Annotated in this window: 56 protein-coding genes and 2 pseudogenes (1 of these 58 running past the window's edge); 21 read left to right on the plus strand and 37 right to left on the minus strand. The window is 69.4% G+C overall.

What is annotated here, in order from left to right:
- Positions 1–352, plus strand: a pseudogene (locus JF886_RS11840) (PCP reductase family protein); the annotation flags it as partial.
- A 218-nt stretch (positions 353–570) separates the two neighbouring features.
- Positions 571–921: pseudogene (locus tag JF886_RS11845) on the plus strand (thiamine pyrophosphate-binding protein); the annotation flags it as partial.
- 805 nt (positions 922–1,726) lie between these two features.
- Here JF886_RS11845 and JF886_RS11850 read toward each other — a convergent pair.
- Complete coding sequence (locus JF886_RS11850) at positions 1,727–3,187, minus strand: pyridoxal phosphate-dependent decarboxylase family protein (protein WP_337312705.1); 1,461 nt, start codon at positions 3,185–3,187, stop codon at positions 1,727–1,729.
- 125 nt (positions 3,188–3,312) lie between these two features.
- On the opposite strand from JF886_RS11850, the gene orn reads away from it, so the two are divergent.
- Positions 3,313–3,876, plus strand: a complete 564-nt coding sequence (gene orn, locus JF886_RS11855) for an oligoribonuclease (protein WP_337312707.1) — start codon at positions 3,313–3,315, stop codon at positions 3,874–3,876.
- Positions 3,877–3,930: 54 nt separating this feature from the next.
- On the opposite strand, the gene JF886_RS11860 is transcribed toward orn, so the two are convergent.
- Positions 3,931–4,374 carry a nuclear transport factor 2 family protein gene (locus JF886_RS11860; protein ID WP_337312709.1) on the minus strand — a complete coding sequence of 148 codons (444 nt, stop codon included), beginning with the start codon at positions 4,372–4,374 and terminating at the stop codon, positions 3,931–3,933.
- Positions 4,375–4,441: 67 nt separating this feature from the next.
- Between JF886_RS11860 and JF886_RS11865 the strand changes: the two genes are divergently transcribed.
- The 5 genes from JF886_RS11865 (at position 4,442) to JF886_RS11885 (ending at position 8,240) form a co-directional block, all read left to right on the plus strand.
- The gene (locus JF886_RS11865) at positions 4,442–5,401 is read left to right on the plus strand and encodes a potassium channel beta subunit family protein (RefSeq protein ID WP_337312829.1); all 960 of its coding nucleotides are present in this window, start codon (positions 4,442–4,444) and stop codon (positions 5,399–5,401) included.
- A gap of 65 nt (positions 5,402–5,466) precedes the next feature.
- Positions 5,467–5,664: a hypothetical protein gene (locus JF886_RS11870; RefSeq protein ID WP_337312710.1), complete on the plus strand. Its 198-nt coding sequence runs from the start codon at positions 5,467–5,469 to the stop codon at positions 5,662–5,664.
- Entirely contained in the window at positions 5,658–6,455 is a 798-nt protein-coding gene (gene pyrF / locus JF886_RS11875; protein WP_337312712.1) for an orotidine-5'-phosphate decarboxylase, read from the plus strand. Before JF886_RS11870 ends, pyrF begins: the two co-directional genes overlap by 7 nt.
- Before the next feature lies 1 nt (position 6,456).
- Positions 6,457–7,398: a histone deacetylase family protein gene (locus tag JF886_RS11880; RefSeq protein WP_337312714.1), complete on the plus strand. Its 942-nt coding sequence runs from the start codon at positions 6,457–6,459 to the stop codon at positions 7,396–7,398.
- Positions 7,395–8,240, plus strand: a complete 846-nt coding sequence (locus tag JF886_RS11885; protein WP_337312716.1) for an SH3 domain-containing protein — start codon at positions 7,395–7,397, stop codon at positions 8,238–8,240. Before JF886_RS11880 ends, JF886_RS11885 begins: the two co-directional genes overlap by 4 nt.
- Before the next feature lie 7 nt (positions 8,241–8,247).
- Here the strand turns inward: JF886_RS11885 and JF886_RS11890 are convergent, their stop codons facing one another.
- Positions 8,248–9,189 (minus strand): site-2 protease family protein, encoded by a 942-nt coding sequence (locus JF886_RS11890; RefSeq protein WP_337312717.1) that lies wholly within the window; start codon positions 9,187–9,189, stop codon positions 8,248–8,250.
- Positions 9,190–9,240: 51 nt separating this feature from the next.
- Positions 9,241–10,002: a class I SAM-dependent methyltransferase gene (locus JF886_RS11895; RefSeq protein WP_337312719.1), complete on the minus strand. Its 762-nt coding sequence runs from the start codon at positions 10,000–10,002 to the stop codon at positions 9,241–9,243.
- A gap of 79 nt (positions 10,003–10,081) precedes the next feature.
- Here JF886_RS11895 and JF886_RS11900 point away from each other — a divergent pair, with 79 nt between their 5' ends.
- Both JF886_RS11900 and JF886_RS11905 read left to right on the plus strand, forming a co-directional pair.
- Positions 10,082–11,329, plus strand: coding sequence for an ATP-grasp domain-containing protein (locus JF886_RS11900; protein WP_337312721.1), 1,248 nt, complete (start codon positions 10,082–10,084; stop codon positions 11,327–11,329).
- Positions 11,330–11,331: 2 nt separating this feature from the next.
- Positions 11,332–12,516 (plus strand): glutamate--cysteine ligase, encoded by a 1,185-nt coding sequence (locus JF886_RS11905; RefSeq protein WP_337312723.1) that lies wholly within the window; start codon positions 11,332–11,334, stop codon positions 12,514–12,516.
- On the opposite strand, the gene JF886_RS11910 is transcribed toward JF886_RS11905, so the two are convergent.
- Positions 12,504–13,724: an ATP-grasp domain-containing protein gene (locus JF886_RS11910; RefSeq protein ID WP_337312725.1), complete on the minus strand. Its 1,221-nt coding sequence runs from the start codon at positions 13,722–13,724 to the stop codon at positions 12,504–12,506. The two genes, JF886_RS11905 and JF886_RS11910, sit on opposite strands and share 13 nt — an antisense overlap.
- 5 nt (positions 13,725–13,729) lie before the next feature.
- Positions 13,730–14,953, minus strand: coding sequence for an ATP-grasp domain-containing protein (locus JF886_RS11915; RefSeq protein ID WP_337312727.1), 1,224 nt, complete (start codon positions 14,951–14,953; stop codon positions 13,730–13,732).
- Positions 14,954–15,027: 74 nt separating this feature from the next.
- Here JF886_RS11915 and JF886_RS11920 point away from each other — a divergent pair, with 74 nt between their 5' ends.
- From JF886_RS11920 to proC, 5 genes are read left to right on the plus strand one after another with little or no spacing between them, the layout of a single operon-like run.
- Positions 15,028–16,245: an ATP-grasp domain-containing protein gene (locus JF886_RS11920; protein ID WP_337312729.1), complete on the plus strand. Its 1,218-nt coding sequence runs from the start codon at positions 15,028–15,030 to the stop codon at positions 16,243–16,245.
- A complete protein-coding gene (locus JF886_RS11925) occupies positions 16,242–17,174 on the plus strand; it encodes a hypothetical protein (RefSeq protein ID WP_337312731.1) in 933 nt (310 codons plus the stop codon). Before JF886_RS11920 ends, JF886_RS11925 begins: the two co-directional genes overlap by 4 nt.
- A complete protein-coding gene (locus tag JF886_RS11930) occupies positions 17,171–18,334 on the plus strand; it encodes an alpha/beta hydrolase (protein ID WP_337312733.1) in 1,164 nt (387 codons plus the stop codon). The genes JF886_RS11925 and JF886_RS11930 overlap by 4 nt, the downstream gene beginning before the upstream one ends.
- Positions 18,335–18,353: 19 nt before the next feature.
- A complete protein-coding gene (locus JF886_RS11935) occupies positions 18,354–19,079 on the plus strand; it encodes an esterase family protein (RefSeq protein ID WP_337312735.1) in 726 nt (241 codons plus the stop codon).
- Positions 19,080–19,091: 12 nt separating this feature from the next.
- Positions 19,092–19,961 (plus strand): pyrroline-5-carboxylate reductase, encoded by an 870-nt coding sequence (gene proC, locus JF886_RS11940; RefSeq protein ID WP_337312737.1) that lies wholly within the window; start codon positions 19,092–19,094, stop codon positions 19,959–19,961.
- Here the strand turns inward: proC and JF886_RS11945 are convergent.
- The 6 genes from JF886_RS11945 to JF886_RS11970 form a co-directional block, all read right to left on the minus strand.
- Complete coding sequence (locus JF886_RS11945; protein WP_337312739.1) at positions 19,958–21,622, minus strand: hypothetical protein; 1,665 nt, start codon at positions 21,620–21,622, stop codon at positions 19,958–19,960. The genes proC and JF886_RS11945 overlap by 4 nt on opposite strands.
- A gap of 278 nt (positions 21,623–21,900) precedes the next feature.
- Entirely contained in the window at positions 21,901–22,467 is a 567-nt protein-coding gene (locus JF886_RS11950) for a COG4315 family predicted lipoprotein (protein ID WP_337312741.1), read from the minus strand.
- A 110-nt stretch (positions 22,468–22,577) separates the two neighbouring features.
- A complete protein-coding gene (locus JF886_RS11955; RefSeq protein WP_337312743.1) occupies positions 22,578–23,435 on the minus strand; it encodes an ABC transporter permease subunit in 858 nt (285 codons plus the stop codon).
- Positions 23,432–24,370: an ABC transporter ATP-binding protein gene (locus JF886_RS11960; RefSeq protein WP_337312745.1), complete on the minus strand. Its 939-nt coding sequence runs from the start codon at positions 24,368–24,370 to the stop codon at positions 23,432–23,434. The genes JF886_RS11955 and JF886_RS11960 overlap by 4 nt, the downstream gene beginning before the upstream one ends.
- The gene (locus JF886_RS11965) at positions 24,351–25,451 is read right to left on the minus strand and encodes a hypothetical protein (RefSeq protein WP_337312746.1); all 1,101 of its coding nucleotides are present in this window, start codon (positions 25,449–25,451) and stop codon (positions 24,351–24,353) included. The genes JF886_RS11960 and JF886_RS11965 overlap by 20 nt, the downstream gene beginning before the upstream one ends.
- Positions 25,435–25,953 carry an RNA polymerase sigma factor gene (locus JF886_RS11970; RefSeq protein ID WP_337312748.1) on the minus strand — a complete coding sequence of 173 codons (519 nt, stop codon included), beginning with the start codon at positions 25,951–25,953 and terminating at the stop codon, positions 25,435–25,437. Before JF886_RS11970 ends, JF886_RS11965 begins: the two co-directional genes overlap by 17 nt.
- Before the next feature lie 503 nt (positions 25,954–26,456).
- On the opposite strand from JF886_RS11970, the gene JF886_RS11975 reads away from it, so the two are divergent.
- Both JF886_RS11975 and JF886_RS11980 read left to right on the plus strand, forming a co-directional pair.
- Positions 26,457–27,008 (plus strand): beta-class carbonic anhydrase, encoded by a 552-nt coding sequence (locus JF886_RS11975; protein WP_337312750.1) that lies wholly within the window; start codon positions 26,457–26,459, stop codon positions 27,006–27,008.
- A gap of 85 nt (positions 27,009–27,093) precedes the next feature.
- On the plus strand, positions 27,094–28,152 hold the full coding sequence (locus JF886_RS11980) for a tyrosine-type recombinase/integrase (RefSeq protein ID WP_337312752.1): 1,059 nt from the start codon (positions 27,094–27,096) through the stop codon (positions 28,150–28,152).
- On the opposite strand, the gene JF886_RS11985 is transcribed toward JF886_RS11980, so the two are convergent.
- Both JF886_RS11985 and JF886_RS11990 read right to left on the minus strand, forming a co-directional pair.
- A complete protein-coding gene (locus JF886_RS11985) occupies positions 28,116–29,021 on the minus strand; it encodes an alpha/beta fold hydrolase (RefSeq protein ID WP_337312754.1) in 906 nt (301 codons plus the stop codon). The two genes, JF886_RS11980 and JF886_RS11985, sit on opposite strands and share 37 nt — an antisense overlap.
- Before the next feature lie 9 nt (positions 29,022–29,030).
- Positions 29,031–29,510, minus strand: a complete 480-nt coding sequence (locus JF886_RS11990; RefSeq protein ID WP_337312756.1) for an NUDIX domain-containing protein — start codon at positions 29,508–29,510, stop codon at positions 29,031–29,033.
- Positions 29,511–29,576: 66 nt separating this feature from the next.
- Here JF886_RS11990 and JF886_RS11995 point away from each other — a divergent pair, with 66 nt between their 5' ends.
- On the plus strand, positions 29,577–29,921 hold the full coding sequence (locus tag JF886_RS11995; RefSeq protein ID WP_337312757.1) for a LysM peptidoglycan-binding domain-containing protein: 345 nt from the start codon (positions 29,577–29,579) through the stop codon (positions 29,919–29,921).
- Here JF886_RS11995 and JF886_RS12000 read toward each other — a convergent pair.
- A complete protein-coding gene (locus tag JF886_RS12000) occupies positions 29,884–30,819 on the minus strand; it encodes a cytochrome c oxidase assembly protein (RefSeq protein ID WP_337312760.1) in 936 nt (311 codons plus the stop codon). The two genes, JF886_RS11995 and JF886_RS12000, sit on opposite strands and share 38 nt — an antisense overlap.
- Positions 30,820–30,977: 158 nt before the next feature.
- Here JF886_RS12000 and JF886_RS12005 point away from each other — a divergent pair, with 158 nt between their 5' ends.
- On the plus strand, positions 30,978–31,442 hold the full coding sequence (locus JF886_RS12005) for a hypothetical protein (protein ID WP_337312762.1): 465 nt from the start codon (positions 30,978–30,980) through the stop codon (positions 31,440–31,442).
- A 3-nt stretch (positions 31,443–31,445) separates the two neighbouring features.
- Here the strand turns inward: JF886_RS12005 and lexA are convergent, their stop codons facing one another.
- Positions 31,446–32,087 carry a transcriptional repressor LexA gene (gene lexA / locus JF886_RS12010; RefSeq protein WP_337312764.1) on the minus strand — a complete coding sequence of 214 codons (642 nt, stop codon included), beginning with the start codon at positions 32,085–32,087 and terminating at the stop codon, positions 31,446–31,448.
- Between the two features lie 199 nt (positions 32,088–32,286).
- Between lexA and JF886_RS12015 the strand changes: the two genes are divergently transcribed.
- Positions 32,287–32,991, plus strand: coding sequence for a hypothetical protein (locus JF886_RS12015; RefSeq protein ID WP_337312766.1), 705 nt, complete (start codon positions 32,287–32,289; stop codon positions 32,989–32,991).
- Here JF886_RS12015 and miaA read toward each other — a convergent pair.
- The 6 genes from miaA to rny all read right to left on the minus strand — a co-directional run bounded on the left by miaA (position 32,966) and on the right by rny (position 41,995).
- A complete protein-coding gene (miaA, locus tag JF886_RS12020) occupies positions 32,966–33,919 on the minus strand; it encodes a tRNA (adenosine(37)-N6)-dimethylallyltransferase MiaA (protein WP_337312768.1) in 954 nt (317 codons plus the stop codon). The genes JF886_RS12015 and miaA overlap by 26 nt on opposite strands.
- Entirely contained in the window at positions 33,916–35,673 is a 1,758-nt protein-coding gene (gene mutL, locus JF886_RS12025) for a DNA mismatch repair endonuclease MutL (RefSeq protein WP_337312770.1), read from the minus strand. Before mutL ends, miaA begins: the two co-directional genes overlap by 4 nt.
- Positions 35,670–38,270 (minus strand): DNA mismatch repair protein MutS, encoded by a 2,601-nt coding sequence (gene mutS / locus JF886_RS12030; RefSeq protein ID WP_337312772.1) that lies wholly within the window; start codon positions 38,268–38,270, stop codon positions 35,670–35,672. Before mutS ends, mutL begins: the two co-directional genes overlap by 4 nt.
- A 38-nt stretch (positions 38,271–38,308) precedes the next feature.
- Positions 38,309–39,604: a MiaB/RimO family radical SAM methylthiotransferase gene (locus JF886_RS12035; protein ID WP_337312775.1), complete on the minus strand. Its 1,296-nt coding sequence runs from the start codon at positions 39,602–39,604 to the stop codon at positions 38,309–38,311.
- A gap of 471 nt (positions 39,605–40,075) precedes the next feature.
- Entirely contained in the window at positions 40,076–40,336 is a 261-nt protein-coding gene (locus tag JF886_RS12040) for a stage V sporulation protein S (protein ID WP_337312830.1), read from the minus strand.
- Positions 40,337–40,480: 144 nt separating this feature from the next.
- Positions 40,481–41,995, minus strand: a complete 1,515-nt coding sequence (gene rny, locus JF886_RS12045) for a ribonuclease Y (RefSeq protein WP_337312777.1) — start codon at positions 41,993–41,995, stop codon at positions 40,481–40,483.
- A 227-nt stretch (positions 41,996–42,222) separates the two neighbouring features.
- Here rny and JF886_RS12050 point away from each other — a divergent pair, with 227 nt between their 5' ends.
- Positions 42,223–43,596: an MFS transporter gene (locus JF886_RS12050; RefSeq protein WP_337312779.1), complete on the plus strand. Its 1,374-nt coding sequence runs from the start codon at positions 42,223–42,225 to the stop codon at positions 43,594–43,596.
- A gap of 10 nt (positions 43,597–43,606) precedes the next feature.
- Here the strand turns inward: JF886_RS12050 and mctP are convergent, their stop codons facing one another.
- The 15 genes from mctP to JF886_RS12125 form a co-directional block, all read right to left on the minus strand.
- The gene (gene mctP / locus JF886_RS12055; protein WP_337312781.1) at positions 43,607–45,181 is read right to left on the minus strand and encodes a monocarboxylate uptake permease MctP; all 1,575 of its coding nucleotides are present in this window, start codon (positions 45,179–45,181) and stop codon (positions 43,607–43,609) included.
- Positions 45,178–45,396 (minus strand): DUF3311 domain-containing protein, encoded by a 219-nt coding sequence (locus JF886_RS12060; RefSeq protein WP_337312783.1) that lies wholly within the window; start codon positions 45,394–45,396, stop codon positions 45,178–45,180. The genes mctP and JF886_RS12060 overlap by 4 nt, the downstream gene beginning before the upstream one ends.
- 50 nt (positions 45,397–45,446) lie before the next feature.
- The gene (locus tag JF886_RS12065) at positions 45,447–46,415 is read right to left on the minus strand and encodes an aldo/keto reductase (RefSeq protein WP_337312785.1); all 969 of its coding nucleotides are present in this window, start codon (positions 46,413–46,415) and stop codon (positions 45,447–45,449) included.
- Positions 46,416–46,420: 5 nt separating this feature from the next.
- On the minus strand, positions 46,421–46,957 hold the full coding sequence (locus JF886_RS12070; RefSeq protein WP_337312786.1) for a regulatory protein RecX: 537 nt from the start codon (positions 46,955–46,957) through the stop codon (positions 46,421–46,423).
- 4 nt (positions 46,958–46,961) lie between these two features.
- Positions 46,962–48,008: a recombinase RecA gene (recA, locus tag JF886_RS12075; RefSeq protein WP_337312787.1), complete on the minus strand. Its 1,047-nt coding sequence runs from the start codon at positions 48,006–48,008 to the stop codon at positions 46,962–46,964.
- A 262-nt stretch (positions 48,009–48,270) separates the two neighbouring features.
- The gene (locus JF886_RS12080; protein WP_337312789.1) at positions 48,271–48,771 is read right to left on the minus strand and encodes a CinA family protein; all 501 of its coding nucleotides are present in this window, start codon (positions 48,769–48,771) and stop codon (positions 48,271–48,273) included.
- The gene (pgsA, locus tag JF886_RS12085; RefSeq protein ID WP_337312791.1) at positions 48,771–49,310 is read right to left on the minus strand and encodes a CDP-diacylglycerol--glycerol-3-phosphate 3-phosphatidyltransferase; all 540 of its coding nucleotides are present in this window, start codon (positions 49,308–49,310) and stop codon (positions 48,771–48,773) included. Before pgsA ends, JF886_RS12080 begins: the two co-directional genes overlap by 1 nt.
- On the minus strand, positions 49,307–49,798 hold the full coding sequence (locus tag JF886_RS12090) for a YajQ family cyclic di-GMP-binding protein (protein WP_337312793.1): 492 nt from the start codon (positions 49,796–49,798) through the stop codon (positions 49,307–49,309). Before JF886_RS12090 ends, pgsA begins: the two co-directional genes overlap by 4 nt.
- Before the next feature lie 82 nt (positions 49,799–49,880).
- The gene (locus JF886_RS12095; protein ID WP_337312795.1) at positions 49,881–51,137 is read right to left on the minus strand and encodes a VTT domain-containing protein; all 1,257 of its coding nucleotides are present in this window, start codon (positions 51,135–51,137) and stop codon (positions 49,881–49,883) included.
- Positions 51,138–51,272, minus strand: a complete 135-nt coding sequence (locus JF886_RS12100; protein ID WP_337312797.1) for a hypothetical protein — start codon at positions 51,270–51,272, stop codon at positions 51,138–51,140.
- A complete protein-coding gene (locus tag JF886_RS12105; RefSeq protein WP_337312799.1) occupies positions 51,269–53,449 on the minus strand; it encodes an FtsK/SpoIIIE family DNA translocase in 2,181 nt (726 codons plus the stop codon). Before JF886_RS12105 ends, JF886_RS12100 begins: the two co-directional genes overlap by 4 nt.
- Before the next feature lie 223 nt (positions 53,450–53,672).
- A complete protein-coding gene (locus JF886_RS12110) occupies positions 53,673–55,316 on the minus strand; it encodes a ribonuclease J (RefSeq protein WP_337312801.1) in 1,644 nt (547 codons plus the stop codon).
- Positions 55,313–55,963, minus strand: a complete 651-nt coding sequence (locus tag JF886_RS12115; protein WP_337312803.1) for a uracil-DNA glycosylase — start codon at positions 55,961–55,963, stop codon at positions 55,313–55,315. Before JF886_RS12115 ends, JF886_RS12110 begins: the two co-directional genes overlap by 4 nt.
- A complete protein-coding gene (locus tag JF886_RS12120) occupies positions 55,941–56,624 on the minus strand; it encodes a sigma-70 family RNA polymerase sigma factor (protein WP_337312805.1) in 684 nt (227 codons plus the stop codon). The genes JF886_RS12115 and JF886_RS12120 overlap by 23 nt, the downstream gene beginning before the upstream one ends.
- A gap of 87 nt (positions 56,625–56,711) precedes the next feature.
- On the minus strand, positions 56,712–57,020 hold the end of the coding sequence (locus JF886_RS12125; RefSeq protein ID WP_337312806.1) for a MerR family transcriptional regulator. It continues 378 nt past the right edge of the window; 309 of the gene's 687 nt are visible here — the last part of the coding sequence; its start codon lies beyond the right edge, outside the window — the gene reads right to left on this strand; it ends in the stop codon at positions 56,712–56,714.

Genomic DNA, 57,020 nt, shown 5'->3' on the forward strand with positions numbered 1-57,020 from the left:
GGTCCCCGAGTTCTGTCGCGACCTCACGCGCTGGCGTGTCGAGTGGACCGCGCGCAAGCTCGACCTCGGCACCACCATCACTCCCGCGGCGATGGAGGTCAAGTTCGAGCTCTGGGGCCGCGTCTCCCACGCCATCGAGGAACGCGACCGCGAGGCTCTACCCTGGACGGACTCGGCGCGAGGACGTTTCGATCGCATCCCCGACTTCGTCCGGGGCCAGGTGCTCGAGGCGGTCGAGGGCAACGCTCGCGCCCTTGGCCTCTCCGAGGTCAACAACGCCGTCGTCGACCTGGTGATCGAGCACTGGGTCGACACCGGCGATTTCCACGAGGGCCGCTACGGCTTCAAGTAGGCGCCCGCAGCGAATCGGCTCAGTCCGGCCAGTACTGCTCCTCGCGAATCTCCTTGTCGCCAAAACCGTGACGGGGCATGATCCCGTGGCCGTTGGTGATCATCCCCGGATGTGCTGGTCCGATTGGAGAGATGTGAGCGTGTGCCGCATTTCTTCGTCGTCCACTTGTGGGGCGATGGTTTTGCGTGCGTTCCGTCTCGACCGTCTGTGACAGACCACTGGAGGAGACGCGATGCCCCCCGGCATCCGACAACCTTTGTGAGCGCCTAATCGCGTGGGGCGTCACCACCATCTACGGCTACCCCGGTGATGGCATCGACGGCTCCCTCGGGGCTCTGCAGCGCCGCCAGGAGAAGCTGCGGTTCATCCAGGTGCGCCACGAGGAGACAGCCGCGTTCGTGGCGTGCGCCCATGCGAAGTACACCGGCGAGGTCGGAGTGTGCACGGCCACTAGCGGTCCCGGCGCCATCCACCTGCTCAACGGCCTCTTCGACGCCAAGCTCGATCACGTGCCGGTAGTGGCCATCGTTGGTCAGACGTTTAGCTTAGCGGCACGAGTGGCGGTGGGTAATCTACGGGGGTGGCGGGAGAAGTCGTTGGTGCCCCAGCGCCGCCTGCAATCACCGTCGAACCGTTTGAGCGCTACTTTAGAGAGTGCTCCAACTGGGGTCGTTGGGGAGAGAGCGACCAACGGGGAACGCTGAACCACATCAGCGCCGCCAAGATGACCGAGGCTGCCGGTCTGGCCGCACATCGGCGGCGCCGTAGAGCGGCTGTTCGAACGAGCATGGCGCTTCGCAGGAGAGCAGGTGCGCCGTTATCGACGGCGAGCCGCTACTCAACATCGTCAGCGACGGCTACTGACGAGCGCTTAGCACGACGACGGCTCCACGGCGCCAACGCGTGACTTCCAGAGGCCCGTTGCAGTCGCGCGCTCGAGCAGCTCTGGGCACCTCGCCAAGGATGGCGTGGGGCGGCATGAAGACGCTTCCCGTCGAATTGCCCAACGCCTCTGAGCCGTCCGTCTATCGTTCAGCAAGGGCCTCTCGCGGGTATCATGGGAGTCCGTGCAATTCCATCCACATGCAGGCAATTCCATGTACGTGCAACTTACGCGGATCAGTGCTCATTCCAACCGTTTCTCGACGAAAGGGAACTTTCTGAACTCGGCTGCGCCGTGTCAAATAAGTACTAGTCTGGGGGACCAGGGGTCGCAGGTTCGAGTCCTGTCTCCCCGACTCGCAGCCGTTCTGAATTCAGGAACGGCGATTGTGCGGCCTTCGGCCGGTTCGGTAGCTGACCTTGAGGCGCCTCGGCCGGTCCTCGCTATCCCGGTGCCTTCGCGTAGGGACTTTGCGGAAGCGATGGAGGAGCTCACAACTCCGGTTCTGGCAGACCCCGTGGCTCCTGGCGATCTCGGTCGGGCTGCGGCTCGGCGCAGGCGGCTCTTATGATGCCGAGCAATTCGTCAATGCGATCACGGTGTGTGTGGACGCTGAGGATGCAGACGCGGATGGTCATGCGACCCTCGACGAGGGTGCTGGACAGGAAGACTCGGCGGCTTGCATTGATGCGCCCCAACAACGTCGCAGTGGCCCTCTCCGGGTCTGACCAGTGCCGCGAAGCACAGCGAAAGCAGACGATCGACAGCTCGGGACGCCATGGCACTTCGAGTTGCGGGATGGCCCGCAATTGCTCGTACAAGTACTGAGCTAGGTCGAGCTTCTCGTCCAATGCCCGGCGAAAGGCAGCGATTCCGTGAAGCGTGATCGGCATCCAGACGCGCAGCCCGCGAGCGTCGCGCGAGAGTTCGGGCGAATAGTCAGCGAAGTTGGGGATCCCGCCCTCCGGCGCGAGGTCCTGGAGGTAGGGGCCGCCGTGGACTTCGTGAGCTTGGCGGAGTCTGACACCGTCGCGGACCAGTAGAGCGCCAGTTCCGTAGGGCAAGAACATGCCCTTATGAGGATCGAGGACGATCGAGTCGGCCCGGTCAATGCCACCGAATCGGTGCCGACCGCGCTCTGTGAGCTGAAAGAAGCCCCCGTAGGCCGCGTCGACATGCAGCCATATCTTCGAGCGATGCGCTACGTCGGCCTGCGCATCGATGTCATCGATGGCACCGGTGTTGGTCGTGCCAACCGTTGCGACGACGACGCACGGTCGCAGCCCCGACTGCTTGTCCTCGTTGATCAGGGCAGTCAGGCGTTCGGGGTCCATGCGGGGATCCCGGTCAGTTGGCACCACGCGTACGTTGCTGCGTCGGAAGCCGGCGAGAGCTGCTGCCTTCGCTGCAGCGCCGTGCGTCTCGCTTGTCACGTAGACGATGCCGTCGAGGAAATCCTCACCGAGCAGCGCTTGACGTGCAGTCACGACAGCCGAGAACGTGGCCAGCGAGCCGCCCGTAGTCAGCACTCCACGCGCCCCGTCGGGATACCCGAAGAGGTCGCACAACCAACGCACTGCGGTTGCCTCGATCTGGGCGAGAACCGGCGCCGCTTCCCAGGTACCCACAAAGCGGTTCGTCGTCCGAGCGAGGAAGTCGGCCAGCGCCGCGCTGAACAGGCCGCCGCCAGGGACATAGGCGAGCCACCCGTCTCCTGTCGTGTCGTGACCCTTGGCGGTTGCTGCTGCCACCAGATCGATCACATCTTTCAAGGGCAAACCAGCCTCCGGGATTGGCTGGCGAACCCGGGCGAGCAGCGCTTCCACGCCGTCGAAATCGGACGCTGGCGTCTCCTTCCCCCCGTCGACGAACGCGGCAAGGTACTCGACGACCTCTCTGGTCAGCGCCTCAACCTCGCGCCCCGTCGGTTCAAGAGGGAATGTACTTGCCATGAGGTATAGGCGAGGGAGTGTAGCCGGGGCGCCCGGCAATGCCCACGCCGGCGGAGGCAAGCCCCGGGTTCGTCAACGGGACGTCGCCCCAGTCCCTTGGATGCGCAGGACATTAGGATCGTCCTGTGCTCGCGTGGATGGACCTGGAGATGACCGGCCTCGACCCGGCGCGGCACGTGATCGTCGAGATTGCCACTCTGCTCACCGACGACAACCTCAGGCTGATCGCCGATGGGCCGGACATCGTCGTACACGCCACGGCCGACCAACTGGCGCAGATGGATGACGTCGTGCGGACCATGCACACAGGCTCCGGGCTGCTGGCTGCGGTCCAGACGTCGACGATCTCCCTGGCCGACGCAGGCGCGCGAACGCTTGAATTCCTCCGCACGCACATCGACGAACCCCGAACCGTTCCCCTGTGCGGCAACTCCATCGGGACGGACCGGCGCTTTCTGGCGGCACAGATCCCCGAGGTCGACGAGTTCCTGCACTACCGATCGATCGATGTGTCGAGCCTCAAAGAGCTCTGCCGACGGTGGTATCCGGACGCTCTGGCCCGCGCGCCTGCCAAGGCGGAGGCACACCGAGCGCTCGACGACATCCGCGAGTCGATCGCCGAGCTCGTCCATTATCGATCGACGATCTTCGTCGACAACAGCGGCGTGCGACCCTCGATCGTCGATTGATTCTCTGCTTCCGAGAGGCCGGAGGCCAGTTCGTGCAGGTCTGAGCGCGGCTCCTCAGTGCAGCTGCAGGGGCTCGCCGGTTCGCCACGCTGTGGTGGACCTGACGCGCGTGAACCTCCAGCCCCGATCGGTTCGCTGCAGCTCGCAGTCGTACCAGCCGCCCCCCTGGCGCTTCACCCTGGTCCCTTCGGAGATGTGGGTGGCGATGTAGTGCGAGTGGGTGACGGCGTGGTCGCCGTCGATCACGATCGATGGGTCGCCGACGAGGTGGTGCGAGGACGCGCAGCCGGCGAGGATCTTCGCCGAGAGCTCGGGCATCTGCGCGCGCGGCACCGAGGCCTCGCCGTGCTGCATCACGCCGTCGTCGGTGTAGCTATCCTGCAGCGCGGTCCAGTCGCGACGATCGATACAGCGCGCGTAGCGCACGAGCCATTCGGCGATCTCCGCCCGGTCGATCAGCCACTGCAGACGTTTGTCGCTCGAGATGTGCTCGTCCATCGGACGATCATATGGACGCGGCGACGGCGGAGGTGCGGACGCGTTCACGTATCCTCGACCCATGGATATGCAGTACCGCCGGCTGGGCCGATCCGGCCTTAAGGTCAGCGTGCTGTCCTTCGGCTCGTGGGTCAGCTTCGGCCCGCAGCTGGCCGGGCAGAGCGCGCGCGACAGCCTCGCCGCGGCATACGACGGCGGCGTCAACTTCTTTGACAACGCCGAGGTCTACGCCGGCGGCAAGTCCGAGACCATCATGGGCGAGGCAATCAAGCAGCTTGGTTGGGCCCGGCACACCTATGTGATCTCCACCAAGTTCTTCTGGGGCATCGAGGACTCGGTGAACACCCGGAACACGCTGAATCGCAAATACCTGCTGCACGCCATCGACGGCTCGCTGCGCAGGCTCGGGCTGGAGTTCGTCGACCTGATCTTCTGCCACCGGCCCGACCCGGAAACGCCGGTGGAGGAGACGGTCTGGGCGATGCACGACATCATCGAGTCGGGGCGCGCCCTGTACTGGGGAACCTCCGAGTGGAGCGCTGCGGACATCCGTCGCGCATGGGCTGTCGCCGAGCGGGATCACCTGCATCGGCCGCTCATGGAGCAGCCCGAGTACAACCTCTTCAACCGGACCAAGGTGGAAGAGGAGTTCCTCCCCCTGTATTCCGAGATCGGCCTCGGGCTCACCACCTGGAGCCCCCTGGCATCGGGGCTGCTCAGCGGGAAGTACCTTGACGGAATCCCTGAAGGCAGCCGTGCAACGCTGCCTGGCTACGGGTGGCTGCGCGAGCAGCTCACCGACGCCGATGCCAATCGACGAGTGCGCTCGCTCAAAGCGGTCGCGGACGACCTCGGAGTGTCGCTCGCTCAGCTGTCGATCGCCTGGTGCGCCGCCAACCCCCACGTCTCCACGGTCATCACCGGCGCCAGCCGCGTGGAGCAGATGCGCGAGAACCTCGGCGCGCTGGACGCACTCGCCAAGCTCACCCCTGAGGTGCTCGCACGGGTCGACGCTATCTTCGGGTGATCGAGGGCGGCCGGCTCGCTGCCATACTCACCGCAACGTCACCGTCTGCGACATCGAGGTCCCCCGTGCCGGTCATCGACCCCTGCGACAACTGCGGCACCCCCACGCCGGTCTACCGGCTCTCAGCGGTCATCCTCGACGGGCACATGGCGCGGATCTGTCCCCGCTGCGTGGCCACTGAGCAGGCCCGCATCGATGTTCCCTACTCGCCGCGAACCGACCAGGGCGCCATCCAGCCGAGCACGAGCCGCGACGCTTGGTAGCGACGACCCAGACCTTCGCCGCCCGGCTGTCGTCAGTTGTGGCCGGCAGCGGGTCGATGCTCTGCCTGGGTCTCGATCCTGACGGCATGACCGATGCGGCGGCGGCCGAGCGGCAGTGCCGCCGTCTCCTGGACGCTGCCCTCGACAGCGTCTGCGCGGTCAAACCGAACCTCGCGTTCTTCGAGCAGTTCGGCAGCGCCGGCTACGCGGTCCTGGAGCGATTGCGCGCCGCGGTGCCGGATGACCGCCTCCTCATCCTCGACGGCAAGCGTGGCGACATGGCCAACACCACGTCCGCCTACGCGCGCGCGCTGTTCGACGTGCTCGGCGCCGACGCGATCACGGTCAACGCGCTGCTCGGCGCCGACAGCATGGCGCCGTTTCTGGGCCGGCCGGGTCGGGGCGTCTTCGTGCTGGCGCGCACCAGCAATCCCGGAGCGGCCGACTTCCTCGAGGCACCGGCAGGGTCCGATGGACATCCCCTGTACCAGCAGATCGTCGCCGCCGCGACCGCCTGGGATCCCGGCGGCGCCATCGGCTTCGTGGTGGGGGCGACAGCGCCGGAGGCGGTCGGTGAGGTGCGCCGCCTGGCGCCGTGCGCGCCACTGCTCCTGCCCGGAGTCGGCGCCCAGGGCGGCTCGCTCGAGGATGCCGTCGCCGCCGCGCTCGACGCCGAGGGGGGAGGAGCGATCATCTCCGTGAGCCGCGGCATCGCGGCCGCCCCCCAGGGGGCGACAACAGCCGCGCGCGAGTACCGCGATCGCATCGCGGCCGTGCGCTCCGCGCGCTGAGATGGCGCGGGTCGCGGTGCTCGAGGACGCCGATGCACGCCACGTCGCGCACTTCGCTCCCCGACACCCCGAGCGACCCGACCGCGTCGAGGCGATCCGCGCCCACCTCGCGGCGACACCGGGATTGCGCGAGCTGCCCCGGCTGGCCGCAGAACCTGTCGATGACGGCGACCTCCTCCTCGTCCACGATGCGCACCACATCGCCCGGGTGGCCGCCCTCTGCGCCGCTGGTGGGGGCCACTTCGACGCCGACACCTTCGCGACGGCGGAATCGGACCTCGCAGCCCGCGTGTCCGCAGGCGGGGCGGTGCGCGCCGTCGAGGCGGTGGTCACGGCGGAGTTCGATGCGACGTTCGCGGTGGTGCGGCCGCCCGGGCACCACGCCACGCTGAGCAGCGCGATGGGGTTCTGCCTCTACAACAACGTGGCGGTCGCCGTGCAGCACGCACGGCATGTGCTCGGCGTCGGGCACGTCGCCATCGTGGACATCGACGTCCACCACGGCAACGGCAGCGAGGCGACATTCTGGAGCGACCCGGACGTGCTCTACGCCTCACTCCACCAGCATCCGTTCTACCCGGGCACGGGTGCCGCGGGAGATCGCGGGGGCGCGCAGGCGAATGGGCTCACGGTCAACGTTCCGCTGCCGGGCGGCACGTCCGCAGAGGCGTGGCTGGGCGCATTCGACGGCGCGGTGCTCCCGGCGCTGCGGGCGTTCGAGCCCGAGCTTGTGGTGGTGAGCTGCGGGTTCGATGCGCACCGCGACGATCCACTGGCCGAGCTCCTGCTCGACACGCAGACGTACGCGGCCGTGGCCGACCGGCTGGCCTCGCTCAGCGCCCCCGCAGGCGGGCGTACCGCCTGGATCCTCGAGGGAGGCTACGACCTCGACGCGCTGGCCGCGTCGACGCAGGCTGTGCTCGAGGTGCTCGTCGCAGCGTGACCGCGGTGCGCTACGGTGACGTGGCCATGCGCACACGCTGGATCGGCGCCGCGCTCGCCTCCGTCCTGCTCGCGGCCTGCGCGACCACTGGATCGCCGACGGGAATCGCCACCAACCCACCTGTCCCGGGAGGCGCGACCAGCTCCGGCAAGGCGAGCTCGTCCGCCGGCCCCGCCTCCGGCGCGCGCACTGTGCTCAGCCCGCTCGGGCTCAACATCCGTCAGAGCGCGTCCGTGTCGTCCACGCGGCTGGGGACCGCTGCCCAGGGCGCCGTCCTCCAGGTCACGGGGCACACCGATCAGAACGGCGGTTGGTACCAGGTGCAGGGTCAGACCGTCAGCGGATGGGTCACCGCTGATCCCACGCTCACTGCCGCCGGGCAGTTCACCCAGTATTCCTCGCAGGACCGCCAGTTCAGCGCTCTGTACCCGCAGAGCTGGACGTTCGCGGAGAGCCCAGCCAACGTGGTGTTCCATTCGACGGCGGCCGACCAGACCATCCTGGCGCGCAACGCGGCCCACGTCGCCGACTTCGGTGCCAGCGGCGGGGGCGGGTTCAACGCCACCGGCCAGGAGACCGTCATCGTCTGCGGGGTCACCGCCAACCTCAACGAGTACACGCACTCCGGCGCACCCCCGGCGTCACCCGCGCCGGGCACGCCCGGCCCTCTCGCGCTGCTCGCCCAGATCCGGTTGCGCCTCGACGCCACGCACGCCCTGGCGCTCGACTTCAACTACAACACCGCGGCCGATCTCGACGTGTTCAGTGCCTTCTACAACTCGATGACGTTCCCGTTCCCGCAGTGCCAGCTGCCGGCGCCGGCGAGTCCGTCGCCGACCTGACGCCGCTTCAGACGATCTGGTGACCGATGCCGTGCGACAGCAGCGTGCTGTGCGCCGCTGACATGCCCACTGCGCTGATCACCAGCATGGCGACGTACGCAAGGCCGATGGCCAGCCGGACGTTCGGCGCCAGCGGGGGTGGCTCCTGGCCGGCCCGCGCCCGGCGGAAGCGGCCCACCGTGCTGAAGATCCCGAAAAGCAGGATGATGATCAGGAAGGGGTTGAGCGCCGCGCCACTCGCCGTGTAGCCGGCGATCAAGAGAAGGATCACGCCGATGCCGGCGACGTTGGCCCACTTCGAGACCGCGCTGGCCACGCGGCCGCCGTCGAGCGGCGACATCGGGATCAGGTTGAAGAGGTTGACCAGGCACCCCCAGTAGGCGAGCGCCAGGAACAGGTAGCGCGTGTGCCCCTCGGGCAGCGACAGGGCGAAGACGTAACAGAGAAGCGCCGCGGCGGTCCCGACGACCGGGCCGCCGATGGCGACGATCGCCTCCTGGCGGGCGTCACGAAATCCCTTGGTGGTGACCACTGCCCCGAAGCCAAAGAGGAAGAACGGCGCCGAGACGGGCAGTCGCTGGGCGCGCGCGAAGACCATGTGGCCGCTCTCGTGGATCGCGATGAGGAGCAGCGCGCCGAGGCCGAACTGCCAGCCGAAGAGACCGATGTAGACGAGCAGTGATAGCCCGAAGCTGATGAAGGTTCCGCTCAGCTTGCCGAACTTGAGGAGGACGAAGCCGTACTTGAAGAGCCCGAAGAGCGCCGCCAGGGCGCCGCCGGCCAGCCCGCCGCGCCGCTGCTGCTGGCTGCGCGACGGCTCCTGGTGGATCGACGACGGGGGGATCGGCGCCTGCGCGCTTCCCTCGGCTCGCCAGGTGTAGCCGTCACCGGTGGGGACGAGGGCTGGTGGAGGAGGTGGCGCTATCGGCGGTGGGAACGGGTCAGCCATGGAGGCATCATCGCACCGCCCTGAGCAACCACCACCTTCTGCGCAGGGTGGTCAGCGAATCGCGACCAGCACGCGGTCGGCGAGATGCTGCCAGATGGTGCCGACCTCAGCGAAACCGGCCTCGCGCAGTCCCTGGATGTGTGTGGCGAGGTCGGCCTGGTGTTCGTGGTCGGGATGGTCGTGGTGGCGGCGCGCCCGCTCCGCGACCTCGGCAGCGAGGCCGGGATCCTGCTCGACCGCGGCCCACCAGTCCTCCCAGCTCTCGGCATCACCGACGTCTCCCGACTCCTGCCGTTCACGAATCGACTGCGCCGCGGCGGCGAGACGAGGCAGGTCGGGGGGAAACTCCATGCGGTCGCCGTTGACGAACACGCCACCCGGCGCCAGCACCGTGCCGAGGTGCCGGTACAGCGCAGCGAGCGCGTTGGGCTGGAGCCAGTGCAGCGCGGTCGTGGAGACGGCGGCGTCGACGGGGCCGTCCTCGCGGGCGTTCCACCGTGAGCGGAGGTCAGCGTCGAGCCACTGCAAGCGGCCGCCGTGGTCACCGAGCGCGTTGCGGCCGATGGCCAGCAGCACCGGGTCGAGGTCGATCGCCGTGACCCGCGCCTGGGGGAGCCGATCGAGCAGTCGCCGCGACAGCGATCCCGGCCCACTGCCCAGGTCCACGACATACGGAGCCGACCCGCACAGAGCCTCGACGGCGTCGATCATCATCGCGAACCGCGTCTCGCGATCGGGCATGTACCGGCCCTGCTGTGCCTCCCAGCGGCTCAGCCAGCGCTGCCAGTCGGGTGTCGGAGCCGCTGAGGTCACGAGCTGATTGTCAGAGATGCAGCCGCCGCGACGCCAGCGGGGACGCGCGCACCACACCTATGACAGTATTTGGGCTCCCATGCCAGCGACCCATGTGATCGGACTGCTCCTCGGCGCCGAGGAGGACTGGCCGGTCGCGTTCGAGTCGCTGCTGGCCCGCGTTGTCCCGTCCGTCACGGTGGACGGCACCAGCCACGAGTTCAGCACCGAGCGGGTGACCATCGAGCCGTTCAACCTGCGCGCGGTGCCGCGTTACTCTCTGATCATCGACCGGCTGGCCTGGTGGTACCACATGCCCCGGGAGTGGCTCAAGAAGGTCGCGCTGATGAACAACGTGCACCTGCTCAACAACCCCTTCACCTTCCAGTCGATGGAGAAGCACGCAGCGTACTGCGCCATGATGCGGCTCGGTCTGCGCGTGCCCGAGACGTGGATGGTGCCCAACAAGGTACCCCCGGACAACCCGCGCTTCGCCACCACAGCCGAGCGCTACCTGCGCCACTTCGACCTCGAGGCGGTGGCCACCGAGGTGGGCATGCCGCTCTACATGAAGCCCTTCGACGGCGGCGCCTGGGTGGGAGTGACCCGCATCGAGGACAGCGCCGCCCTCCGTCGCGCCTACGACGAGTCGGCCGAGCGGCTCATGCACCTCCAGGCAGCGGTTGAGGACTTCGACGTCTTTTCGCGCAGCCTCGGCATCGGCGCCGAGACCATGGTCATGCGGTTCAACCCGTCCAAGCCGATGCACTCCCGGTACTCCGTCTCTCACAACTTCCTCAGCGAAGAGGTCGGTGACGAGGTGGTGACCATCGCCCGTCTCGTCAACGCCTTCTTCCGCTGGGAGCTGAACAGCTGCGAAACGCTGGTGAAGGACGGCGTCGTGCACCCGATCGATTACGCCAACGCCACCCCCGACCTCGCCGTCACCAGCCTCCACTACTACTTCCCGTGGGCGATCCGCACTCTGCTCAAGTGGTCGATCTTCTGCTGCGTGACCGGTCGCCGGCCCACCGTCGACCTCGACACCCAGAGCTACTTCGCCGTCGCCGACAACCGGGACCTCGACTACGAGGAGAGGCTTCGCCAGTATCGAGTTCTCGCCGACCGCCAGCTCGACGTCGACCACTACCTGGAGTTCTGCGAGCGACACCTCGCCCACGTCGACGAGGCGTGCGTCGAGTGGGTGGAGAGCGACGAGTTCGACCGCATGCTGATCAGCACGGTGATCTCGACGTACCCGGAGCACGAGCGCGAGATGTTCCTCGGCCACTTCCGCGGGTTGCTGGGACTGTGGGCGCACGACCAGCACGTGGCGGCGTCCGCCTAGCCATGCCCATTCACTTCGCCTCCAGCGCCGGCCCGAGCCTCGGCGTCGAGATGGAGCTGGCGATCATCGACCCGGAGTCGCGCGAGCTGGTCAAAGGTGCCCACGAGATGCTCATCGAGATGGGGGAGGGGCACACGGACGGCGTCCATCCCAAGGCCAAGGCAGAGCTGCTGCAGTCAACGGTCGAGATCATCACCGGGATCTGCCAGAACGTTGCTGAGGCCAGGGCTGATCTATCAGCGACCCTGGCCGAGGTCACCGAGCACACCGCGCGTCGCGGCCTGCTGCTGATGTGCGCCGGCACCCACCCGTTCAGTGACCCGGTGCACCAGGAGATCAGCCCCAACGAGCGCTACCACCGCCTCATCGAGGACATGCAGTGGCCGGCCCGGCAGATGCAGATCTTCGGGATCCATGTGCACGTCGGCGTGCGCAGCGGCGAGAAGGCCATCGCCATGGTCAACGCGCTCTCCGCGTACATCCCGCACTTCCTGGCGCTGAGCGCCTCGAGCCCGTACTGGATGGGACACGACACCGGGTTGGCGTCGGTGCGGTCCAAGGTGTTCGAGGGCCTGCCCACCGCGGGGCCGCCGTGGCAGCTGTCGGGTTGGGCGCAGTTCGAGCGCTTCATGGACACGCTGATCACCGCGCGCACCATCGCCACCATCCGCGAGGTGTGGTGGGACATCCGGCCCCATCCGGGGTTCGGCACAGTCGAGCTGCGCATCTGCGACGGCCTGCCCACGCTGCGCGAGGTGGCCGTGGTCGCGGCGCTCAGCCAATGCCTGGTGCACCGCTTCGACATGCTGCTCGACCGCGGCTACACGCTGCCCATCCCCAAGGCGTGGGTGGTGCGCGAGAACAAGTGGCGGGCCGCTCGCCACGGCATCGACGGCTCGATCATCGTCGACGATGAGGGCACCACCGTCCCGCTTCGGGACGCGATCGCCGAGCTCGTCGAGGACCTCAGCCCCATCGCGCGCCGGCTCGGCTGCCACGCCGAGCTCCAGGACACGCTGGCGATCCTCGAACGCGGCCCCAGCTACATCCGCCAGCGCGAGGTTGTCGCCGACGGGGGCAACCTCCTCGACGTCGTCGATCACCTCGTCGACGAGCTGCGCAGCGAGGACGGGCCGCTCCCTCGCGGCGAGGTCGCTGCCGACACCCGCAGGGCTCAGCCGGCGTAGATCTGCAGGTCGCTCGCGAAGCGGTCGGCGATCTCGATGCACGAGGCCAGCTCGGGGTGGCGCACCATCACCCAGCCATCCGACAGCAACGTTTGCCGCCAGTCGCGACGGTGCGCGCCGATGGGGAGAAGGTCGACGGAGGTCACCGAGTCGCCGAACTCGCTGAGGAGGCGGCCGAGACCCTCGATGGCGCGGATCGGCCCCTGACCCTGGGCGCGCTTCATCACCGCGGCGGCGTTGTAGCTGCGCACCACGGGCTGTGTGAAATGACCGAGCACCACCGCCTCGGCCCAGCGCGTGTAGAGGTCGGTGTCGCAGGTGTAGTTCATCACGTCGACGGTGCGCGCTCCCGGCGGCCGTGCCCCGATCTCACCGAACACGACCTCGCCGTCGAACGTTCGGTACCACTCCATGTGCGTGAAGCCATCGCGGAACCGCAGCGCGTCGAGCACCGCGTGGCCCATGGCGCGGCCGCCGGCGAGGTGGTCGACGGTGGGATCGCGCAGTGCCAGCGTGATCGGGCTGATCCACTCCAGGGAACGGGCGATCAGCGGCCGCGGCCGGTACCACGAGATGTTCTCGTACAGGACCGCACCGTTGGCACAGATGGTGTCGAAGGTGAACTCCTCACCGTCGACGAACTCCTCGACGCTCAGCTCGGGCACGTTCCCGAGTCGGGGCAGGACCTCTTCAAGCGCAGCCTGGTCATCGACGCGATAGGTGTCCGAGGAGCCGGCGCCGGCGATCGGCTTGACGATGATCGGGAACCCGATCGCGACGGCCGCCTCCCGCACCCCGGCGATTGTGGTGGTGCTGCGATGGCGGGGCGTGCGGATGTCGGCGTCGTCGAGGACGCGCTTCATGGCCTCCTTGTCGCGGAAGGGGATGGTCTGTTCCACGGTCATCCCGGCGACGCCCAGCGCCTCGCGTAGGCGCGCTGCAAGCACCATGGTCGGCTCCCACAGCGACTCCACGCCGTCGATGTCGATATCACCGGCGCGACGGATGATGTCATCCACGATTCCGTGCTCGTCGCCGAACGACGGGATCTGCCAGTACGCGGCGAGGTTGTCGCGAGCCAGATGAGGGAGCGCGTCGACGGGCTGGTCACCCAGGCCGATGACCCGCGCCCCGGCGGCGGCGAGGCCGCGCACGAAGAACGGCATCTCCGCGGGGTAGCCGGGCGAGATCATCACCACGGTCGGCACGGCGATCAGCCCGACATCTCGACGCGGGCGACCTCGACCACACGGCGCAGCGCGGCTTCGACGACGTCGGTGTCGTCGTGGCGCAGGATGACGTAGCCCTCGCCCTCGTAGCTCTCGCTTCGCGCCTGTCCCTCCCTGGGCAGGCGGGCCTCGACCACCAGGTCTCCGAGCTCGTGCTGCAGGGTGTCGAGGCCCTGCACGCCGCGCACAACTCCGTGGCCCTGGCCGCGCAAGTACGCGGCGCCGACCGCGTAGCGACGCTCGGGGGGATCGAAGTGCCCGAAGATCTCGAGTCGCGCCCAGGCCGCGTACATGTCAGTGTCGTGCGCGTACGACAGCAGCGAGGTGAACTGCGCCCCCGGCGGTCGAGCAGCGACCTCCGAGAGCGCGATGCGGCCCTCGCGGAGCCGAAACCACTCCAGGTGGCTGAACCCGGTGTCCATCCCCAGCGCGGTCAATCCGCGCGACGCCCCATCGCGTATGGCGTCGTACTCCGCGCCGCCGATGTCGCGCGGCAGGAGCACGGCCCACTGGATCCAGGGATTCTCGAGCACCTCGAGCGGGGTGGGCAGGTACGACGAGATGGAGTGCCACACGACGCGGCCGTCCACGCTGACGCTGTCGAAGCTGTGCTCCGCACCGGTGACCAGCTCCTCGAGGAGCGCGGGCGCGGCAGGAGAGGGCGGGTCGACGCGCAGCCAGTCGGAGAGGTGGGCCTGGCTGTCGACGCGGAACGTGCTGCGCGCGCCGGCCCCGGCGGGCGGCTTGACCACGATCGGCAGGCCCAGGTGTTCGGCGATGGACCAGGCCTGCTCGGCGGAGACCGCGACGCCATGGCGCGCACACGGGACGTCGTGGGCGGCGAAGACGTCCTTCATGCGCGACTTGTCGCGGAAGTTGCGCGCCACCTCAGGACCCATCCCCGGGATCCCGAGCGCTTCGCGGACCTCGCCCAGCGGTACCTGCAGCTGCTCGAGCATGCCGACGAGGCGGTCCACGCCGCCCAGGCGTCCGGCCAGGGCACGGATGGCGTCGGCGATCTGCTGGGCATCGGTGCCGTCGTCGACGCGCCAGTCCGCCACCAGTCGCGCCCGCACCCCGCCGGGCAGCTTGTCGACGGGGTCCTGACTGACCAGGGCGATGCGGGCGCCGGGGAGAGACGCCGCCGCGTCGATGAAGCGGACCGTGGCCTCGAGCAGGAACGGGGCGACGAACACCGCGGTCGGCACGCTAGGCAGTCTAGGCGGCATGGCACACCTCGGCCAGCCGCCCCGGCAATGACTGCGCCGGTAGGATCGGCGCCATGAACGTCATCTTCATCGAGCCGGCATTCCCGCCCAACCAGCGCGAATTCGTGCGTGGCCTGGCCGAGGCCGGCGCCACCGTGATCGGCATCGGTGAGCGACCGCTCGAGGAGCTCGACCCCGACCTCCAGGGGCGGATGCTCCATTACCACCGGGTCGGCAACGTCACCGCCGTCGACTCGATGACGGATGCGGTGCGCTGGGTACAGGAGCGGGTGTGGGTCGACCGCCTCGAGGCGGTGGTCGAAGCACACACCATGGCGGCGGCGCAGGTGCGCGAGAACTGCACCATCCCCGGCACGTCGGTGCGCACGGCCTGGCTGTGCCGCGACAAGCCGTCGATGAAGGCGGCGCTGCGCGAGGTGGGGGTGCCCACTGCGGCCTCGACGGCCGCCGACACCGCCGACGAGGTGCGCGACTTTGCTGCGCAGGTCGGCTACCCGCTCATCCTCAAGCCGCGCGCCGCAGCCGGCGCGTCGGGCACGGTGCGCGTCGACGGCCCGGACGAGCTCGACGCCGCGCTAGCCGGCTTCGGGTCGGCCGAGTCGATCGCTGCCGAGGAGTTCGTGGAGGGGCATGAGGGCTTCTACGACACGCTCTCGATCAACGGAGAGCCGGCGTACGACTTCGTGTCGCACTACTACCCCAACGTTCTCGACGCCATGCGCGCCCGCTGGATCAGTCCGCAGTTCATCGCCACCAACCGCGTCGACAGCGTCGCTGACTACGGCGAGATTCGTGAGATGGGCCGCCGCGTGGCACGGGCGCTGGGCATCGAGACCTCGGCGACTCACATGGAGTGGTTCTTCGGTCCCAAGGGACTGCGTTTCAGCGAGATCGGCTGCCGCCCTCCCGGGGTGCGTGCCTGGGACCTCTACGCCGCGGGCAACGACATCGACATCTACCGTGAATGGGCCAACGCCATCGTGCGCGGCGCGGTGGAGAACGGCCTGTCACGGCGCCGCGCAGCCGGCATCGTGGCGCTGCGTCCCGACGGCGACGGACAGATCAGTGGCTACGACGGCGTCGATGAGGTTCAGCAACGATTCGGCGAGCACATCCTCGACGTGCACCTGCCCGAGCCGGGCACCCCCGCGCAGCCGGTCGAGGCGGGCTACATGGCCAACGCGTGGGTGCGCATGGTCCACCCCGACTACGACACGCTGCGCAGCATGCTCGACGCGGTGGGCCAGACGCTGAAAGTGCACGCCTTGTGAGCGTCACCGTGATGCTCGGCCCCGTCGGCGACGGCGCGGCGGTGGCTGCCGAGCTGGCCACGCTGCATGTCGACGGCCCGGTCGCGCTGGTCACCGCCGGGTGGGAGGAGGCGGAGCGCAACGACGCCGACCTCGACCGCGTGCTCGGCGGCGGTACGCGCAACCTGGGTCTCTTCGGGCGGCGCCTCGACATCCTCGACATGGACCCGGGGTACGCCGACGAGGTGCGCAGGGTTCGCGGTCTGCTCACCCAGCTGCGCGAGGTGTACCTGGTGCAGCTCCGCCATGCGCTGCGCGGGGTTGACGCGGTGCGCCAGCACGTCGCCGCCGCCCGCCGGCTGTCGGGCGTGCAGCTCGACGAGGCGATCGAGACCGTCCGTGCGCTGGACGAGCGCCACGCGACTCGTCGCGATGCGCTGCTCGGCGAGTTCTACGCCGGCTATCCGCCGCATGAGCGTCCCGCCATCGTGGCCCATCGCGAGGCGGTGTCCGCGCTGCTCGCTGAGTGCGCCGCCCTGGTCATCGCCGGCGGCCACGTCGGCGTGCTCACCGATTGCCTGCACATCTGCAACGTCGGTGCGCTGCTCGCTGACCGGCCTGTCGTGGCCTGGTCATCGGGCGCGATGGCGATCGGCGAGCGAGTGATGTTGGTCGATGACCATGACCTCGCCGGGCGCCCCGACGAGGTGCTCGGGGCCGGCATCGGGGTGGTCCGCGGCGTGGTGCCACTGCCCGCGGCGGCGACCCACCTGCGCATCGACGACCGCAACCACCTCGCGCTGCTGGCCCGGCGGCTGGCGCCACGCGCGTGCGTGCTGCTCGACGAGGCCGACCGCGTCACCTTTGACGTGGCCGGTGTCGCCGACCTCAGCACCGCCCGGGTCGTCTCGCCCGACGGCATAGTCCGCTCGCCGGCGGAGGCCGCGTGACCACGACCTCGCCCAAGGCGCCCAAGCAGCGGGCGCTCACCAGGCTCCGCGCGGAGGGGGTGAAGGCGGCGGCCATCGACCGGCTGCTTGCCGAGAATCGCGTCCCGCTCGTCGAGGGCTCGGCGTGCACCTTCCTGTTCCGCGGTCACGCCGACGACGTCGCCATCGAGCACGCCATCACCGGCCTGCCCTCGCCCTTGCCGCTCAAGCGGCTGCGGCGCAGCGACCTCTGGTTTGCGACCATCGAGCTGCCTGCCGGGTCGCGTGTCGAGTACCGCGTGCTCGTCCGCCACGGCGACAACGTCGAGAGCATCCTCGATCCCCTCAACCACGAGTCGGTGACGGGACCAGCGAGCACGATGTCGGTTCTGCGCGCCCAGGGCTACGAGACACCCTGGTGGGCGCTGCACGATGCCACCGTCGTGCCCGGCGAGCTCACCGAGTTCCACTTCCGCAGCCGGGCGCTGCGACGGGAGGCGTACCTGACCCTGTACGCGCCGGCGCGGATGCGCCGCGAGCATCGCCTGCCCCTGCTGGTGGTCCACGACGGCGGCGACTTCATCAACCACGCCGCCTACGGAACCGTTCTGGACAACCTCATGGACAGGCGGTTGATGGCCGACACCATGGTGGCGTTCACCCATCCCGGCGACCGCCTGCGGGAGTACGGCGACAGCGCGGCCCACAGCCGCTTCCTCACCGCCGAGCTGGTGCCGCAGCTCGAGAAGCGCCTGCCTCTGCGCGGTGACCCCGCCGGCCGAGTGCTCGCGGGGGCGAGTTTCGGCGCCATCGCCGCGCTGGCGGCCGCGGTGCACGCGCCCGGCTTCTACGGAGGCCTCTTGCTGCAGTCCGCCTCGTTCCTCTACACGGTGGTGGGGCGAGAGCACGCCGGCGGGCCGGTGTTCGACCCGGTGGTGCGGTTCGTCAACACCATTCGCTCCCAGCCGCAGCCGGTGGTGGAACAGATCTTCCTCAGCTACGGCGCCTTCGAGCCGTCCGCCCAGCGCAACCTGGCGATGGTCGACGTGCTCCGGCGCATGGCCGACGAGGTGCGCGTGGTCGAGTCGCTGGACGGGCACACCTGGACGGGCTGGCGCGACCGCCTCCTCGACGGCCTCACCTGGCTGTTCCCTGGCGAGCAGCGCTTCCTGTATCCCTGATGCGCGAGACTCCGCGGTCATGAAGTTGCGCGAGCGCTGGTACTCGTCACGGGTGGAGAGCGACGTCACCGTGGTGCGCTGGGGGCACTACGGCCGGCCGGTGATCATCTTTCCGACCGCCGGCGGCGACGCCGAGGAGATCGAGCGGATGCTCGTCATCGACGTGCTTGGTGACCTTATCGAGGCCGGGCGCATCAAGGTGTACTCATGCGACAGCATCGCCGGATACGCGATGGTTCGCGGCGACGGCGATCCCCGCTACCGCGCGGCGCTCATCAACGGCTTTCATCGCTTCGTCCGCGAGGAGATGATCCCGGCGATCTGGTCCGACTGCGGCACCCCCGAGGCGGAGGTCATCGTCACCGGTGCATCCATCGGCGCCTTCAACGCGCTGGCCGTGCTCTGCCGGTTCCCCGAGGTGGTCAGCCACGCGGTGGGTATGAGCGGCACCTACGACCTCGAGCAGTTCCTCGGTCCCAACGCCGGCGAGGATCTCTTCTTCGCGACGCCTCTGTACTTCCTCCCCGGTCTCGATGGACCGACCCTCGAGCGGCTCCGGCATCGGTTCGCCATCCTCGCCTGCGGAGAGGGGAGGTGGGAGGCGATCAATCAATCCTGGCAGCTGGCCGAGGTGCTGGGCTCCAAGGGCATCCCCAACCGGGTCGACCCCTGGGGACCCCAGTACGACCACGACTGGCCGACGTGGCGGGAGATGCTTCCCCACTACCTCGGTCAGCTGAGCTGAGTGAGCAGAACCATGAGCGATCGAAAACTCGAGGGCATCCGCCTGGCCGTCATCGGCGCGGGGGCCATGGGCGAGGCGATGGTCGCCGGCCTGGTGGACCGCCGGCTCGTCGACGCGTCGCGGGTCACCTGCAGCCATCCGCGCGCTGAGCGCCGCGAAGCGCTGGCGTCGACCCACGGGGTCACGGTCACCGCCGACAACGTCGAGGCCGCCGAGGCCGCCGACATCGTGCTGCTCGCGGTCAAGCCGCAGATGCTCGCCGGCGTGATGGCGAAGCTGCGTGGCCGGCTCTCCGCGGAGCAGCTGGTGATCAGCATCATCGCCGGGGCGAGCACACGAGCGATCGGCGAGGGACTGCAGCATCCTGCCGTGGTCCGCTCCATGCCGAACACACCGGCACAGATCGGCCAGGGAGTCACCGTCTGGTACGCCACCGACAGTGTCGACGAGCGCGGCCGCGGGCATGTCCGGACCATGCTCGGCGCGCTCGGCCGCGAATTCGAGGTGCACGACGAACGCCAGGTGGCGATGGCCACCGCGGTGAGCGGCACCGGTCCCACCTACATCTTCCTGTTCATCGAGGCTCTCACCGACGCGGCGGTGCACCTCGGCTTCCCCCGCCATGTGGCCCGGGAGCTGGTGCTCGACACCATGTCCGGCTCCGCCGACTTCGCCCTGCAGAGCGGCAAGCACGTCGCCGAGCTGCGCGACATGGTCACCTCGCCGGGCGGCACCTCCGCCGAGGCACTGTACGAGCTCGAAAAGGGCCGGCTGCGCACGGTCGTGAGCGACGCGGTCTGGGCCGCCTTCGAGCGCACCCTCCAACTGGAGGCCCGGCTGGAGGGCAACGACTCCGGCGGCGTGCAGCGGCGCAACCGTTAGACGTTCACGTTCCACCACACGAGCACGTCGAGCTCATGCGCCGGAGCGCGGTTGAGCAATCGCGCAAACAGGTCCGCTTCCCGGGCGGCATACGGTCCCGGCGTCACCACGATGGTGCGGATGCACGCGGCGCGAAGCTCGAGTCGCAATGCCGGCAGCAGCGCCGGTGTCGTCTCGTCCACGCCCGTGGAGCCGAGGTCGGTGAGGACGCGCTCCAGTTGAGGAGTGACGGTGTGCGGCGGATCGGGTCCGATCCAATACCCCCCGACGATCTTGTATCGCATCCCTGACTGCGCCTGCCAGACCAGCGAACTCACGGCGACGATGTCTCTGTACGGGAAGGGGGCTGTCAGCACGGTGCTTTCTACAGGGATTTGGGAGACGTCCCGCGAGCTCGAGAAGAACTGCGGCAGGGTCACCGTGGATGCGGGCAGCGGGACGTGGGGCAGGAGTGGGAGGAGCGCCACAGTCACCGCAGCAGCTGCCACCATCGAGGCGCGCGCGTCGCGCGCACCGCTCGCGCTCAGCCGGCTGACGCAGACGGCGACCAGAACGGCGGCGAGCAGGTAGAAGTACACCATGAAGCGCACCGGAAGCGCGTCGCTCAGCAGCGGAAGACGCACCACCGCCGCCCACGGAAGGGGAATCGACGTCGTCCGTCCGTCGACGTGCAGCCGGCTGCCCATCGCGAACACGGCCATCAGCAGCGCGGTCAGCGACGTCACCCTGACGAGCCGCGTCCTCCAGTACCTCCACACCGCGAACCCCAGCAGGATGATCAACGGAATGCCGAGATAGGCGGTCGTCTCCGCAGGATTACCCGAGAAGCCGTTGGCGTGCGCGACCGCGGCGGACGGCGCGATCAACTGGTTCTGGGTGGGAAGCACGAACGACAGAAGGTCCGCGACGTACGTGTTCTTCGGGTGATTGACACCGATTGGTCGCTCAGGACCGAAGAACTGCACGGAGAGCGGCCAGGCCAGCAGGACGGCCGAGGTGACCACGGCGCTGCCGATCACTCGTGCGACGTACGGCAGGCGCGAAGCCACCGCGTCACGAGCGAAGAGCGCGAGGATCGCCACTGAGCACACCGCCGCCACCACTCCGTCGAGGAGCAGTTCCTCCGACGTGAAGAACTCGGCGACGCACAGCAGGCCAAGCAACAAGCCCAGCAGCACGGGACTGTGACGCTGCCTGATCACGGTCTCGTACACGCATAGGAGCAGCAGAGGAGGGAAGAACGCCAGCACCAGGTGGAGGTGCCCACCCGCCTGGCCGATCATGTACGGCGAGAACCCGTAGAGCAGGCCGCCGGCGAACGATGCGCCCGGACTCATCCGTAGGTATCGCAGCGCCAGCCACGCGCACCATGCCGCCGACGCAAAGGCAAGCGTGATCAGCACGTTGTACGCGACCACGACTCCCAGCGTGGCCGTGATGGGCCAGATCACAAGCGCGGCGAGCGGAGTGAACGTGTTCCACATCAGGTTCAGCCCGTGCGGGTAGTTCATGAAGTCGCTCGTCCACGGAGAGTGAGCGTGTGACACCGAGAACGGCGTCCACTCGAGAAACCACATGCTCTCCTGTGGATCGGCGATGTTTCCGACGTAGCTGGTGCCCGGGTGCAGCCACGCGGTCCGGCACAAAGCGATGGAGATCAACAGGTACATTGCGGCTGGAGCAATCGCTCTGATCTTCCCACCGGGACGGCGCCAGGAAACGGTCGGGCGCGGGCTCAGGTTCATCGGCGGTGGCCGAGTGTACAGGCGGGCAATCCGCGCACGGGTGGTCAGAGCTCCCGCAAGGCCTGCGGCCACCGTTGGCGCGGCGCAGGACGTGCCACGGGCGCCTGCGCTTCTGCTGGTGGTGACGGGTGGCGGCGTTGTGGCCGGAGCGCGGAGGCGCCGCTCGCCGATGAGGGGAGCCTGACGCGCCGAGCTCAGGCTCTCGCCAGAGTCCACCCGGGGTAGCTGCCCTTGGTCTGCGCCGGGCCGGTGTCCCCGGCGAAGAAGTACAGAGCGCGGCCGTTGTCGGTGACCTGGGTCCTGCCGTCGCCGCGCATGATGGTGCCGAGGTGGCCGGTCACCCCGGCGCCGGCGACGAGCATGGTCCCGGCCGGGACGGTCAACGGTGGCCACTCGTCGACGCAACCGCTGTTGCAGTTGGTCTTTCCGCTGCCCGCGGAGTCGCTGTTGAACGTGTACAGCGTACGGCCGTTCGACGCGCCGACAACCGCCACTCCCATCGACGTTGCCGCTGCCTTGACCACCGTCGTCGTCGGTATCGGCCGTGCGGTTGGCGCCGGGGGCGCGGTGGGAGCCAGCGTAGCGCTGGGGATTGGCGTCGCCAGTGGCGTCGACGGCGCCGATGAGGTGGAGGGCGTCGCGGCTGCCGCGGGTGGGGAGGCGCCGCCGCTGTTGCCCATGGTCGCCGTCGATGCCCCACATCCGGCCATCGTCAGCAGCGCAGCAATGGTCGCGGTTCGTCTGATCGTGAAGATTCGCATGTCCGTCCCTTTCGTGGTGTCCGTTGCCGCCACTGTCCCCCCGGTCGCGTGGACATGCGCAACGTCCGAAGGTCTTAAGACACGCCCCTCACATCCGCGGACTTGTCGGCTCAGAGCTCGCGGCGCCGAAAGGCGACGATGGTGAGGGCCACCACCGCCACCACCCACACGGCGGCCCACGCGATGTACGCGCCGGCCGGCGCCGTGACCGACGTGAAGGGACTCGCCGCGGCCTCGCGACTCCCCGCCGCAACAGCCACGACCGCCGTCGGCTCCATGTTGAAGACGGCACCCCTCCAGAGCCCGTCCGACGGAAGCAGCAGCCGGCTGATCGTGCCGGTGGCCTCGATCGCGCCGTTGTTGAGCACCGCGCCGACGGCGCCGGCGACGCCGGCGATCCAGGTGATGAAGAACAGCATGAGCGCGATCACCCCGGCGGTGATCCCGGAGAGGCGCACGCTGAGACACAGCGTGAGGGTGAGCAGCACCAACCCCTCCGCGGCCACGAACGCCGCGGCTTCAACGGGGTGTGGGGGCATGTACCCCGTCGCCCAGCGCACCACCGCGAACTCGACGGCGGTGGCCGCTGCCGCGTACATGACGATCAGCGTTCCCAGGCCGAGCCACTTGCCGAGGATGACCTCGGCGCGCTCGACGGGCCGGGCCAGAACGGCCAGCGCTTGTCCCGACTCCACTTCTGCCGAGACGGACTGCGCCGCGACCATCACGGCGCCGAGCCCGAGCACGGCGCTGAACATGAACAGCACGAAGATGAGCAGCTGCGACGAGAACAAATTGACGTCGGCCGGACTCAGAAGGGTGCCGTCGCGATTGTGAACGCCGGGAAGGCGGCTGAACCCCCAGCCGGTCAGCGCGATCGCCACTCCGCTGAGCACGAGCAGCGCGAGCACCAGACGGCGCCGGCTCACCTCGCGCACCGTGACCATGGCGATGGTCAGCACGCTCATGCGGCCGCTCCTTCATCGGCGGCGCGGAGCACCTCTAGGAATCGATCCTCGAGTGAGAGACGCTGCGGCTCGACGGCGTGCACCCGGGCGCCGTGCGCAACCAGGGCGGCGACGATGTCGGCGACGCCGTCGCTGTCGACACCGGCGACAGTGAACCACTCACCGTCCGCGGCCACATCTCCCCAGCGGGAGAGCAGAGCGCTCAGCCCGTCGAGGCCGGTGACGCGCAGCCGCACCGCCGTGCCTCCACCGAGGATCTCGTCGAGCGTCCCCGCGGCGATCACTCGACCGTGGTCGACGACGGCGACGCGGTCGCACACCTGCTCCACCTCGCTGAGCAGGTGCGAGTTGAGGAACACCGCAGTGCCCTTGGCGCGGAGCGCGCGTATCACGTCGCGAACGTCGTGGCGTCCGACGGGGTCGAGCGCCGAGGTGGGTTCGTCGAGGAAGACGATCTCCGGCGCACCCAGCATGGCGACCGCCAGGCCGAGCCGCTGCTGCATCCCCTTGGAGAAGGTGCCGACCCGATCGCGAGCGCGATCGCGCAAATCAACGGTGTTCAGGACCACCTCGATCTCGTCCTCGCGCTGCGGACGTGGGATGCTGATCAGGCGGCAGTGGAAGCGCAGTACCTCGACAGGGGAGAGCCAGGCGGGGTAGCGGAAGAGCTCGGGAAGGTAGCCGACACGACGTCGCGCCTCGGCCCGACCGATCGGCTCGCCGAGAAGCCAGGCGTTGCCCGCCGTCGGAGTGGTGAGGCCGAGCAGCAGCTTGACCGCGGTGGTCTTGCCGGCGCCGTTGGGCCCGAGGAAGCCGAAGATCTCGCCGCGCGGGACCGACATGCTGAGCCCGGCGAGAGCCTCGATGTGCCCGTACCGCTTGGTCAGGTCGACAGCGTGGATCGCCGGGACGGCGTCAGCGGAGGGAACGGGCAAAGTCGAGCACCTCGCTCTGGGGAAGAAGGCCGCCAACAGCGTAGACGACGTTGTTCTTCTCCCAGATCAGCGCTGACCCGAGCCCGGTCGAATCCCCGACGAGAACGCCCTGCGCGTTGTCGATCTGCACCGTCTGCGAATTCATCACCCCGCTGATCACCGGGATTGGCAGCGTGCTCCCCGGGACGCCGATGGCGCGAATCTCAGCGGCGAGCTCCGGCGAGATCCCCGGCTGGGCCACCAGGAAGTCCTCGAGCTGCTGCAGCGACGCGCCGTTCGTCGAGACGGTCGGCCGGACGCCCTCGGCGATCACCAGCGTCGGCGGCGACTCCGACGAACCCGTTGCCTGCGCGTTGCCGCCGTACACGGCGACCACCGCGGGCCCCGCGTTCACCGTCACCGTGGTGCCTTCCAGCGACCCGGGGATGACCGGCGCCGCCCGGCCCGCCTTGGCGGCAGCCGCTGCCGCGGTCGCCGAGTCGAGGGTGAACGTCGCGGTGCCCTGACCGATCACCTCCCAGCGTGCCGGGCCGGGGACGCCGGCAGGCAGCGAGGACGGCTCCAGCACGGTGAGTCCCGTGCTTGCCGCGGCCTGGGCTGGACCGGACACCTGCCTCGGCTCGAGGTTGGTCGTCACCATCTTTCCGTACTGCGAGAGATCAGGAAGCCCGTTGAGCTGGCCCGCGGTGAGCGTGATCGGGGCCACCTGGGTGGGGGAGAAGATCGACAGCCAGCCGGCGGCGTTGGCGGAGACCACCAGGCCCGCCACAACGACGGGGACCGCCACGGCGCCGAGCGCCCAGCGGCGCCGTCCATGGGGGCGCGGCGTTGGCAGGTCGGCGCCGTGCGGGCGGTCGCCCGCGGCGACGCGCCGCCGGAGCTGAGCGAGCGCCTGCTCGCTAGACGGCACCCCCACCATGGGGCTGGCAAACAGCTGGTTGGCGACGTCGGCGTCCGCCGCCACACGGGCCGCGTGCCGCTGGCAGCGCTCGCAGCCGGCGAGGTGGTCGCGCTCCCTGTTCGAGCCGGCGAACCTGTCGTCGTGGAGGCGGCGCAGCGCCCCGTCATTGAGATGCCGCACGGTCAACCTCCTTTCGCAGCGCTGATTCAGCGCGCCGCAACATCGTTCCCACATCACCCTGTCTGACATCCATCGCCGCCGCCACCTCCGCATAGCTGAGGCCGCTGTGGCGGAGGACCAGCACAGTCGCCGCGCGCTGCGACAATCTCCCGAGAGCCGTTCGCAGAAGCCGTCCGTCGTCAGCCCGCTCGACCGCCACAGCGGGATCGACGGCTTCCGTGGCCGCCAGGGCCAGCTGCTCGCGGCGGCCACGGCGGCGATCGGACCGGAGCGTGTTGAGCGCCATGTGCGCCGCCGCTGCGCACACCCAACCGCCGGCCCACGCCTGCTCGCTGCACTGGCGCCGATGGAGCGCAAGGAAGGCGTCTTGGGCCACGTCCTCGGCCCGGGCGCGATCGCCGAGGACGCGAGCGGCAATCCCGACCACCTTGCCGTATTCGGCGCGAAAGACGCGATCAAACGCCCTGTCAGTGGTCGCGGAGGCGGCGGGCGGGGCACTCATGCGCCAGACAGCCTCTCCATTCACATCCATACAGCACCGCCGCTGCTCATCTTGTGACGCCTCGGGCCAAGTTTCTACCCGGCTGAACGGCGCAGCTCAGAGATTGGTGCCGCTCAATGGGGACGTCGGTGGCCAGGCTGCCCGCGTCATCCGCCACTGGTCAGTCCGTGCACAGCAGCGGCGACTTCCACGGGCGCCCGGCCTCCAGCTGCTTCGATGGGAGCTCGCAGTCTAGGAAGGAGAGAGGCCCGGCGATGCCCAATGACTACTGATAATGGAGATTCTCATGAACTAACCACATCGCCGTGAAAGTTGACCGGATTGGTCGGGCTTTGTTAGCCTCGCGCGCAATGACGCTCCGGTGCTCCCTCACCCGCCAGCTGTGGCTCGACCACGGCCGCTGCGGCACCGAACTCTGTACGCGCTGAGCTGACGCTGCGTCCAGGCCAGTTGCCGGGTCGCCACGAAAGTGCGCCCGCGCGTCATTCATAAGAAGAGGTCATATGTCCGCCACTGACAAGCTGCTCGAGAACAACCGGTCATACGCGTCCACATTCGACAAGGGCGAGGCGCCGCTACCGCCGGGCCGTGGCGTGGCCGTGGTCGCCTGCATGGACGCGCGCCTGCACGTCAATGACATCCTCGGCCTGGAGGTCGGCGACGCCCACGTCATCCGCAACGCGGGGGGAGCCGTGACCGACGACGCCATCCGCTCCTTGCTCATCTCCCAGCGACTGCTGGGGACGCGCGAGGTGATCCTCATCCACCACACCGACTGCGGGATGCTCACATTCACAGATGACGCCGTCAAGGCTCAGGTGCAGGCGGACACCGGCATCCGCCCAGCATTCGCTCTCGAGGCCTTCCGCGATCTCGATGAGGACGTGCGCCAATCGATCGCGCGCATCGTCGCGAGCCCCCTGATTCCGCATCGCGACAGCGTTCGCGGCTTCGTGTACGACGTGCGCACAGGCCAGCTCCGCGAGGTGCTTCCGGAGGGCGGCGCTCAGCTCGCGGGCGCGGGCAACGGGGCGGTGGCGAACAGCGTCGGCTGAGCCCGACCACCGTCCTGGCGCGGGCCGGTCGTCAGCACTTGCCTGACGTCCGCCCCAAATCGCCCAAGCTCCTGATAATACGGGGGTGGCCGGCCGCTCCTCCGCAACCAGTCGGCGTCCCAACGCGCCTGCCACGAAGCGCGTGCCGGCGTGGGCTGCCGAGATCCCCGGGCCGTCCGACCCGCTCCCCGACCAGGTGCAGCAATTCCTCGACTGGCTGCGCATCCAGCGCAACCGTCCGCTGACCACGGTGCGCGCCTACCGCCAGGACCTCGCCAAGTTCGTCGCCTTCATGCGCCGTCGCGACCTCGCCGACAACTTCACGGCGGCCGTCGACCGCGGGGTGCTCCGCCGTTATCAGATCGAGCTCGCCGAGGTGCTGCCCAACCCGCGCACCCGCGCCCGCGCCCTGGTCGCGCTGCGCCAGTTCCTGTCGTACGCGTATGACGAGGGCTGGAGCGATGGCGAGCTGAGCCGCCAGGTGAGCGTGCCGCGGTACGTCGTCGGTGATCCCCACCCGGTCGCCACAGAGACCGTGCCGCGGTTGCTCGCAGCGTTGCCCACTGACGGGCTGCGCGACCTCCGTGACCGCGCCCTCATCCACCTGCTGGTGAGCACAGGGTGCCGCATCGCCGAAGCGTGCGCGCTCGATCGCGGGGACGTTCGCGCCGAGGGCTTTCGCGTCCTCGGCAAGGGCGGCAAGCACCGCATGGTGTACCTGACAGACGACGCGTACAGCGCTGTCCAGGACTACCTGCGCCAGCGCGGTCCCGACCCTGCGCCCGCGTTGTTCATCAGTGTTGCCCGCGCCGACATGCCCGACGGCCGCGCCCTCCCCCACAACCGGCTCACCACCGATGGTGCGCGCCACGCGCTGCGGTCGCTGCGCCGCCGATTCAGCGCCGACCCCGCCCTCTTCGCGCTCATCGACGACCTGCGCCCCCCGCATGCCGCGCGGCACACCGCAGCGACCACGCTGCTCGCGGCCACCGACGGCGACGTCCGGCTGGTGCAGGAGGTGCTCGGCCACGCCACGCTGGAGACCCTGCGCGTCTACACTGAGATCACCGACAAGCGCAAGCGTGCCGCGTACCAGCGGCTCGGCGACTACCTGCGCGAGGTCGAGGCCAGCACCGCCGGCTGAGACGTCCCCAGCCAATCATCGACGAGCTCAACGAACTCATCCGGGCGTTCCATCATCGGGATATGGCCGGTGTTGTCCAGAACCCGGAAGGTCCAGTCGGGGCGCATCGTGGCCACCCCCTGCGCCGCGGACAGCATTACCAGCCTGTCCTGGTCGCCGTGCATGAGCAGCGTCGGCGCCTGCACCCGGCGGATGTGTCTCTCCACGGCGTCTCTGTGCCAGAGCCACTGCACCAGCGAGCTCGATGCCTCGAGAAAGGCGCGGTCGGGCTCCTCCTGTTCCTGGCGCCATCTCATCTGCTCGATCAGTGCCTCGCGCGTCTCAGGCGAGATTCGCGAGACGTCGACAGTGCACAGCCGGAGCACGTCGTCGACGAGGCGCTCGGCGCCGCGGCGGCGAGAGTTTGCGCGCACCACCCAGGGACCGACTCCAGGTGTGCGCATCATCACGAACGCAGCGGCGAGCATCAGGGGGAACCGGCCCCCTGGCGTCGTCGGCATGGCGGGGTCGACAAGCACCAGCGAGGCGACGCTGTGGGGCCGGCGCGAAGCAACCAGGACGCTGATCAGGCCGCCCATGGAGTTGCCGACGAGCACCACCGGGCGTCCGCCGCCGATGTGCTCGGCCACGTGGTCGACCACGCCGACGTTGTTGGGGATGGTCGACTCCCGGCCGGCCCTCGGGGTGCGCCCGAAACCGATCAGGTCGAGCGACCAGACGTGGTGGGTCTGGGTGAGGTCGCCGGTGACGTCCCTCCAGTTGACCATGGAGCCGCCGAGCCCGTGGACGAGAAGCATGGGCGGACCGGTGCCGCCGTGGTCGACTGCTTCGATCGGCCCCTTGACATCGAGGGTGAGCTCCCTGTCCATCCCCTGATGCTATCGAGGGTGTCCCGACTCCGGCGCGTCCCGAGCCGGGCGCCAGACGTTGCCGAGCACCCGGACCGGGCCCTCGAAGCCCTCGTCCCAGCAGGCGAGGATCTCCGCGCCGAAGGGCGGGTGCAGCTCGAGGCGGAGCAGGTCGTCGCGATGGTGCCAGGCGACGTCGGCGAGCACGCCGTCGCGGCCGACCTGCAGATCCCCCGCCGGCGCCGTGGCGGCGAACACCATGTTGAGCAGGTGCCGCCCCCCGGGCTCGATGGCCTCGCAGACCAGCACCAGCCGGCCCACCTCGACGGCGAGGCCCGTCTCCTCGTGCAGCTCGCGGACGGCCGCCTCGACCAGTGTCTCGCCAGCCTCGACTCCCCCACCGGGCAGCAGCCAGTGGCGGTGCCCCTCCTTGACGTGCTCGGCGAGGAGGATCCGCTCCCCGTCGCACAGGCACACCGCCACCCTCACCCGGACGGCGGCATCGCTCACGACCTGGATTATCGCCGTCGCCAGGGCGGGCTTGACACGAACAGGCGTTCGCGGTACCGTGGCGGCGTGGGAACATCTGTTTGGGGTGGTACGGCAATGCTCACTGACTACGGCCGGCCCGTGCGCCGCTCCCGTCGACGGCCCTGGCAACGCGATCCGCGGGTGGTTCTGGCAGGCGTCCTCACGGCCGGCGCGGGATTGGTCTTCCTCGGCGGCAACGTCTACGGTGGTTTCAACGTCGGTCAGGCGCAGCACGTCAAGGTGCATGCCGGCGACACGCTGTGGACCCTCGCAGCCGCCCACTACCAGAGCGGCGATGTCCGTGACCACGTCGACCAGATCATCGAGCTCAACCACTTGGCCGACAGCTCGATCACTCCCGGCGAGGACCTGCTCCTACCGGCACCCTGAGAGGTCGCACGGGCACCGGTTCCGGGACGGTCCGACCGGCATTGAGGTCGGCCAACCAGGGCACCGACCCCGATGGTTGCGGGCTCGGCGTGTCGGTCCCGCGGCGCCGCCCCCCGCCGCCCCCGCCGTCGTCGCCGTCGTCGCTGGGCGCCTCGCTGAGCAGGCGCATGAAGACGACGCTGAACGCGACGAAGAGGGCGATCTTGCTGACCAGCGCGATGCACGCGCCGGCGATCTGCTGGTCGGTCAGGACGCTGAGCCCGAAGATCCTCGGGGCAGCGCCGTATGTCGGGTACAGCTGGTGCTTGGCCAGGGCCACGGTGATCCCGCCGAAGGTCTGCGGGATGGTGGCCACCATGATGTAGCCGAGCGTGGCCCAGCGGCCCAGGACGCGGCGGTCGCCCAGCGGAACCACGATGGGCCACCAGAACAACACGGAGGCCGCCAGCAGGGAGAGCTGCTGCGCCGCATACAGTTCGCTGCTGCTCAGCGATGCCTCGTACGCGCCGGTGAGGTGCCAGCCGAAGAACGCCACGTTGATCGCCAGCATCCCGCTCAGCGGGTGGACCGCAACGCGACCGAGGCTCGCCAGCCAGCCAGGCGCCCGGCTCCATCCGCGGCCCGGCAGGCCGAGCAGCAGCAGCGGCGGGATGACGCCCATCACCAGGGTGATCTGCAGGAGGTGCGCCGTCAGCAGGTAGTGCGACGCCAGCGTCTGCAGCGGGGAGAGCCACGACGCCACGAGCAGCAGCACCGCCACTGGCGCCGCCGCGCGCCGCCAGGCTCCGCGCGGCTCCTGGCGCGCCGCCTGCATCGACAGCGCCGTGACGGTAACCGCGATCACCAGCCCGACCACGAGCACGGGATCGACGGGCACCGACCAGGGCGATGGCAGCACAACCGGAAAGGTAGCGCAGCCGTCCCCAGATAGCGAGAGGGCCGAGCGGTTCGCGCATGGACGGCCTGCGCGAGCCGGGGCGGAAGCGGTACAAAGACAGCGCCGCTATTCGCGCACGGCTCCGCCAGACAGCTGAGTTCGTGTCCAACGCATGAGCGATGCCAACCAACCCATACCAGTTTTCCCTCCGGACCAGCCGGGATCCCGGTGAGGTGCTCGACGATGTGGCAGCCCGTCCGCTGCCCGGCATCGCCGTGTCCGAACGCGGCGCCCACTACCTGGTGCTGCGTCCGCGACGTCGCTCGCGCTACGGCTCCGACATCGCGGTCGGCATCGCCATCGCCATCGCGCTCGCGGTGCTGATCGCCACGGCGGTGTCGCCGGTGTTCATCGTGATGCTTCCGCTCGCGGTGCTCCCGGGGATCCCGCTGCTGCTCGACCATCGCCGGCCCGATCTCGCGGTCAGCGCGGTGGTCGACGACGACGGCAGCACCCGCGTCACCGTGCATGGAGAGGCGTCCGAGGAGCTCGCCGCAGCAATCGATGCATTTCTCGGCGCGCTGCCGGAAGCACTGCCGGCACATGTCGAAGAACGCGCCATCGCCATCGCGTCGACCGGGTAGCGCCTAGCCGATCACCCGGATGACCGCGGTGACGACGCCTTCGATGGCGAGGTCACGGGCATAGATCGGCTCCAGGCTTGGGTTTTCCGGTTGCAGGCGGATCCTGTCGCTCTCCCGGAAGAAGCGCTTGACTGTCACCTCGGCCTCGCCCGTCGTCTCATTCTCGATGCGTGCCACCACGATGGTGCCGTCGGCCGGAGCGTCGTGACGCGGGCGCACCAGCACGATGTCGCCATCGTTGATCCCGGCGCCGATCATGCTGTCACCGTGCACGGTGAGCGCATACGCGTCGTCGCCACCGGCTATCTCGGGGCCGACGGTGATGTGGTCCTCGACGTTCTGCTCGGCGAGCAGCGGCGTGCCCGCGGCGACGCGTCCAACGAGCGGCAGACGCAGGACGTTCGACGCCACCGGCGCCTCCATCACCGCGTCGCCGACCACCTCGACGGTGCGCGACTTGGTGGGATCGCGGCGGATCAGGCCCTTGGTCTCGAGCGCGTTGAGGTGGTTCTGCACCGTCGACGATGAACTGAGTCCCACCGCGTGGCCGATCTCGCGGACAGTCGGTGGGTAGGAGTACTGGCGGGCATGGGTTCGAAGAAACTCGAGGATCTGGCGCTGGCGCCCCTCGACCGGCTCTGTCATGTCAACCTCCAAGCCATCTTTGGCGGCCGCAATGTACCACGGATCCGTCGATAGCGCAAACGGATGTTCCCATGGCCTCCGCTCTCGGCCGGGTGCCGGTTTCAACGGTCTGGTGGCGACTGCGTGAACGGGCCGTGCCGGAGTACGTCCTGGCGCCGCTCGGCGCCTACGATCGGGCCCAGCGACGGCCCCTCACGGAATGAAGAACATCACTGCCCAAGAACACACGACTGTCGACCAGGCCGGCCTCGAGCGCGAGGTCCCGTCCTTGGACTCACCGCACCCCGCCGCCGCGTCCCTGGCTGTTCACTGCGACGAACCGGGCTGTGAGGCGGAGCCCGTCGAGGCCTGCGAGTACGTGGACAGCCGCGGCAACGCGTGCCGCACCCATTGGTGCGCCACCCACGGTCCCGAGGTCGCCGGCCATCGTTACTGCCGCCGCCACGCCGGCACCATGGTCGCCCTCGGCAGCAAGGCGAACAACCCCCGCGCGCTGCCCGACGTCGGCCATCGCGGCGCCTCGCTGGTGCGCTGGGTGTACCGCGACCTCGACCCAGCGATGACCACCCTGCTCGACGCTGAGAGCCGGAGCAACGAGCACCTGCTCCGTGACACCGAGGTGGCCGTCGGTCGCGCCGAGGACGGCAGCCGGTGCTGGGAGATGAGCTGGAAGCTGGCCTCCCCGTCGGGCATCCGCCTGCGCATCACGCTGATGGTCGAGGAGCAGGACGACTCCGTGGTTCTCGTCCGCCTCGGCGACGAGGTTCTTGCCAGCGGCGTGCCACCGTGGATCGAGGCGCGCAGGCTCGGCAAGCAGGTCACCGAGGAGGAGGACCGCGAGCAGCGCCGCAGCTTCTACGCCTTCCTCGAGGAGTACCTCACCGAGGCGATCCGCCAGGCGTGAGGGTCGCGTCGCTGACGGCGTCGGCCAGCGCCGCCGTCGTGGTCCGTCGATCGCGTTCCAACCGCAGCACCGCGGCGTCGTGGCGGAACCAGGTGCGTTGCGCCTTCACGTACCGGCTGGTGCGACGGACCGCGGCGGTCTCCGCCTCATCGACGTTCAGGCGGCCCTCGAGCACCTCGACTGCCTCAGCGTAGCCGATGCCGGCGCGGCAGACAGCGTCGGCAGCGGTGCCACGGTCGAGCTCGGCGCGGACCTCGGCCAGGATCGCGCCCGCTCCGAACATTGCGTCCATCCGGGCGGCTAGCGCTTCGCCGTGCACGTCGCGGGCGGCGTCGAGCACCACCAGGTCGAGGCGCCGACCCTCCCCCCGCCCTCGCGCCGCCGCGAGCGACCCGTTGCCGGCCCGGAGCAGCTCAAGGGCGCGGATGACCCGCCGTGGGTTGGCGAGGTCGAGCGTCGCCGCACCGGCGGGGTCGCGCTCACGCATCTCGACGGCGAGCCGCTCCAGCCCGGCCGGCGTCGCGGCCACCCTGGTCAGCTCATCCCGCTGCTCCGCGGCCGGCGAACCGCCGCCGAAACGCCAGCCCTCGCGGAGCGCGCGGAGGTACTGCCCGGTGCCGCCGACCACGATCGCGGCGACACCGCGGGCGTCGAGGTCGTCGAGAACGGCCCGGGCACGCCGCAGCCAGTCGGCGACGGTGAATGCCTCTCCTGGCTCGCAGAGGTCGAGCAGGTGACAGGGGACGCCGCCCAGCTCGGCGTCGCTGGGTCGCGCGGTGCCGACGACGAGACGACGGACCACCTGGCGCGAGTCGGCGTTGAGGAGCTCGGCGCCGGTGCGGCGAGCGAGCTCGACGGCGAGCGCGGTCTTGCCGCTGGCGGTCGGGCCGCCGATTGCGACGGTGGATTGCGGCTGCTGTCCGCTCATCCCGGCGGGCGTCGGAAGATGCGTCGCAGCATGACGTCGTCGAAGACGGTCACTGTGGGGCGGCCGTGGGGGCAGGTCAGGCCGCCGCTGGTCTCGACGAGGCGATCGAGCAGCTGTTGCTGCTGATCGTGGGCGAGCTCATCCCCGAAGCGCACCGCCGCGTGGCAGGCGATGAGCGCGGCGGCGCGGTGGCGCTGCTCGGTGACCGGTCCACCGGCTCCGAGGGAGTCGAGCAGCTCGCCGAGCAGGCGGGACGGATCGGCGGCGGCAGCGCCCGCCGGCACCGAGGTGCAGCGCAGCGTGGTCGGGCCGAACGGCTCCACGGTGAAACCGCAGGACGCCACCAACGTCTCGTGCGCGACGAACAGCTCCATACGGCGAGCGTCGCACTCGACTAGCGCAGGAAGGAGCAAGAGCTGACCGATGGCAGATCCCGCCGACCACTCGGCGAGGAGCTTCGTGTAGATGACCTTCTCGTGGGCTGCATGCGGGTCGACCACCACCACGCCTGCCGGGGACGCGGCCAGCAGCCAGCGACCGCCCTGCTGGCCAAGTGCGTGCAGCGGGCGCAGCGCCTGCAGCGAGGTCCGCGACAGCTGCGTCGGTCGTCCGTCAAGCTCCATGGCCGGGGCAGCCGCAGCCGGCCCAACCGCAGCTGCAGCCGGCTCTGCGCCGGGGTCGGCCCATGCCGGCGAGGCTTCGCCGAGCGGCAGACCGGCGCCGTCCACGCCGACGACTGAGTACACCGACGCACCCCGCAGCGTGTGCCAGCACGCGCGCTGGACCGCCGCGAAGACGCGACGCTCGTCGCGGAAGCGCACCTCGCGTTTGGTTGGATGCACGTTGACGTCGACTTCGAGCGGGTCGAGCTCGACGCTGACCACACCGTAGGGGTACCGTCCCGCGGGCACCAGGCCGCGGTACGCCTCGGCGACGGCGGCCAGCAATGCGCGGTTGTGCACGCGCCGGCCGTTGACCACCAGCACGAGGCCGGTGCGCGCGCTGCGATGCCGGCGTGGTTCGCTGATCGCACCGCCCACGTTGATGTCGCCCTCGACCGCAACGGGCAGGAGGTCGCCGGCGTCCGCGCCGAAGACGGCGCGCAGCGCGTCGTCGAGGCCGCCACCCGTGGCGCGCAGGCGGGTGCGTCCGTCGACCACGCAGCTGATCCGCAGTTCGGGCCGAGCCACGACGAGGTCGCTGACCACCGCGATCGCGGCGGCGGTCTCGGCGCGCTCGCCACGCAGGAAGCGCAGCCGCGCGGGCGTGGCCGCGAAGAGGTCGCGGACCTCGACCGTTGTGCCCACCGGTCCACCGCAGCTCCCCTCCTCCACCGTCTCGCCATGGCGCACGCGCAGCCGCGTGCCCACCTGCGAGGTGGCGGTGCGTGATGACATGGTCATGTCGGAGACCGCAGCGATGCTCGCCAGCGCTTCGCCGCGGAAGCCGAGCGTCGTCACCGTCTCCAGGTCGGTGACGACGTGGATCTTCGACGTCGCATGGCGTGCCAACGCCAGCGGCAGCTCGTCGACGCCGATGCCGGTGCCGTCATCGACCACGGAGATGCGCACGGTGCCGGCGCCGTCGATGACCACGTCGATGCTGGTGGCGCCGGCGTCGACGGAGTTCTCGCACAGCTCCTTGACCACGGAAGCCGGTCGCTCCACCACCTCGCCCGCAGCGATGGCGTCGGCGACAGACTGCGCCAGCCGGCGGATGGGCGCGGTCGCCCCCGCCGTGCCCGCCCCGGTCACGGGGTGGCGCGCTCGCGCAGCTCAGCGAGCTTGTTGAGAGCTGCGATCGGGGTCAGCCCCTCGATGTCGAGCTGGGCCAGCTCTGCGACAACCGGGTGCTCCGGCGCGATGCCGAGGCTGAGCTGGGCGGGGACGTCGCCGCCGGAGCCGGCCACCGGCCGCTCACGCTCAAGCTCGGCGAGGAGCTGGCGGGCGCGCACCAGGACTCCCGCGGGAACGCCCGCCAGCCTGGCGACGTGGATCCCGTATGAACGATCGGCCCCGCCGGGGACGATGCGGTGCAGGAAGGTGATGGCATCGCCGTCCTCGGAGACGTCGACGCGCGCGTTGGTGACGCGGGGCAACCGCTCGGCAAGGACGGTGAGCTCGTGGAAGTGGGTGGCGAACAGCGTCCGGCAGTTGAGGGGCGGCGCGTCGTGGAGGTGCTCGACGACCGCCTGGGCAATCGACATCCCGTCGTACGTCGACGTGCCCCGGCCGATCTCGTCGAGGATCACCAGGCTGCGGCTGGTGGCCTGGCGCAGGATGGCGGCGGTCTCGGCCATCTCCACCATGAAGGTCGAGAGGCCGGCACTGAGGTCGTCTTGGGCGCCGATGCGGGTGAAGATGCGGTCACAGATGCCGATGCGCGCCCTCTCCGCAGGGACGAAGCTGCCCACCTGGGCAAGCAGCGCGAGCAGAGCCACCTGACGGAGGAACGTCGACTTGCCGGCCATGTTCGGCCCGGTGAGCACCACGATCCGTTCGGCGGCGTCCAGCCGGCAGTCGTTGGCGACGAAACGGCCAGGTCCGAGCGCGCGCTCGACGAGAGGATGACGCCCCGCGTCGATGTCGATCACCCCTGATGTGTCGACCAACGGGCGCACCCAGTTCTCCTCCACCGCTACGCACGCCAGCGAGCGGTGCACATCGAGGATCGCGACGGCGGCGGAGGCGTCGAGCAGAACGGCGGCGTGGTCGGCGACGCCGGCGGTCAGCGTCTGGAGCAGCTCCAGCTCCCGAGCCAGGGCACGCTCGCGCGCGCCGAGCACCACGGTCTCGCGCTCCTTGAGGGCTGTGGTGATGTAGCGCTCGGCACCGACCAGCGTCTGCTTGCGCACGTACTCGTCAGGCACCGCCCGCCGATGGGCGTTGGGGACCTCGATGTAGTAGCCGAAGACGCGGTTGTAGCCCACCTTCAGCGAGGGGATGCCGGTGCGCTGCCGTTCGCCGTCCTCGAGGCCGGCGATCCAGGTGCGCGCGCCGGCGCCGGCGCCGACGAGCTCGTCGAGCTGCGGGTCGGCTTCGGCGCGGATGCAACCCCCGTCGCGAGCGCTGCCCGGAGGGTCGTCGACCAGCAGCTCGCGCAAGCGCGCCGCCAGATCGTCTGGTGCGACGCAGCGCGCCGCCGCCGTGGTCAGCTCGCCCGCCTGAGCTCTCGAGAGGATGTCCTGGATGGCCGGCAGCGCGGCGCAGGCCTGGCGGACGGCCGCGAGGTCACGGGGACCGGCGCTGCCCTGCACGCAGCGTGCCACCAGCCGCTCGAGGTCGCGCACTGCAGCGAGCGCCTCACCGAGCGTGTCGCGCAGGCGCGGAGCAACGGCGAGCTCGGCGACGGCGTCGTGGCGGGCGAGGATCAGCAGCGGTTCGGTGAGCGGTTCGAGCAGCCTCGCCCGGAGCAGGCGCGCGCCCATCGGCGTGCGCGTGCGATCGAGGAGGGCAGCCAGGGAGACGCCACCGCCGAGGGCGGTCACCAGCTCGAGGTTGCGCCGCGTCTGCGCGTCGAGGCGCATGCCCGCGCTGTCATTGCGCCGACGCACGTGGACGAAGCCCGCGGTGAGCGTCAGCCGCGCGCGTTCGCAGTAGGCGAGGACCGCGCCAGCGGCACAGACGGCGCGGTCGACCTCCTGCAGGCCGAACGCGTCGAGGGTCTGCGTTGCGGTGACGGCAAGAATCCGCTCGCGGGCGCGCGAGCTGTCGAAGAACGCGGGCGGGAGGACCGTGCGGGGGATGGTCGGAAGCAGCGTTGGCGGGGCGGCGTCTGCGTCCTGTGCGATCAGGAGCTCGGCGACATCGAGGCGCTCGCATTCCTCGCGCAGCGGGACGGAGTCGAGGCCGCCCGCTACCTCGGTGAGAAGAAGCTCGCCGCTGGCGGGGTCGAATGCCGCGACGCCTGTCCGGCCGCCGCTGCAGTAGAGCGCAGCGCAGCGCGCCACACGGGTCTCATCGAGGTAGTCGGCTTCGCTGATGGTCCCTGGGCTCAGGACGCGGGTGACCGCCCGATCGACGAGCCGGCCGGGCACGACCTCACCGACTTGGTCCCAGAGCGCCACCCGCCGGCCCGCTTCGAGCAGGCGGCGGATGTACCCGGGCGCGGCATGGTGGGGCACGCCGCACATGGGAAGCCGGCCGGCGGCGCCAAAGCCGCGCCCGGTCAGCGCGACTCCGAGGATGGGGGCCGCCTCCTGCGCGTCGGCGCCGAACATCTCGTAGAAGTCCCCCAGCCGCGCCAGGACCAGCGCGTCGGGGTGCTGCGCTTTCACGGCGCGGTACTGCTGAAGGATGGGGGTGCTGCCCGCGTCGTCGAGGTCGATCACCAGGCCCGGGTCGGAGACCACGCCGCTCTCATGGGGCGCCCGCCCCTGCCCCCGCCGGGTCACGCCGCCGCGGTGACCGTGTCGATCTCGAGCTGCCAGTGCGTCGCCGCCACAACCCGCCCGTGGCGCAGCTCGCCCGCGTGCGCGCTCCCAGCGGGCAGCCACGCCACCTTGCCCTGGCGGGTACGCCCGTAGGGGCGGCCGTTGTCGGCGAGGCCCTCGACCAGCACCTCGACGTCGCGCCCCAGCAGGGTCTGGTTGCGCTCCCGGGCGATGCCGCGCTGGAGGTCGAGGAGGTGGTTGAGGCGGCGCTTCTTCTCCACGAGCGGGACGTCGTCCGGGCGTCGCGCCGCGGCGGTACCGGGGCGCACCGAGTAGGCCTGTATGTGGACGACGTCGTAGCGGATGTCGCGAAGAAGCTGGACAGTGCCCTCGAACTCTGCCTCGGTCTCGCCGCTGAAGCCGACGATGATGTCGGTGGTCAGGGCCAGGTCCGGGACGGTCGCGACCGCGGTGGCGATCTTCTCGCGATACTCCGCGACGCTGTACACGCGGCGCATCCGGTGGAGCAGCTCGTCGTCACCCGCCTGCACAGGAAGGTGGAGCTGCTCACACACCGAAGGGAGATCGCGCATCGCCTCGAACAGTTGGGGCACGGCGTTGCGCGGGTGCGAGGTAAGGAAACGAAGCCGGCGCAGGCCGGACACCTCGTCGACTGCGCCGAGCAGCTCAGGCAATCCCGCACCCGACTCCGGGTCCCGGTAGCTGTTGACGTTCTGGCCGAGTAGGGTGACCTCGCGCACGCCGCGATCGACAAGGCGTTGCACGTCCGAGACTATCTCCGCGGTGGCGCGGCTGCTCTCGCGGCCGCGCACGAAGGGCACGATGCAGTACGTGCACATCTCGTTGCAGCCGCCCATCACCGGCACGTAGGCGAGCAGGCGGTCTGACGCCGGCATGGCGACCGGGCCGTCGACGTCGCCCCCGTACAGCGACTGCAAACGCGCGAAGAATCCCTCCGGCTCGCGGACGTCGAACATGTAGTCGAGGTCGGCCATGCGTTGCAGCAGCGCCGATCCGTGCTCGACGGCCATGCACCCGGTGAGCGCAATCGCCCGGCCGGCGCGCTCGCGCTTCCAGGGGATCAGCTCCTTGAACTTGCCGTACACCTTCTGCTCGGCGTTGGAGCGCACCGCGCAGCTGATCAGCACGGCGATGTCGGCGTCCTCGAGCGGCACGTCAGGGATGAAGCCGATCTCCGCAAACGATTCGGCCAGCTGCTCGTGATCGGCGTCATTCATCTGGCAGCCGATGTGCCAGAGGTGCACCCGCGGCGGCCGCCCCAGACGGGGCACGATGGGCTCTCGGCGCGGAGCGGGTACCTCTCCCGCACCTCGCTGGGCAAGCGGGAGCGGGCGGAAGTGGGCAGCGGACTGGCTGAGAGTGGGGAGATACACGCTCCCCGAAGCCTAGCGATTGGGCGAGCACGCTGACGGCTCACCATCGCCATGGTCAGCTCAAGTCCGCTCCACAACGGTTCCAGAAGTTGCGCGCTCGCGGCTGAGCCCCGCTGACCCGGCTACGATGGCGACGCAGCTGATGGCCGTGATCGACGGCCACAAGCCCCATCCACCGGGCGGCCCCGATGGGATTCGCCACGGCCCAGCAGACAACCCGGCCGGCAAAGCCCAGCAGCAGAACGAGCGGCCCCAGTCGCTGCGGACGCCTCACGACGTCGCCCGGCGAGACCGAGCGCAGGCCCGTGCACGGGCCGCAGTGTACGGATGCGCACGGGTTCGGCTAACCGCCGGCGCCTCGGTGCGGCTCTAGCGAACCTCGACGAGCAACCGGATCCCGGTCCGCTCCTCGCCATCGATCGAGATGTCGATGAACGACGGGATGCAGACAAGGTCCAGCCCGCCGGCGGCCACGTAGCCACGCGAGATGGCGATCGCCTTGACGGCCTGGTTGATCGCACCCGCGCCGATGGCCTGCACCTCCACCCGGTGCTGGGTGCGGACCACGCCGGCGATGGCGCCGGCGACCGCGACCGGCTTGCTGGTTGCTGAGACCTTGAGGATTTCCACGGGGTTCGGTTCCCCCTGTGAGGACGCGTGCTTGGGCGGTTGCTGAGACGTGATCATGAGATTCTCGCGATTGTGAGCCGTCGACGCGAATCGCGGGGTTCCCCGTGATGCAATCGTTACTTCGCGGGACCCTCTTGCCTCGCCCTACTTCGCGTATTCGACGCTGCGGGTCTCGCGGAGGACCACCACCTTGACCCGGCCGCTGTAGCTCCCCTCGGCGTGCAGCCGCTTGGCGATCTGCCGGGCGAGGACCTGGGCGCGGTCGTCGCTCACCTCGTTGGGACGGACCATGACCCGGAGCTCCTTGCCCGCCTGGACGGCGAAGCTGTGCTCCACGCCCTCGAATTCGGAGGCGATGGCCTCGATGCGCTCGAGCCGCTTCACCGACAGGGCCAGCGCCTCGCGGCGGGCACCCCGGCGGGTGGCGGCGATGGCGTCGGCGGTCATGACCACGAAGGCGCCCACCGAGCGCGGCTCCTCATCGTAGTGGTGGGCGCGGACCGCCTGGACGACGTTGGCGGGCCGGCCGAGGCGGGCGAGGATCTCGCCGCCGATGATGGCGTGCGATCCCTCGACGCCCTGTTCGACGGCCTGGCCGATGTCATGGAAGAGGCCGATCTCCTTGGCCTCCTGCTCGTCGTAGCCGATCTCGGCCGCGATCATCCCGGCGATGGCGGCGGTGTCCTTGCTGTGGCTCAGCACGTTGTGGCCGTAGGAGTTGCGAAATCGCAGGGTCCCGAGCAGCTTGGCCAGCTCTGGGTGCACCGAGGGGATGCCTAGCTCCTGGCAGGCGGCCTCACCCTCCTCCTTGATCCGCTGGATGATCTCGCTGCGGCTCTTGCCGACCATCTCTTCGATGCGAGCGGGGTGGATGCGGCCGTCCGCGAAGAGGCGCTCGAGGGTGACGCGGGCGACCTCGCGGCGCACTGGGTCGAAGCCCGACAAGACGACAGCCTCGGGGGTCTCGTCGACGATGACGTCGACCCCGGTGGCCGCTTCGAGCGCGCGGATGTTGCGTCCCTCACGGCCGATGATCCGCCCCTTGAGGTCGTCGCTCGGCAGGTGCATGACCGTCACTGACGACTCGCCCGTCTGGTCGGAGGCGTGGCGCTGCATGGCCGCAATGAGGATCTCGCGGCTGCGCTCGCCCGCTTCCTCGCGGACGCGCTGGTCGGCGGCGCGGATTCGCTCGGCGACCTCGGCGTCAAGCTCGGACTCCACCCCGGCGAGCAGCTCGGCTCGTGCCTCCTGCTGGGAGAGGCCGGCCACCCGCTCGAGCTCGCGGCCGACGAGGCCGCGCTCGCTCTCCGTGGTCTGGCGCAGCTCTTCGAGCTCTTCCTCACGCCGGGTCAGCCGCTGCTCGCTCTGTTCGAGCTCGCGAACTCGGCGTTCCAGGCCCTCCTCGCGCTGGCCGGTGCGCTGCTCGAGGCGGGCGACCTCGGCGCGCCGCTCACGGATGTCCGCCTCGGCCTCGCCGCGGATCCGGAAAGCCTCCTCGCGGGCGCCGACGAGGATCTGCTGCGACTCCTGGTCGGCGGACTGCTGTCGTGTCCGCAGCTCGGTGTCGGCGACGCCGCGGCCCTGGCGTGCCTGCTCGGCCGAACGGCGCGCGTAGACCACAGCGGCGATGACGACGGCCACGGCGATGCCCAAGCCCACTGCAAGGGCGACGATCTCGGTTGTGATTGGGGTTTCCTCGGGGTCGCGATCCTGGGGTGCGGCGGCACCCGGCCTGGCGGCGCCTCATCGGCGACGTCGCCTCCCCGAGTCGGGTGCGGCTGCGTCGCCCGCGGCCAAGCGCGGCCGGGCGTCGAGACGTGGTCGCATTGTAGTCGTGGGAGTGGTGTGACGAAAGGTTCGCCGCGGCTCGATTACCCTAGGCTCGAGTGACTTCCGAGACCTCCCTGCCCGTTCCTCCACGTCCCAGCAGCGAACTCGAGTCTCTCGAGATCCCGATCGCCCCACCCGACGAGCGGGCCGAGGCCGCCGCCCTCGAGCGCGACCTCGTCGAGAGCGAGCCCTCGGCGATCGGGGCTCTCCTCGTGGGGACCACCCTGCTCCGCATCGGGACCTCGGGCGCGGGCGTGGCCGTCGGCTTCGACCTTGTCGACATGTTCGGCGGGCGCCCCAGCGGCTTGGTGATCGGGTTCATCGGCGCCAGCCAGGCCGTGCCCGAGATGGTCTTCGCTCCCATCCTTGCGCGCCTCGCCGATCGCCTGGGACGCAGGCTATTCCTGATCGGCGGCCCCATCTTCAGCGTGATCGGGGCGGTCATGCTCAGCCTCGCCAACCAACCCGAGCTGATCGTGTTCGCGCGGCTGGTCGAAGGCCTGGGCGCCGCCTGCTTCATCCCCACCGCACTCGGCACCATCGCCGCGGCAACGACGCACAGCCGGAGGCGCCGAGCCAACGCCAGCGGCGCCTTCGAGGCGGCCAACCTCGCCGGGTATGCCGGAGGCTTCGTGGTCGGACCGTTCGCCTATCACTGGCTGCATCACGGCGCATTCCTGGTGCTCGCCGGTCTCTACCTGGTGGCGGCCGTCATCTGTGCCGCGCTGGTCCCGTACGTGCCACCACTCCCGGTGAGCCCCATCCGCCGCGTGTTCGGCGCCGTCTTCGGCCCCGGTCCGCTGCGCAGCTTCCTGCCCGCGTGGATGGCGTGCTTCGCGCTGCTCGGCGCTTACGCAGCCCACCTCCCGGCGTTACTGCGCCGCGTTCCGGTGGTCGGCCAGACGCTCGTGCATCACTTCGACGAACGGCTGGTGTCGGTGATGCTGGTCAGCTGGATCGCGCTGCTGCTCCTCGGCATCGCGCTGTGGACGCCGCGCATCCCCAAGGTCGGCGCCGTGCGGATCATGCGCCTGGCCACCCCGGGCGCCTGGTTGATCGCCGGAGCGCTGCTGTCCATGAATCACACCGCGATCGCCTGGACCCCGATCTTCGTGCCTCTGCTGGCTCTGGGGGTGCTGATCCTCGCGGGCTTCGGTCCGGCCGCGGTCACCTACCTCGCGGAATGCTCGGAGACCTTTGTGGCCGACCGCGCGGCCCTGATGGCCTTCTACACCGTCGCGCTCGCCGGCGGCGGGGCGCTGGGGTCGATCGTCGGTGGGTTCGCGGTCAGGGCCGGGTACCTCGACGGGCTGATCCTGTTCGGGTTCGCGCTATCGGTGTTCGCGTACTTCGCGCTCACCCCGGTGGTTCGCTACGAGCGCGCGCTGCAGCGAGCTGTGCGAGCGTCCGACATCGCCGGCATGCCCTGAGGCACGCGCTTCAGGCCAAGCCCTGTGGGAGCGTTGGGGTCAGGGGTGGAACCGAGCCGGTGCGCTGCGCATCGCCGGGAAGTGGGTGGTAGTCCGCGTCGTCGAGGTTGTTGGTCGAGGCACGGCCCACCATCGCGGCGATGAGCGAGCCGACGGCGACGATGATCAGGTTGACGGCGATCGCGGCGAAGCCGATGTAAATCTTGCCGCCGAACCCGAAGTCGTGCAGGCTGGTGGCGAACTTCTCCTGGAAGAGAGCGTACGTCCCCAGCGCCATGCCCCCGGCCCAGCCGACCACCATCGCCCCGAGGTGCAACCGCTTGACGTACAGCGCCACCACCAGCGCGGGCAGCGCGTTGATCATCCAGACGCCGCCCGCGGTCTGGTAGTTGATGATGTCGGTGGTCGGCAGCGCCAGCACGAACGCCAGGGCGCCGACCTTGACCAGCAGCGACACAACCTTGCTGACGGTCGCCTCCTCTTTGCGGCTCATCGCCGGATGAACATACTCGCGCCAGATGTTGCGGCTGAAGAGGTTGGCGGCGGCGATGGACATCACCGCCGCGGGGACGAGCGCGCCCACGGCGATGGCTGCGAAAGCGACCCCGGTGAACCAGCTGGGGAACATGTTCTGGAAGAGGTCGGCGATGGCGCTGTTGTTGCCGAACTCCTTGCTGGGCTTGATCCCGGCGGCGATCGCCATGAAGCCGAACAGCCCGATCAGACCGAGCAGGAACGAGTACGCCGGCAGAAAGGAGGCGTTGCGCTTAATGACGCGCTGACCGCTGGCGCTGAAGACGCCGGTCAACGAGTGCGGGTAGAGGAAGAGTGCCAGCGCCGATCCCAGCGCGATGCTGCTGTAGGCGTTGAACAGCGAGGGCTGGAGGACATCGGACTTGGCCTTCGCTTTCGGCGCCGCCGCCGCCACCTGCTCGACCTTGTGGAACACGTTGCCGAACCCGCCGAGCTTGTAGGGGATGTAGATGATCGCCACGATCACCACGAGCCAGATGAGCCCATCCTTGACCACGGCGATCAGCGCGGGCGCGCGCAGACCGCTGACGTACGTGAACAGGGCGAGCACCCCGAAGGCCACGATCAGCGCCACCTCGGGGCTGATGCCGATGTTGGCGAGCACCAGCTTGATCCCGAAGATCTGCAGGGCGATGTACGGCATGGTGGCGACCAGGCCGGTCAATGCGATGAGTAGCGCGAAGAATCGGCTGTTGAAGCGGTCCTTCACGTAGTCCGAGCCGGTGACGTAGCCCTTGTTGCGTGACACCTGCCACAGTCGGGGCATGGTGAGGAAGACGAGCGGATAGATGAGGATCGTGTAGGGCAGCGCGAACAGCCCGTACGCTCCCACCGCGAACACGACCCCGGGCACGGCGACGAATGTGTACGCCGTGTAGAGGTCGCCACCGAGCAGGAACCAGGTGACGATGGTTCCGAAGCTCCGTCCCGCCAGCCCCCACTCCTCGATGTGGTTGAGGTCGGCGCGGCGCCAGCGCGAGGCTCCGAAGCCGATCACCGTCACCAGCACGCCGATGGCGATGACGATGATCAGCTCGTCCCAGTGGGTCACGACCCGTCACCTCTGCGGTTGAGGGCGTAGACGACCCCGGTGATCCCAACTCCGAGGATCACCCAGAGGAACTGGTACCAGATGAAGAACGGGATGCCCGCGAAGCGCGGATCAGCGTGCGCGTAGAGGGTGGGAAACAGCAGGGCGACGAACGGGACGAGGAGGAGGATGCGCGCCCAGCTTCCGCGCCGATTGGTCTGCGGCGACCGCGCCATGCACGGCACCGTCGCTCACCTGCACCGCCGCTGTCAAGGGTTGGCTGCGGTCACCATGCGTACGCCTGCGGTGCCGGTCCCACCGCCGGGAAGATGGCGTCGAGCCGCTCGAGCACCGTGTCCTCGAGCGTCACCTCCAGCGCGCCGAGGTTGCTGTCGAGCTGCTCGAGCGTGCGCGGACCGATGATCGGCGCGGTCACCCCGGGTTGGCGGAGCAGCCAGGCCAGGCCGACGTCGGCGGGATGGCTGCCGATCTCATCGCACAGTGCCTCGTAGCGCTCGATCTGCTCGCGGTGCTCGGCGACGAGGCGCTGGGTCTGCTCGGACGCGGAGCGGCCCTCCCTGTGCTTGCGGAGGATGCCGCCGAGGACGCCGCGCATGAGCGGGCTCCACGGGATCACGCCCAGCCCGTACTCGCGCGCCGCGGGCAGCACCTCCATCTCGATGCGCCGCTCCATGAGGTTGTACAGCGACTGCTCGCTCACCAGCCCCTGGAAGTGGCGCGCGCGCGCCGTCTCCTGCGCCTGGGCGATGTTCCAGCCCGCGAAGTTCGATGAGCCGACGTAGAGGACCTTGCCCTGGCGGACCAGCGTCTCCATCGCCTGCCAGATCTCGTCCCACGGGGTCTCCAGGTCGATGTGATGCATCTGGTAGAGGTCGAGGTGGTCGGTCTGCAGCCGTCGCAGCGAGCCCTCGCAGGAGCTGATGATGTTGCGTGCCGAGAGGAAGGTGTCGTTGGGCCAGTCGCTCATCGACCCGTAGAGCTTGGTGGCGATGACCACCTTCTCGCGACGTCCGCCACCCTGCGCGAACCAGCGTCCCACGATCTGCTCGGTCCACCCCTCCCCCTTCCTCCACCCGTACACGTTGGCGGTGTCGAAAAAGTTGACGCCCTGCTCGAGGGCGCGGTCCATGATGCGGTGCGAATCTGCTTCGGTCGCCTGCGGGCCGAAGTTCATGGTGCCGAGGCAGAGACGGCTGACAGAGAGGCCGGAGCGGCCCAGGTGCGTGTAGTCCATGCAGCTCAGTCTGGATGGTTGGTCGGGTTCCTCGTATCCAGCTGACGCAGCACCCAATGCACGGTCTCGACGTCGAACCCGCGGCTGCGCAGCTGACCGAACACGCGACGGCGCCGCACCTGGGCCAGCTGGCCATTGGTGACGCGTCCCCACAGCCGGCTCCCCAGGGCCAGGGCCGCAGCTCGCTCCGCGTCCGGGTCGACAACCGCCAGCGTCGCCGCCACGGCGTTGTCGTCAATGCCGCGCGCACGCAGTTGCGCCGCCACCCTGATGTGGCCATGGCCGCTCCGCTGGCTGCGCGCGGCGAGGGAAGTCGCCAGGGCGACGTCATCCACATAGCCGTACCGGACCATCGCTGCGGTCGCGGTGGTGGCGGCCTCCTCGCTGAAGCCGCGCCGGCACAGGCGCCGCTGCAGCGCTCCCGCAGATTGCGCGGCGCCACGGAGGATGCGCAGCGCCACCTCCTCGGCGGCCGCCACCGAGTCGGGATCCTCGGGCGGCGCCGGCCGGTCACGTTCGCCGGCGACGCCCGGATCGCTCACCGACTCAGCCCACAGTCACCGGCGGAGCCGCCCCGTTCGTGTCGGCCTCGATGACCGGCGGGACCTCGGGCAAGGACTGCACCTTCACCTTGCCGGCGATCTCCTCGAGAAGGTCGACGTTCTGACGGAGGAAGTCGCGTACGTTCTCGCGGCCCTGGCCGAGGCGCATGTCGCCGTACGAGAACCAGGCGCCGCTCTTGTCGATAACCTTGGTCTCGATGGCGATGTCGAGCACGCTGCCAGCGTAGGAGATACCTTCGTTGTACATGATGTCGAACTCAGCCACCCGGAACGGCGCGGCCACCTTGTTCTTGACGACCTTGACCTTGACCCGGTTGCCGACCACGTCGAGCCCCTGCTTGATCGAGTCGATCTTGCGGATGTCCAGGCGCACCGACGCGTAGAACTTCAGAGCCCGCCCACCGGTGGTGGTCTCGGGGTTGCCGAACATGACGCCGATCTTCTCGCGCAGCTGGTTGATGAAGATGACACAGGTGTTCGAGCGTGAGATGGCAGCGGTGAGCTTGCGCATCGCCTGGGACATCAGCCTGGCCTGGAGGCCGACATGGCTGTCGCCCATCTCACCGTCGATCTCCGCCTTGGGGACGAGAGCGGCCACCGAGTCGATGACCACGACGTCGACTGCGCCGCTGCGCACCAGCACCTCGACGATCTCTAGCGCCTGCTCGCCGGTGTCCGGCTGGGAGATGAGTAGCTCGTCGGTCTTCACCCCGATGCGGGCTGCGTATTGCGGGTCGAGCGCATGCTCGGCGTCGATGAACGCGGCCACACCGCCCAGCTTCTGCGCCTCGGCGATGATGTGCAGGGTGAGCGTGGTCTTCCCGGAGGACTCTGGTCCATAGATCTCGAGGACCCGGCCGCGCGGCACCCCGCCCACGCCGAGGGCGATGTCGAGGGTGAGCGCCCCCGTCGGGATCGCCTCCACGCGCTGGGTGCGCGCCTCACCGAGGCGCATGATCGCTCCCTTTCCATGGGAACGCTCGATCTGTCCGAGCGCTGTGCTGAGTGCCCGATCCCGCTCTGTGGTCACCGCCTCACTCCCGCTGACTGCGGCTGTGCGCCGCCCGTTGACCTCGACAATGGGCTCGATATTACGACTTTCTGGTGTTGTTGTCAAAGCAGAAACTCCATGATCTGTGGAATGGCTGGCGTCGGTGCTGGGTCGCGTGAACGAGGGTGCGAGAGTTGGCATCGAACAGATGTACGCCCCACTGTAGCGGCTGGCGGGAAGGATGACAACGGCATCGTGCGCGGCTCAGACGACAGCTGCCTGTCGCTGCTTCGCGACGGGCTCACGGGGCCTCGACCACCAGGCGCAGCGCCGCCACCACTGCGTTGGCTCGGTTTCTGTCCCGGCCGCGATCGCCTTCCAGCCGCACCACCCGCCCGCCTCCGGGTGAGGTGATCGCCACGAAGACCAGCCCCGCCGGCTTCCCTCCCTCCGCGCCCGGCCCGGCGACACCGGTGATGCCGAGGCCGACGTCGGCTCCGAGGCGCTCCTGGGCACCTCGTGCCATCGCGGCAGCCACGTCCTCGCTGACCGCACCCTGCTGCTCGAGGAGTCGAGCGTCGACCCCGAGCAGGTGCTCCTTCACAGCGTTGTCGTAGGCGATCACGCCGCCGAGTACGTAGACAGACGACCCGGGGACGGCGGTGAGCGCCGCTCCGAGCAACCCGCCAGTGCAGGATTCCGCCACAGCCACCGTCCATCCCCGCGAGCGCAACAGCTCGCCGGCGACCACGCTGTCGGGGAAGAGCTCGGCCAGCCGCGGTGCCGACTCCTCCCCCGCCATCAGATCAAGAAACGCCGGTAGCGCCACATGTAGTCGAGGCCGCTGAGCACGGTGGCGGTCACCGCCAGCCCAACCATGACCAGGGCGGCGATGTGCAGGGCGGGGAAGGGCTGCTCGAGGATGAGCAGCCCGATCATCATGTTCTGCGTCAGCGTCTTCGACTTCCCCCACGGTGTCGACGCCACCACCACGCCCTGGTTGGCGGCGACGAACCGCAAGCCGGTGATGAGGAATTCGCGAGCGAACACCACCACCACCACCCACGCCGGGATGATGTTCTGGCCGACCAGGATGACCAGCACCGTGATCACCAGGATCTTGTCGGCGAGCGGATCCAGGAACTTGCCCAGCTCGGTGACCGAGTTGCGGCGGCGGGCGATCTGCCCGTCCAGCGAATCCGTGGCTGCGGCCGTGGCGTAGACCGCCGCGCTCACCTGGGCGTGATAGGCGAAATCCGCGCTCAGCGAGTACCCGATCACCGGGACCAGCAACAGCCGGAAGATGGTGAGCTGGTTGGGCAGGGTGAGATGACGCGTCACCGGTAGTTGGTGAACTGCAGCGGCACGTCGAGGTCGGCCTCGCGCAGCTTGGCGATCACGCCCTGGAGCGCGTCCTTGTCCTTGCCGGTGACGCGCAGCTGGTCACCCTGGATCCGGACCTGCACCTTGGGATGGTCGCCGCGGATCTGCTTCTGCAGCTTCTTGGCCAGCTCGTCGTTGATGCCGCGGCGTAGCTTGATGACCTGGCGGATGTTCCCCCTGGCCGCATCCTCGGGCTTCTGCAGGTCGAGGATCTTGAGGTCGAGGTTGCGCTTGTGGAACTTGCTCCTGAGCACGTCGACCATGGCGCGCAGCTGCATGTCGCCCTCGGTGGTGAGAGTGATCTGCTCCTTCTCGAGCTCGATCTCGGCGGTCAGGTTCTTGAAGTCGTAGCGGGTGCCGATCTCGCGCCGGGCCTGGTCGAGGGCGTTGACCAACTCCTGGTGGTCGAAGTCACTGACGACGTCGAACGAGAACTCCTGGGGCATGTGTGCCCGCAGGATACCGGGCGCGGCGGCACGGCTTCAGCGCTTCGAGGTCGCGCGACGGTGGGCCGCGGGCGGGAAGCCCTCAGCCATCGGGGGCGACGGTCTCCGGGACGCCGGCGATCAGCGCCGCCTCCTCAGCGGGCGCGGGACGCACCGGCCGGCGGGCCGCAGAGAGGAACTCGAGCAGCGGGCCGACCAGGTCGGGACGGATCTGTGAGAGCGCCTCGTCTCCCTCCGCCCGCACGATGAGGACGCCCGCATTGAGGAGCCGGTCGAGCTGGTGACGAACCTCGAAGCTCTCAGTCCCAGTGAGCGCGGCCAGCTCGTCGACGGTGCGCGGCTTGTCGAGAAGGTGGCGCACCAGTCGTAGTCGATCGGGGTCGGCGAGCGCCCGGAGCAGGTCGGCGGTGGGGCGAAGCTCGTCGGACGAGCCGGACAGCAGCGCCCGGGCAGCCTGCCACGCCTCCTGAGGGCGACGCGGCAGCTGGCGTCCGCTGATATAGCTGGTCTGCAGCAGCGCCTCGCCGACCGTCGCGCCCGCACTGCGACGCGCGGTCACGACATAGATGATGCTCACCACCACCAGCGGGACGGCGACGTCGAGCCAGCCGGCACCGATGCCCACGCCGAAGAGCCGGCGCCCCAGCGCCAGCAAACCGGTCACGATGCTGGCGATCACGCCGATGTCGAGGGCTGCGGCGATCAGAGCGCGGACGACGCGCGGCACCCGCACCAGGCCGGCTCCCGTCGACGGTGGCGTGCGCCGGATCGCGAAGAAGATGCCGAGCCCCATGACGAGCAGGATCACGCCCTGCACGGCGAGCTGCTCGATCCGGTTGAAGAAGTGCTCGACCGGGATACCGACGACGGTTCCCAGGGCGGTGAACGCTCCCACCCACACGATGGTCGAGGGGATCATGGCCACGATGAACGTGCGCCTCGGCACCTGCACCGCGCCGGCGACGAGCGTGGTGTAGATGCGCAGCCCGGGGATCAGCCGGCTCAGCCCGACGCCGAGCCACCCCGCCGATCGCACCCGTTTGGACACGCGCTCGAGATTGCGCTGCTGGTGGAGCCGTTGCGCAAGGGAGATGAGCCCGCGCTCTCCCACCAGCCGCGCCCAGCTGTATCCCACGACGGAACCCGCGAAGCACGCCACCATCGCCAGCGGCACGAAGACGTACGGATCCAGTCCGCCAGCCGCGATCAGCAGCCCGGCGGCGAGCAGCACGATCTCGCCGGGGGCGAACGGCAGAGGCACGCCGGCCTCCTCGGCGAAGAGGAGACCGCAGAGCAGGACCACGGCGACCACGCCGTGCAGACCCTGGAGGAAGTTCATTCAGGCCCGCCCGCGCCCGAGGTCGACGATCTCCGCGTGCGCGCGTCCGGCGGTACGAATCATCACCGCCATGGTGAACGTCGGCATGCTGCGCCGGGGAAGGTGGGTGTCGCCAAGCACAGCGACGCGGGTCACTCCTCGCCGAGCTCGGCGAGGTACTCGTCGACCTGGATGACATCCATGAGCACCTCGCGCGACTTGCTGCCCTCGTATGGCCCCACGATGCGGTGCTCGGCGAGCTGATCCACCAGCCGCGCCGCCCGCGTGTAGCCGACGTTCATCTTTCGTTGCAGCAGCGAGGCGGCCGCCCGTCCCTCGGCGGCAACGATGTGCGCTGCCTTGGCGAACAGCACGTCGCGCTTGCCGGCGTCCCGGGCCCACGCCACGTTGGCCTCTACCTGGAAGATCTCCTCCTGGTAGTCCGGCTTGCCCTGCGCCTTCCAGTGCGCGATCAGGGCGTCCAGCTCGCGATCGCTGACGAATGCGCCTTGCAGCCGCTGCGCCTTGCCCTGGTCGATGGGCAGGTACAGCATGTCGCCGCGACCGAGCAGCTTCTCGGCACCCATCTCGTCGAGGATAACACGCGAGTCCGTGCCGCTCGACACGGCGAAGGCGACGCGCGACGGAATGTTGGCCTTGATCAGGCCCGTGATGATGTCGGCGGACGGTCGCTGCGTCGCCACCACCAGGTGCAGCCCCACGGCGCGGGCCAACTGCGCGATGCGGCAGATGAGGTCCTCGATCTCGCCGGCCGCCACCATCATGAGGTCGGCCAGCTCGTCGATTACGATCACCGTGTACGGCAACGGCGACAGGCCCAGGCTCGGCGCCCGCTCGTTGAACGCGGCGATGTTGCGCGCGCCGTGCGAGGCGAACAGCTTGTAGCGCTCCTCCATCTCCTTGACCGCCCAACGCAGCGACGCAACCGCGGCCTCGGGCTCGACAACCACCGGCACGAGCAGGTGGGGCAGGTCGGCGAAGTTGCTCAGCTCCACACGCTTGGGGTCGATGAGGATCAGCTTCAGCTCGGCGGGCGTTGCCTGGAGCAGAAAACCGCCCAGGACGGCGTTGATGCACACCGACTTGCCGCTGCCGGTGGCGCCGGCGATGAGCAGGTGGGGCATGCGCGTCAGGTCGCCGGCGACCGGGCGCCCGCTCACGTCGGCTCCGAGCGCCACCGCGAGGTGCGAGCGACCGTCGGTGAAGCTCGACGACTGCACGATCTCCTTGAGGGCGACCAGTTGGGCGGCCTTGTTGGGCACCTCGATGCCGATCGCCGACTTGCCCGGGATGAACGGCTGGATGCGGATCGGTGCCGCCAGCGCGAGCGACAGGTCGGTCTGATACCCGACGATCTTGCGCACCGGCACGCCGGCCGCCGGTTGCAGCTCGTACTGCGTGACGGTGGGACCGACGGACTCGCCGATGATCCTGGTCTCGATGCCGAAGCTGCGCAGCGTCGAGACGATGGTCTGCTTGTTGCGCTCCACCTCGGCGTTGAGGCGCTCGCGCTTGCCGGCCACGGTGTCGAGGATGTCGGGCGTCGGCAGTACCCAGACCTTCTCGCCCTCCTCCTCCACCATCGCCTCGCCGTGGCCGAGCGCCACCTTGGGGATCGGGCCAAGTACGGGCTCGGCGGTGCCCTCGAACTCACGCACGAAGCCCTCGTCGCTGAGCGGCTCGACATTGTCGAGGTCGGGGTCGGCGATGGCGGCGAACGCCTGCGGCAGTTCCACGCGAGCGGCGACCGGCGCGGGCACGAAGACGGGCGGCGCGGCGGTGCCGGTCAGGTTGACGTCGGTGCCAGGTTCGGATCGCTGGCGCGGCTCCTTCCTGAGCGGCGGGTGCGGATCGTCGCTGGCGAGGTGGGCGCGCAGCCAGGCGACGAGCGGGGCAACACGCAGGTCGACGGCGAGCACCAACCCCAGCGAGGCGGCGACCAGCATGAGCACGGCGGAGGCGGGGCCGCCCAGCCGATCCGCGATCCCGGGGCCGACCCGGTTGCCGATCCAACCGGCGCTGCCGGCGGCGGCCAGGCCGAGGAATCCCAGCACGGCGAGCACCGCCACCAGTGAGCCGAATCCAGCCATGAGACCGCCGCGCCATTCGTGACCCTGGAGCAAGCGCGCGCCGGTGACCCCGAAGCCCGCCGCGAGCAACCAGGCCCCGACGCCGAGCACGGTGAACAGGCCGTCATGAACCGGGCCGGCGACCGAGCCACCGCCGGGAATGAGCAGGACCACCGCGAGCACGGCGCCGAGACCGAGGAGCGCGACCCCGCTCAGCTCACGGCGCTGATCGGGGGTGAGCATCGGCTGGCGACGGGCGGGGGCACGGCGGGGAGCCCGGCTGGTGCGCGCGGGTGCGCGGCGGCGTGTTGCCGGGCGGGATCTTGTGGGGGCGCGTGGTGCCATCTCTTGGTGGTCCAGCCTGGGTCGTGACGTGGTAAGAATCGCGGCTGCTCTCCGGGTTCCCCGGAGGCGCGTCGATCGTATCAGCAGGTCCTCGGCCGTGCCGAACCTGCGTTCGCCCCGCTCAGACCTCGGTGACCACGGGCAGGATCATGGGACGGCGGCGGGTCCGCGAGTACAGGAACCGCGAGAGCCCCTCGTGGATCGCCGCCTGCCAGACGCTCCATTCGGCGTCGGGATTCAGCTTGTCGACCAGGGACAGGGTGTGGGCGCGCGCCTCGTCGAAGAGGTTGTCCGTGGCGCTGTCCTCGATGAATCCGCGGGAGATGAGGTCAGGTCCCGCGATGACCACGCCGGTGCTGCGCTCGACCGTCAGGGCCACGATGACCACGCCGTCCTGGGCGAGCAACCGCCGGTCGCGGAGAACGACGTCGCCGGCCTCGTCGATGCTGAGCCCGTCAACGTAGACGTACCCGGCGGGGACACGCTGCCCCCGGCGATGGATGCCGTCGGCGTCGATGTCGATCACCGTCCCGTTGTCGACCGGCAGGATGTGGTCGCGCGCGATGCCGACCGAGGCGGCGATGTCGGCGTGGATCGCCAGGTGGCGGTACTCGCCGTGGACCGGTACGAAGTACTTCGGCCGGGTCAGCGTCAGCATCAGCTTGAGCTCCTCGCGGCTGGCGTGTCCCGACGCATGCACGTGGTGTTTCGACGAGTTGAACACCCGCGCCCCGCGGCGGTACAGGTTGTTGATGGTGCGGTGCACCGCCTCCTCGTTGCCGGGGATGGGGTTCGCGCTGATGATCACCGTGTCGCCCTCATGGAGCTGCACCATCGGGTGCTCACCCGCGGCGATGCGCGACAGCGCCGACATCGGCTCGCCCTGCGCGCCGGTGCATAGCACGGCGAGCTCGTCGTCGGGAACGGAAGCGTGCTGTTTGGGGGACACGAAGATGTCGGGCGTGCGCAGGAAGCCGAGCTCCTGGCCGACGCGCACGTTGTTGAGCATGGAGCGGCCCACGATGAAGCACTTGCGCCCGCAGTCGACCGCGGCGTCGATCGCCTGCTGCAGACGCGAGATGTTGGAGGCAAACGTGGCCATGAGGATGCGACCCGGCGCGGCCGCGAAGAGCGGGGCCAGGCCCTCGCCGACGCGCCGCTCGCTCGGCGTCGTCCCGTCGTGCTCGGCGTTTGTCGAGTCGCTGAGCAGGAGCAGCACGCCGTCGTCGCCAAGCCGGGCCAGCCGCGCCAAATCGGGGGGCGCGCCCTGCACGGGCGTCTGGTCGATCTTGAAGTCGCCTGTGTGAATGATCACGCCCTCGGGGGTGTGGAGCGCCAGCGAGCAGGCGTCGGGGACCGAGTGGGTGATGTGGATCCACTCGACGGCGATGGCGCCGAGCTGCACGGTGTCACCGGCACGCACCGTATGCAGGTCGGTGGAGTCGAGCAGCTTGTGCTCCTTGAGCTTGTTGCGCAGGAAGCCCAGCGTCAGCGAGGTGCCGTACACCGGCACCGGCAGGCGCGGCAGTACGTACGGGAGGGCGCCGATGTGGTCCTCGTGGGCGTGAGTGAGCACGATGCCGCGCACCCGTTGCACCCGCTCCATCAGCCAGGTGACGTCGGGGATGACCAGGTCGATGCCCAGCATCTCCTGCTCGGGGAACATTAGCCCGCAATCGACGACCACGATGTCCTCGCCGCACTCGATCGCCATCAGGTTGCGGCCGATCTCTCCGAGACCGCCGAGGGGAACCAGGGAGATCACAGGGCGAAGAGGCTCAATTGGTCGTGCTCGCGCTGGCTGACCGCGTGCTCGGGCCGCACGCGCGGCCCTCGCACGGCCTCCGCCTCGTCGAGATAGCCGCGCACCCGTTGCATGTCGGCGAAGAGCGTCTCACGAAGCGAGCCGTTGTAGAGGGCGGCGGCGGGGTGATACAGCGGCACGTAGACGCGGTCGTCACGCACCACCCGCTGACCGTGGAACCGGGTGATCCCCGCCGATTCGGGGAGCAATCGCTGCAGGGCGTGGCGGCCGAGGATGAGGATGACGTCGGGGCGCAGCAGCGCGATGGTCTCGTCAAGGAAATGGCTGCACGCCTCCACCTCGTCGGGCTGCGGGTCGCGATTGCCCGGAGGCCGGCAGCGCACCGTGTTGGTGATGTAGATGTCGCGACGGGTGAGGCCGATCGACTCAACGAGCTCGGTGAGCAGCGTCCCGGCTGCTCCGACGAACGGACGGCCCTGCCGGTCCTCCTTCTCTCCGGGAGCCTCCCCCACCGCCATGATCCGCGCCTCGACCGGGCCGTAGCCGGGGACTGCCTGGGTGCGCGTGACATGGAGGCGGCAGGCGACGCACGCCCGGATCCGGCCGTGGATCTCGAGCAGCTCCTCAGTGGTCGGCGCCACCTGCATTGGCGTCCGATTGTAGGGAGTGCCTGGTGACTCGCCTCTGTGAGCAGGCAAGGTCCGCAGGACGGGGGGCAAGCAGCCGCCGATGGCTCCCGGAGACGCCTGGCGCCTCTGCAAGAGCAGGGTCGCGCAAGGCCCCTAGCGCGGCGGCCAACGACCGCATGGCCGAACGGGTTCGTCCCTTTACCGTTCCCAGCGGTACCCCCGTCAGGACCGCGATCTCGCTCTGCGTCTTTCCCCCGTAGTAGGCGAGATCGATGACCTCACGCTGCATCGGGGGCAGAGATGCCATGGCCGACTTCACGGCGCGGGTCTCCTCCAACCGCAGCACATCCGACACGACGTCGTGGGCGCTCACCAGGGACATGTATGCGTCGAGCGACCGGTCGTGGCGCTGCCGCCCGGAAACGTCCCTGAGCCGATCGATCGCGCGGTTGCGCACGACCCGGCACAGCCACGCCTGCATCGACCCCCGGCCAGCGTCATAGCGCCCCGCGTTCCGCCATATGGCGAGAAATGACTCCTGGACCACGTCCTCGGCAATCCCCGGGTCACGCACGATGCGATGCGCCAGCGTGAACGCGAGTGCGCCGAAGCTGTCGTACATGGCGGCGAAGCTCTGGGTCTCGCGGTCGACGCCGCCCTCCGCAGCGGTTGATGCCATCGGGGTCGATCGCAGCGCTTGACTGTTGAGCATGCCGGCAGTGTTATCGGCACTGGGCCGGCACGGCTAGGTGCGACGCGAGCAGGCTTAGACAGAATCCTGGACAGGGAGCTCCGTCGACTGAGGCCACAGTTCCAGGCCCGACGACGAAAGGTCCGTGCCGATGAGAACGATGAATGCGCTGGCCATCGTCGGCACGACGTACGAGTCGAACGCGAACAGCCCTGATACGGTGCGCGTCCGCAGGTTCAGCTCCCATCCACGCCGTCGTTGGGGCTCGGGCTTGTAGAGGCGGACCGCCTTGGCGCGGTTCGCGGGCTCGATGAGATCAAGAAAACGCTTCCCGCGTAGCTCGAGCCGCAGCACCCCCGTCATGTGCGCAAAGGCCATGTTGGT

The sequence above is a fragment of the Candidatus Aeolococcus gillhamiae genome (genome assembly GCF_016464765.1).
Lineage (GTDB): Bacteria > Chloroflexota > Dormibacteria > Aeolococcales > Aeolococcaceae > Aeolococcus > Aeolococcus gillhamiae.

Bases quoted from the DNA above. Each gene is read 5' to 3' on its own strand.
- miaA (WP_337312768.1), bottom strand. From the start codon at position 33,919: ATGAGCGGACAGCAGCCGCAATCCACCGTCGCAATCGGCGGCCCGACC.
- JF886_RS11850 (WP_337312705.1), bottom strand. From the start codon at position 3,187: ATGGCAAGTACATTCCCTCTTGAACCGACGGGGCGCGAGGTTGAGGCG.
- JF886_RS11905 (WP_337312723.1), top strand. From the start codon at position 11,332: ATGCCCATTCACTTCGCCTCCAGCGCCGGCCCGAGCCTCGGCGTCGAG.
- JF886_RS11860 (WP_337312709.1), bottom strand. From the start codon at position 4,374: ATGGACGAGCACATCTCGAGCGACAAACGTCTGCAGTGGCTGATCGAC.
- JF886_RS11970 (WP_337312748.1), bottom strand. From the start codon at position 25,953: ATGAGTGCCCCGCCCGCCGCCTCCGCGACCACTGACAGGGCGTTTGAT.
- JF886_RS12120 (WP_337312805.1), bottom strand. From the start codon at position 56,624: ATGGCATCAACCGCTGCGGAGGGCGGCGTCGACCGCGAGACCCAGAGC.
- JF886_RS11890 (WP_337312717.1), bottom strand. From the start codon at position 9,189: ATGGCTGACCCGTTCCCACCGCCGATAGCGCCACCTCCTCCACCAGCC.
- JF886_RS12090 (WP_337312793.1), bottom strand. From the start codon at position 49,798: ATGCCCCAGGAGTTCTCGTTCGACGTCGTCAGTGACTTCGACCACCAG.
- JF886_RS11900 (WP_337312721.1), top strand. From the start codon at position 10,082: ATGCCAGCGACCCATGTGATCGGACTGCTCCTCGGCGCCGAGGAGGAC.
- JF886_RS11985 (WP_337312754.1), bottom strand. From the start codon at position 29,021: ATGGACAGGGAGCTCACCCTCGATGTCAAGGGGCCGATCGAAGCAGTC.
- JF886_RS11955 (WP_337312743.1), bottom strand. From the start codon at position 23,435: ATGAGCGTGCTGACCATCGCCATGGTCACGGTGCGCGAGGTGAGCCGG.
- lexA (WP_337312764.1), bottom strand. From the start codon at position 32,087: ATGACAGAGCCGGTCGAGGGGCGCCAGCGCCAGATCCTCGAGTTTCTT.
- JF886_RS11950 (WP_337312741.1), bottom strand. From the start codon at position 22,467: ATGCGAATCTTCACGATCAGACGAACCGCGACCATTGCTGCGCTGCTG.
- JF886_RS12005 (WP_337312762.1), top strand. From the start codon at position 30,978: ATGCCAACCAACCCATACCAGTTTTCCCTCCGGACCAGCCGGGATCCC.
- JF886_RS12065 (WP_337312785.1), bottom strand. From the start codon at position 46,415: ATGGACTACACGCACCTGGGCCGCTCCGGCCTCTCTGTCAGCCGTCTC.
- JF886_RS11920 (WP_337312729.1), top strand. From the start codon at position 15,028: ATGAACGTCATCTTCATCGAGCCGGCATTCCCGCCCAACCAGCGCGAA.
- JF886_RS12105 (WP_337312799.1), bottom strand. From the start codon at position 53,449: ATGCTCACCCCCGATCAGCGCCGTGAGCTGAGCGGGGTCGCGCTCCTC.
- JF886_RS12015 (WP_337312766.1), top strand. From the start codon at position 32,287: ATGAAGAACATCACTGCCCAAGAACACACGACTGTCGACCAGGCCGGC.
- JF886_RS11865 (WP_337312829.1), top strand. From the start codon at position 4,442: ATGCAGTACCGCCGGCTGGGCCGATCCGGCCTTAAGGTCAGCGTGCTG.
- JF886_RS11975 (WP_337312750.1), top strand. From the start codon at position 26,457: ATGTCCGCCACTGACAAGCTGCTCGAGAACAACCGGTCATACGCGTCC.
- JF886_RS12060 (WP_337312783.1), bottom strand. From the start codon at position 45,396: ATGGCGCGGTCGCCGCAGACCAATCGGCGCGGAAGCTGGGCGCGCATC.
- proC (WP_337312737.1), top strand. From the start codon at position 19,092: ATGAGCGATCGAAAACTCGAGGGCATCCGCCTGGCCGTCATCGGCGCG.
- JF886_RS12080 (WP_337312789.1), bottom strand. From the start codon at position 48,771: ATGGCGGGGGAGGAGTCGGCACCGCGGCTGGCCGAGCTCTTCCCCGAC.
- JF886_RS12095 (WP_337312795.1), bottom strand. From the start codon at position 51,137: ATGAACTTCCTCCAGGGTCTGCACGGCGTGGTCGCCGTGGTCCTGCTC.
- JF886_RS11880 (WP_337312714.1), top strand. From the start codon at position 6,457: ATGGCGCGGGTCGCGGTGCTCGAGGACGCCGATGCACGCCACGTCGCG.
- JF886_RS11935 (WP_337312735.1), top strand. From the start codon at position 18,354: ATGAAGTTGCGCGAGCGCTGGTACTCGTCACGGGTGGAGAGCGACGTC.
- JF886_RS12115 (WP_337312803.1), bottom strand. From the start codon at position 55,963: ATGCAGGTGGCGCCGACCACTGAGGAGCTGCTCGAGATCCACGGCCGG.